This window comes from Achromobacter sp. ACRQX, from assembly GCF_022346505.1.
GTDB lineage: Bacteria > Pseudomonadota > Gammaproteobacteria > Burkholderiales > Burkholderiaceae_B > Achromobacter > Achromobacter animicus.
In genome coordinates this window covers 286147-342037 of the sequence record NZ_JAKRML010000001.1, presented here as the reverse complement: position 1 = coordinate 342037, position 55891 = coordinate 286147, and the positions used below count along the sequence as shown (strand labels likewise).

Annotated in this window: 56 protein-coding genes and 1 pseudogene (2 of these 57 running past the window's edge); 38 read left to right on the top strand and 19 right to left on the bottom strand. The window is 65.5% G+C overall.

Going from position 1 to position 55891, the window contains the following annotated elements; genetic code table 11:
- The 9 genes from MHZ91_RS01505 to MHZ91_RS01465 all read left to right on the top strand — a co-directional run.
- Positions 1–421, top strand: the final stretch of a protein-coding gene (locus tag MHZ91_RS01505) for an AMP-binding protein (protein WP_239211825.1). It extends 1160 nt beyond the left edge of the window; only the last 421 of its 1581 coding nucleotides appear in the window; its start codon lies off the left edge, out of view; it ends in the stop codon at positions 419–421.
- 74 nt (positions 422–495) lie between these two features.
- On the top strand, positions 496–1488 hold the full coding sequence (locus MHZ91_RS01500; protein ID WP_239211814.1) for a tripartite tricarboxylate transporter substrate binding protein: 993 nt from the start codon (positions 496–498) through the stop codon (positions 1486–1488).
- A 73-nt stretch (positions 1489–1561) separates the two neighbouring features.
- The gene (locus MHZ91_RS01495) at positions 1562–2302 is read left to right on the top strand and encodes an enoyl-CoA hydratase/isomerase family protein (RefSeq protein ID WP_239211811.1); all 741 of its coding nucleotides are present in this window, start codon (positions 1562–1564) and stop codon (positions 2300–2302) included.
- A gap of 239 nt (positions 2303–2541) precedes the next feature.
- Complete coding sequence (gene pruA / locus MHZ91_RS01490; protein WP_239211808.1) at positions 2542–4167, top strand: L-glutamate gamma-semialdehyde dehydrogenase; 1626 nt, start codon at positions 2542–2544, stop codon at positions 4165–4167.
- Between the two features lie 74 nt (positions 4168–4241).
- Entirely contained in the window at positions 4242–5348 is a 1107-nt protein-coding gene (locus tag MHZ91_RS01485; RefSeq protein ID WP_239211805.1) for an ABC transporter substrate-binding protein, read from the top strand.
- Positions 5349–5425: 77 nt separating this feature from the next.
- A complete protein-coding gene (locus tag MHZ91_RS01480) occupies positions 5426–6319 on the top strand; it encodes a branched-chain amino acid ABC transporter permease (RefSeq protein ID WP_239211802.1) in 894 nt (297 codons plus the stop codon).
- Positions 6312–7199 carry a branched-chain amino acid ABC transporter permease gene (locus MHZ91_RS01475; RefSeq protein ID WP_239211792.1) on the top strand — a complete coding sequence of 296 codons (888 nt, stop codon included), beginning with the start codon at positions 6312–6314 and terminating at the stop codon, positions 7197–7199. Before MHZ91_RS01480 ends, MHZ91_RS01475 begins: the two co-directional genes overlap by 8 nt.
- Positions 7196–8017 carry an ABC transporter ATP-binding protein gene (locus tag MHZ91_RS01470; protein WP_239211789.1) on the top strand — a complete coding sequence of 274 codons (822 nt, stop codon included), beginning with the start codon at positions 7196–7198 and terminating at the stop codon, positions 8015–8017. Before MHZ91_RS01475 ends, MHZ91_RS01470 begins: the two co-directional genes overlap by 4 nt.
- 5 nt (positions 8018–8022) lie before the next feature.
- On the top strand, positions 8023–8751 hold the full coding sequence (locus tag MHZ91_RS01465; protein ID WP_370647771.1) for an ABC transporter ATP-binding protein: 729 nt from the start codon (positions 8023–8025) through the stop codon (positions 8749–8751).
- A 60-nt stretch (positions 8752–8811) separates the two neighbouring features.
- Here the strand turns inward: MHZ91_RS01465 and MHZ91_RS01460 are convergent, their stop codons facing one another.
- A complete protein-coding gene (locus MHZ91_RS01460) occupies positions 8812–9489 on the bottom strand; it encodes a GntR family transcriptional regulator (protein ID WP_239211773.1) in 678 nt (225 codons plus the stop codon).
- A 383-nt stretch (positions 9490–9872) separates the two neighbouring features.
- Between MHZ91_RS01460 and groES the strand changes: the two genes are divergently transcribed.
- The 3 genes and pseudogenes from groES to MHZ91_RS01445 form a co-directional block, all read left to right on the top strand.
- The gene (gene groES, locus MHZ91_RS01455; RefSeq protein ID WP_006221616.1) at positions 9873–10160 is read left to right on the top strand and encodes a co-chaperone GroES; all 288 of its coding nucleotides are present in this window, start codon (positions 9873–9875) and stop codon (positions 10158–10160) included.
- A gap of 39 nt (positions 10161–10199) precedes the next feature.
- Positions 10200–11840: a chaperonin GroEL gene (groL, locus tag MHZ91_RS01450; RefSeq protein ID WP_239211770.1), complete on the top strand. Its 1641-nt coding sequence runs from the start codon at positions 10200–10202 to the stop codon at positions 11838–11840.
- 242 nt (positions 11841–12082) lie between these two features.
- Positions 12083–12976: pseudogene (locus MHZ91_RS01445) on the top strand (YihY/virulence factor BrkB family protein); the annotation flags it as partial.
- A 279-nt stretch (positions 12977–13255) separates the two neighbouring features.
- On the opposite strand, the gene MHZ91_RS01440 reads toward MHZ91_RS01445, so the two are convergent.
- Complete coding sequence (locus tag MHZ91_RS01440; protein WP_239211767.1) at positions 13256–13741, bottom strand: MarR family winged helix-turn-helix transcriptional regulator; 486 nt, start codon at positions 13739–13741, stop codon at positions 13256–13258.
- 152 nt (positions 13742–13893) lie between these two features.
- Here MHZ91_RS01440 and MHZ91_RS01435 point away from each other — a divergent pair, with 152 nt between their 5' ends.
- From MHZ91_RS01435 to MHZ91_RS01390, 10 genes are all read left to right on the top strand, one after another.
- Positions 13894–15351, top strand: coding sequence for a 2-hydroxymuconic semialdehyde dehydrogenase (locus MHZ91_RS01435; protein ID WP_239211765.1), 1458 nt, complete (start codon positions 13894–13896; stop codon positions 15349–15351).
- A gap of 106 nt (positions 15352–15457) precedes the next feature.
- The gene (locus tag MHZ91_RS01430) at positions 15458–15889 is read left to right on the top strand and encodes a RidA family protein (RefSeq protein ID WP_239211763.1); all 432 of its coding nucleotides are present in this window, start codon (positions 15458–15460) and stop codon (positions 15887–15889) included.
- Between the two features lie 29 nt (positions 15890–15918).
- Positions 15919–16980 carry a LysR substrate-binding domain-containing protein gene (locus tag MHZ91_RS01425; protein ID WP_239211761.1) on the top strand — a complete coding sequence of 354 codons (1062 nt, stop codon included), beginning with the start codon at positions 15919–15921 and terminating at the stop codon, positions 16978–16980.
- Between the two features lie 584 nt (positions 16981–17564).
- A complete protein-coding gene (locus tag MHZ91_RS01420; RefSeq protein WP_175122585.1) occupies positions 17565–18128 on the top strand; it encodes a 3-hydroxyanthranilate 3,4-dioxygenase in 564 nt (187 codons plus the stop codon).
- 1 nt (position 18129) lies between these two features.
- Positions 18130–19137 (top strand): amidohydrolase family protein, encoded by a 1008-nt coding sequence (locus MHZ91_RS01415; protein WP_239211759.1) that lies wholly within the window; start codon positions 18130–18132, stop codon positions 19135–19137.
- A gap of 114 nt (positions 19138–19251) precedes the next feature.
- A complete protein-coding gene (locus MHZ91_RS01410) occupies positions 19252–20427 on the top strand; it encodes an ABC transporter substrate-binding protein (RefSeq protein ID WP_175122583.1) in 1176 nt (391 codons plus the stop codon).
- 40 nt (positions 20428–20467) lie between these two features.
- Complete coding sequence (locus MHZ91_RS01405) at positions 20468–21388, top strand: branched-chain amino acid ABC transporter permease (RefSeq protein WP_175122582.1); 921 nt, start codon at positions 20468–20470, stop codon at positions 21386–21388.
- A 13-nt stretch (positions 21389–21401) separates the two neighbouring features.
- Entirely contained in the window at positions 21402–22385 is a 984-nt protein-coding gene (locus tag MHZ91_RS01400) for a branched-chain amino acid ABC transporter permease (RefSeq protein ID WP_239211756.1), read from the top strand.
- Positions 22382–23149, top strand: a complete 768-nt coding sequence (locus MHZ91_RS01395; RefSeq protein WP_175122580.1) for an ABC transporter ATP-binding protein — start codon at positions 22382–22384, stop codon at positions 23147–23149. The genes MHZ91_RS01400 and MHZ91_RS01395 overlap by 4 nt, the downstream gene beginning before the upstream one ends.
- Positions 23146–23856, top strand: a complete 711-nt coding sequence (locus MHZ91_RS01390) for an ABC transporter ATP-binding protein (protein ID WP_175122579.1) — start codon at positions 23146–23148, stop codon at positions 23854–23856. Before MHZ91_RS01395 ends, MHZ91_RS01390 begins: the two co-directional genes overlap by 4 nt.
- Positions 23857–23879: 23 nt before the next feature.
- Here the strand turns inward: MHZ91_RS01390 and MHZ91_RS01385 are convergent, their stop codons facing one another.
- The 9 genes from MHZ91_RS01385 to MHZ91_RS01345 form a co-directional block, all read right to left on the bottom strand.
- Positions 23880–24935, bottom strand: coding sequence for an Ldh family oxidoreductase (locus tag MHZ91_RS01385; protein WP_175122578.1), 1056 nt, complete (start codon positions 24933–24935; stop codon positions 23880–23882).
- Positions 24936–24944: 9 nt separating this feature from the next.
- Complete coding sequence (locus MHZ91_RS01380) at positions 24945–26465, bottom strand: mannitol dehydrogenase family protein (RefSeq protein WP_175137542.1); 1521 nt, start codon at positions 26463–26465, stop codon at positions 24945–24947.
- A gap of 59 nt (positions 26466–26524) precedes the next feature.
- The gene (locus MHZ91_RS01375; RefSeq protein ID WP_175137541.1) at positions 26525–28060 is read right to left on the bottom strand and encodes a UxaA family hydrolase; all 1536 of its coding nucleotides are present in this window, start codon (positions 28058–28060) and stop codon (positions 26525–26527) included.
- 32 nt (positions 28061–28092) lie between these two features.
- Positions 28093–28959, bottom strand: coding sequence for a fumarylacetoacetate hydrolase family protein (locus tag MHZ91_RS01370; protein ID WP_175122575.1), 867 nt, complete (start codon positions 28957–28959; stop codon positions 28093–28095).
- A 31-nt stretch (positions 28960–28990) separates the two neighbouring features.
- A complete protein-coding gene (locus MHZ91_RS01365; protein ID WP_175122574.1) occupies positions 28991–29737 on the bottom strand; it encodes an SDR family oxidoreductase in 747 nt (248 codons plus the stop codon).
- A 12-nt stretch (positions 29738–29749) separates the two neighbouring features.
- Positions 29750–31159, bottom strand: a complete 1410-nt coding sequence (locus tag MHZ91_RS01360) for a TRAP transporter large permease (protein WP_175122573.1) — start codon at positions 31157–31159, stop codon at positions 29750–29752.
- A 64-nt stretch (positions 31160–31223) separates the two neighbouring features.
- Entirely contained in the window at positions 31224–31850 is a 627-nt protein-coding gene (locus MHZ91_RS01355; RefSeq protein ID WP_175184633.1) for a TRAP transporter small permease, read from the bottom strand.
- A 117-nt stretch (positions 31851–31967) separates the two neighbouring features.
- Complete coding sequence (locus tag MHZ91_RS01350) at positions 31968–32942, bottom strand: sialic acid TRAP transporter substrate-binding protein SiaP (RefSeq protein WP_175122571.1); 975 nt, start codon at positions 32940–32942, stop codon at positions 31968–31970.
- 139 nt (positions 32943–33081) lie between these two features.
- Positions 33082–33795, bottom strand: a complete 714-nt coding sequence (locus MHZ91_RS01345; RefSeq protein WP_175122570.1) for a FadR/GntR family transcriptional regulator — start codon at positions 33793–33795, stop codon at positions 33082–33084.
- A gap of 173 nt (positions 33796–33968) precedes the next feature.
- Here MHZ91_RS01345 and MHZ91_RS01340 point away from each other — a divergent pair, with 173 nt between their 5' ends.
- Genes MHZ91_RS01340 through pyrF form a run of 3 tightly spaced genes read left to right on the top strand, consistent with a single transcriptional unit; the run spans position 33969 to position 36560 of the window.
- Positions 33969–34367, top strand: coding sequence for a diacylglycerol kinase (locus tag MHZ91_RS01340; RefSeq protein WP_056325453.1), 399 nt, complete (start codon positions 33969–33971; stop codon positions 34365–34367).
- 49 nt (positions 34368–34416) lie between these two features.
- The gene (locus MHZ91_RS01335) at positions 34417–35736 is read left to right on the top strand and encodes an NAD(P)/FAD-dependent oxidoreductase (RefSeq protein WP_175137539.1); all 1320 of its coding nucleotides are present in this window, start codon (positions 34417–34419) and stop codon (positions 35734–35736) included.
- 5 nt (positions 35737–35741) lie between these two features.
- Complete coding sequence (pyrF, locus tag MHZ91_RS01330) at positions 35742–36560, top strand: orotidine-5'-phosphate decarboxylase (RefSeq protein WP_175122568.1); 819 nt, start codon at positions 35742–35744, stop codon at positions 36558–36560.
- A 135-nt stretch (positions 36561–36695) separates the two neighbouring features.
- On the opposite strand, the gene MHZ91_RS01325 is transcribed toward pyrF, so the two are convergent.
- From MHZ91_RS01325 to ribBA, 6 genes are all read right to left on the bottom strand, one after another.
- Positions 36696–37262, bottom strand: coding sequence for a CinA family protein (locus MHZ91_RS01325; RefSeq protein ID WP_218342909.1), 567 nt, complete (start codon positions 37260–37262; stop codon positions 36696–36698).
- Entirely contained in the window at positions 37259–37765 is a 507-nt protein-coding gene (locus MHZ91_RS01320) for a phosphatidylglycerophosphatase A (RefSeq protein WP_239211970.1), read from the bottom strand. Before MHZ91_RS01320 ends, MHZ91_RS01325 begins: the two co-directional genes overlap by 4 nt.
- A 63-nt stretch (positions 37766–37828) precedes the next feature.
- On the bottom strand, positions 37829–38794 hold the full coding sequence (gene thiL / locus MHZ91_RS01315) for a thiamine-phosphate kinase (protein WP_239211753.1): 966 nt from the start codon (positions 38792–38794) through the stop codon (positions 37829–37831).
- A 151-nt stretch (positions 38795–38945) separates the two neighbouring features.
- The gene (nusB, locus tag MHZ91_RS01310) at positions 38946–39455 is read right to left on the bottom strand and encodes a transcription antitermination factor NusB (protein ID WP_175122565.1); all 510 of its coding nucleotides are present in this window, start codon (positions 39453–39455) and stop codon (positions 38946–38948) included.
- Positions 39424–39954 (bottom strand): 6,7-dimethyl-8-ribityllumazine synthase, encoded by a 531-nt coding sequence (gene ribH, locus MHZ91_RS01305; RefSeq protein WP_175122564.1) that lies wholly within the window; start codon positions 39952–39954, stop codon positions 39424–39426. The genes nusB and ribH overlap by 32 nt, the downstream gene beginning before the upstream one ends.
- Before the next feature lie 10 nt (positions 39955–39964).
- Positions 39965–41140 (bottom strand): bifunctional 3,4-dihydroxy-2-butanone-4-phosphate synthase/GTP cyclohydrolase II, encoded by a 1176-nt coding sequence (gene ribBA, locus MHZ91_RS01300; RefSeq protein WP_175137536.1) that lies wholly within the window; start codon positions 41138–41140, stop codon positions 39965–39967.
- Positions 41141–41288: 148 nt separating this feature from the next.
- Between ribBA and MHZ91_RS01295 the strand changes: the two genes are divergently transcribed.
- From MHZ91_RS01295 to MHZ91_RS01255, 9 genes are all read left to right on the top strand, one after another.
- Positions 41289–42107 (top strand): HAD-IIB family hydrolase, encoded by an 819-nt coding sequence (locus tag MHZ91_RS01295; RefSeq protein ID WP_239211721.1) that lies wholly within the window; start codon positions 41289–41291, stop codon positions 42105–42107.
- A gap of 20 nt (positions 42108–42127) precedes the next feature.
- On the top strand, positions 42128–42943 hold the full coding sequence (locus MHZ91_RS01290) for an IclR family transcriptional regulator (RefSeq protein WP_105240545.1): 816 nt from the start codon (positions 42128–42130) through the stop codon (positions 42941–42943).
- Positions 42944–43090: 147 nt separating this feature from the next.
- Complete coding sequence (phnD, locus tag MHZ91_RS01285; RefSeq protein WP_056558855.1) at positions 43091–44089, top strand: phosphate/phosphite/phosphonate ABC transporter substrate-binding protein; 999 nt, start codon at positions 43091–43093, stop codon at positions 44087–44089.
- A gap of 6 nt (positions 44090–44095) precedes the next feature.
- On the top strand, positions 44096–44866 hold the full coding sequence (gene phnC, locus MHZ91_RS01280) for a phosphonate ABC transporter ATP-binding protein (protein WP_175122561.1): 771 nt from the start codon (positions 44096–44098) through the stop codon (positions 44864–44866).
- Positions 44863–45750 carry a phosphonate ABC transporter, permease protein PhnE gene (gene phnE / locus MHZ91_RS01275; protein WP_239211719.1) on the top strand — a complete coding sequence of 296 codons (888 nt, stop codon included), beginning with the start codon at positions 44863–44865 and terminating at the stop codon, positions 45748–45750. The genes phnC and phnE (MHZ91_RS01275) overlap by 4 nt, the downstream gene beginning before the upstream one ends.
- Positions 45747–46571 carry a phosphonate ABC transporter, permease protein PhnE gene (gene phnE, locus MHZ91_RS01270; RefSeq protein WP_175122559.1) on the top strand — a complete coding sequence of 275 codons (825 nt, stop codon included), beginning with the start codon at positions 45747–45749 and terminating at the stop codon, positions 46569–46571. Before phnE (MHZ91_RS01275) ends, phnE (MHZ91_RS01270) begins: the two co-directional genes overlap by 4 nt.
- A gap of 283 nt (positions 46572–46854) precedes the next feature.
- Positions 46855–48513: a CYTH and CHAD domain-containing protein gene (locus MHZ91_RS01265; protein ID WP_239211717.1), complete on the top strand. Its 1659-nt coding sequence runs from the start codon at positions 46855–46857 to the stop codon at positions 48511–48513.
- A gap of 275 nt (positions 48514–48788) precedes the next feature.
- Positions 48789–48986, top strand: coding sequence for a hypothetical protein (locus tag MHZ91_RS01260; RefSeq protein WP_239211715.1), 198 nt, complete (start codon positions 48789–48791; stop codon positions 48984–48986).
- A 46-nt stretch (positions 48987–49032) separates the two neighbouring features.
- Entirely contained in the window at positions 49033–51228 is a 2196-nt protein-coding gene (locus MHZ91_RS01255; protein WP_239211712.1) for a phosphocholine-specific phospholipase C, read from the top strand.
- A gap of 210 nt (positions 51229–51438) precedes the next feature.
- On the opposite strand, the gene ftsY is transcribed toward MHZ91_RS01255, so the two are convergent.
- Positions 51439–52491, bottom strand: coding sequence for a signal recognition particle-docking protein FtsY (gene ftsY, locus MHZ91_RS01250; RefSeq protein WP_239211711.1), 1053 nt, complete (start codon positions 52489–52491; stop codon positions 51439–51441).
- 451 nt (positions 52492–52942) lie between these two features.
- Here ftsY and rsmD point away from each other — a divergent pair, with 451 nt between their 5' ends.
- The 4 genes from rsmD to MHZ91_RS01230 all read left to right on the top strand — a co-directional run bounded on the left by rsmD (position 52943) and on the right by MHZ91_RS01230 (position 55654).
- A complete protein-coding gene (gene rsmD / locus MHZ91_RS01245) occupies positions 52943–53548 on the top strand; it encodes a 16S rRNA (guanine(966)-N(2))-methyltransferase RsmD (protein WP_175122810.1) in 606 nt (201 codons plus the stop codon).
- An 18-nt stretch (positions 53549–53566) separates the two neighbouring features.
- A complete protein-coding gene (gene coaD / locus MHZ91_RS01240; protein ID WP_056325406.1) occupies positions 53567–54070 on the top strand; it encodes a pantetheine-phosphate adenylyltransferase in 504 nt (167 codons plus the stop codon).
- A 112-nt stretch (positions 54071–54182) separates the two neighbouring features.
- On the top strand, positions 54183–54434 hold the full coding sequence (locus MHZ91_RS01235; RefSeq protein WP_006391351.1) for a YfhL family 4Fe-4S dicluster ferredoxin: 252 nt from the start codon (positions 54183–54185) through the stop codon (positions 54432–54434).
- Complete coding sequence (locus MHZ91_RS01230) at positions 54431–55654, top strand: benzoate/H(+) symporter BenE family transporter (protein ID WP_239211708.1); 1224 nt, start codon at positions 54431–54433, stop codon at positions 55652–55654. The genes MHZ91_RS01235 and MHZ91_RS01230 overlap by 4 nt, the downstream gene beginning before the upstream one ends.
- A 19-nt stretch (positions 55655–55673) precedes the next feature.
- On the opposite strand, the gene MHZ91_RS01225 is transcribed toward MHZ91_RS01230, so the two are convergent.
- On the bottom strand, positions 55674–55891 hold the 3' portion of the coding sequence (locus MHZ91_RS01225; RefSeq protein ID WP_239211705.1) for an MOSC N-terminal beta barrel domain-containing protein. 169 nt of this gene lie beyond the right edge of the window; the window shows 218 of its 387 coding nt (coding positions 170–387); its start codon lies beyond the right edge, outside the window; the stop codon is at positions 55674–55676.

Here is a 55891-nt window from a genome sequence, read left to right as displayed (position 1 = left end):
CGGCGAGTGGTTCTGCACCGGCGACCTCGCGCGCCAGGATGAACACGGTTTTCTCTATTACGCCGGCCGCAAGAAGGACATGCTGCGGCGACGCGGCATCAACATCTCGGCCTGGGAAGTCGAGCGCGTGATTGCCGAACACCCCGATATCGAAGAGACCGCGCTGGTGGGCGTGCCCAGCGACCTGGGCGAGGACGAGCTCAAGCTGTTCGTGCGGCTGCGCGAGGGCCGTTCGCTCGCGCCCCTTGACCTCATCCGCTGGACCGAGCCCCGGCTGCCCTACTACCAGATCCCGCGTTTCGTGGCCTTCATCGACGAGTTTCCCAAGACGCCGACGCAGCGGATCCAGAAGAAGGAACTGTCGCGTCAGACCGCCGGCGTGTGGGACCTGCAGGCGTCGGGCCACCGGGTCGGCAAATAACGATCATCAACCGCAGTTCAACGGACGCATCAGAATCCGCGGGCGCAACTGCGCACCGCATCAAGGGGAAGTCTATGAACATCGTTTTCAAATGGAAGTCGCGGTGCGCCGCGTGGATCGTCGCCGGCGCGTTGGGCTTGGCGGCATGGCCGGCGCAGGCTCAGTATCCGGAGCGCCCCATCACCCTCGTCGTGCCTTTCGCTGCCGGCGGAGCAGTCGACGTGGTCGGCCGCATCTTCGGCACAGCCCTGGGCGAACAACTCGGCCAGACCGTCGTGGTCGAGAACAAGGCCGGCGCCAGCGGCAACATCGGCGCGCAGCAGGTGCGGCGCGCCAAGGCCGACGGGTACACATTGCTGATGGCGCCCACCACTTCCTATGTGCTGAACAGCCGGCTCATGGGCAAGGAGGTCGTGGGCTTCGATCTGCTCAAGGACTTCCGCTCGGTGGGCGTGGTGGGCGAGCTTCCGGTCGTGCTGGTGGCAAACCGGGAAATGGGAGTGAAAACCCTGCCTGAACTGGTCAGCAAGGTGCGGGCTGCGCCGGGCGACTTTGCCTACGGCTCCTCGGGCCCGGGCACGATGGAACATGCCGTCGCTGAAATGTTCCGCCTGCGCGAAAAATTGGAACTGCTGCACGTGCCCTATCGCGGCGCGGCGCCCGCCATGGTGGATCTGCTGGCCGGCCAGGTGCAGATGATGTTCGCCACGGCCCCCACGGCCCTGGCCAACCTGCCCGGCGGCCGTATCGTGCCCGTTGGCGTGGCCGCGCGCGAACGGCTGGCCTCCCTGCCCGACACGCCCACGCTCATCGAACAGGGACTGCCGAATTTCACCGCGTCTTCGGTCTACGCCATTCTCGTGGCGCGGGACACGCCTGAGCCTGTCGTGCAGGCACTCAACGGCGCGCTCAAGCAGCTCCATGACGGGTCGACACTGGCCGAGAAACTACGGCTGCAAGGGGTGGTGCCGGTCTACACCGACACCACGCAGGCCGATGCGGCGCTACGCGCCGAGGTCGAAAAATGGAATGGCGTGGTGGACGCCACGCACATCAAGCTGAATTGATTCGCCGCGAACGCGGCCGAGGAGACTGAAAGTGGCATCTGAAATCCGGGTGGAAAGCCGTGACGGGGGCCGCGTGGCCGTCGTCACCATTGATCGGCCGCACCGGCGCAATGCCTGCGACCTGGCGGCGTGGCGCGATATGCGCGACGCGTTCCGCGGCTTTGCCGAGGATCGCGCGCTACGGCTGGTGGTGTTGACCGGTGCGCAAGGCCACTTCTGCGCGGGTGACGACATCCTCGCGTTTCGCGAGGCGCTGTCGGACCCCGTTCGTGCAGACGCCTATCGCGCCGTAATCCAGGAATGCTTTGCGGCGGTGCAAGCCACGCCGGTGCCTGTGATCGCGGCCATGAGCGGCGTATGCGTGGGCGGCGGCGCGAGCCTGGCGTTGTGCTGCGACTTCCGCGTGAGCGACGACAGCGCCCGGGTCAGCGTGCCCGTGGCGCGACTCGGCCTGGTCTATCCCACCGTCCAGCTCCAGCGCCTGTCCCAACTCATCGGCGTCAGCCGGACTCGGCGATGGCTCTACACCGGCGAGTTTGTGAACGCCGCCGCGGCGCGTGAGGCCGGCTTCATCGACGCCATCGAAGAAGATGCCGTCGCGGGCGCGCTGGCGTTCGGGGCAGAAATGATGGACAACGCACCGCTTTCCATCGCGGGGAGCAAGCTCCAGCTCAACGCCATCTCGGCGGGCACGCTGACCGAGAACGCAGCGCGGATCCAGGCGATATCCGACCAGGCCAATCAGAGCGACGACTATCGCAATGCCGCTGCAGCGTTCGCCGAAAAAACAAAGCCGGTCTTCGTCGGACGATAAGCAGCTGACGGACCTCACCCAACCAGCGGGTTAACCCAACCGTATCGGTTGGGTGCCCGAATCTTTACGCCGGTTTCACCTCCGGGTGTACCTCCGGCTGGCGACGCTTCGCCAAATTTTCCCGTCAGTACTCCCCGCACGCTCACAACCGCGTTGATTGAGGGGTTTACCCCGATACTCGCCCCCGGCATAACCGCATATATTTGCATCCAATTTAAACCAGATTGGATACAATTTATATGGATCGTAGCCAAAGCGCAGTTCCCTCAAACGAGCCGGTGCTCAGCTACGCACCGGACTCGCCCGAGCGCGCAGCACTCCAGGCACAGCTGCAATTGCAAAATGCGGCGGACGTGGCCATCCCTCTTGTGATTGGCGGCCGCGCTGTACAGACAGACAAGACGGTCTCGATCGTCAGACCTCACGAGCACCGGCATGTTCTGGGGCGGTTAAGCCAGGCCGACGGCACGCACGTCCGTCAAGCCATAGAGGCGGCCCAGCTCGCAAGTCGGGAATGGGCGCACTGGTCGCTGGATGAGCGCGCCGCCGTATTTTTGAAGGCCGCTGATCTCCTTGCGGGTCCGTGGCGCCAGAGGCTCAATGCGTCAACCATGCTGGGTCAGAGCAAGACAGTGCAACAGGCCGAGATTGATTCGGCGTGCGAACTGATCGACTTCCTGCGCTGGAACGTGACGTTCGCTCATCAACTGGCCTCGCACCAGCCTGTTTCCGCGCCGGGGGTGCGCAACAGCACGGATTACCGGCCGCTGGAAGGCGTCGTGTACGCGGTCACCCCATTCAACTTCACGGCCATCGGCGGCAATCTGGCGACAGCGCCGGCGCTGATGGGTAATACGGTGGTCTGGAAGCCTGCGACAACTGCCAGTCTGTCGAACTACCTCTTCCTGCAATTGCTTGAGGAGGCGGGCTTGCCTCCTGGCGTCATCAACTTCGTGCCGGGCGAACCCGCTGTCGTCAGCGACGCCATGCTGAGCAGTGAGCATCTTGCCGGTGTGCACTTCACCGGATCGACGGCGGTATTCGACACCCTATGGCAGCAGATCGCTGCCCGCCTGCCCACGTATCGCGCCTATCCGCGTCTGGTCGGCGAGACGGGCGGCAAGGACTTCGTGCTGGCCCATGCATCCGCCGACGTGGACGCGCTGGCCGTCGCGCTGCTGCGCGGCGCGTTTGAATACCAGGGCCAAAAGTGCAGCGCCGCGTCGCGTGCCTACGTGCCACGGTCCTTGTGGCCCGCGTTGCGCACCCGCCTCGCTGACCTGATGGATACCGTCCGCATGGGCGATGTGCGCGACTTCGGCAATTTCATGTCCGCCGTTATCGATGCACGCGCCTACGCGCGAATCACGGGAGCCATCGAACGTGCCAGGGCCGATTCGGGCGTGCAGATCGTTGCCGGGGGAGAGGCCGACGACCGCGTGGGCTTCTTTATCCGGCCGACATTGATCGAAGTGCAGGACCCCGGCCACGCTTTGATGCACACCGAGTTATTTGGCCCCGTGCTTGCCGTTCATGTCTATGACGACGTGCGGTGGAACGACACCCTGGCCATCGTGGATAACACCAGCGCCTACGGACTGACAGGCGCCGTGTTCGCCCGAGACCGGGACGCAATCGCGCAGGCGCAGCGTTCCCTTCGGCAGGCCGCTGGCAATTTCTATATCAACGACAAGCCCACAGGAGCGGTGGTGGGGCAACAGCCGTTTGGCGGCGCACGGCGAAGTGGCACTAACGACAAGGCGGGCTCCGCCTGGAATCTGTTGCGCTGGACGTCGCCTCGCACGGTCAAGGAAACGCATGTCGCGCCTTTGAATTACGCCTATCCACACATGGCGGATGCCTGAGCGCTGCTGCGGTTGCGGGGCCCGGCCCGTGTCAAGGCCGGTATCAAACCATGAAGTCAAACAAGGGTGTAATTATGAAATTCTCGGTACGCATGGGGTTGGGAGCACTGTGCTTGAGCTGGGCCGCCGGCGCACTCGCGCAGGAGACCATTTCAATGGGCGCGGTGCTGTCCTTGACGGGAGCCAACGCAACGGTCGGTGAAGATGTGCGCCGCGCCGTGGCGCTGGCGGTGGATCAGGTCAACGCCGACGGCGGCGTGATGGGCAAAAAATTCAACGTGATCGTGGAAGACTCGGGCGGCAACCCGACGACGGCACTGAACGCGGCGCGCAAACTGGTAAGCGTCGACAAAGTACCCGTGGTGATCGGCGAGTACTCGTCGGGAATTTCGATTCCGTTGGGTCAGTTCCTTGTCAAAGAAGGCGTCACCCATATCAACATTGCGAGCACCAGTGTCAAGATCAAAGATCTCGGCGCGACCTCGTTCAATCTCATCGGTTTGGAAGACAAGGGCAATAGATTCTCCGCGAAGGACGTCTGGGATCAGGGATACCGCAAGGTAGCGATGATCGCGCCGAACAATGCGTACGGCCAGGGCGTGGCACACGGCTTTCGCGAAGAGTTCGAAAAGCTGGGCGGCCAGATCGCGACCGAGGTGTTGTATACCGCCGGCCAATCGACTTATCGCCGCGAATTGCAGCAAATGTCGCGCAGCAACCCCGACGCCTATATCTACACCGCCTACGGACAGGAGTCGGCGGTAATCAACCGCGAGGCATTCGAACTGGGACTGCGCAAGACGCCGTGGTACGGCATCTTGCTGAGCATGTGCCTTTCGGACACGCCGGCTCACATCGCGCAGGGGCAGATAGGCATGGAGGTCGGCTCGGTCCTCGGCCCGAAGGGGCGGGCCTACGCCGAAGCCTTCGCGGCCAAGTACAAGGAAGGGATGAAAACCTCGTACACCGGCTACGCGTATGACGCGGTACTGATGACCGCTGCCGCGATGAACCTTGCCAAATCTACCGCACCGGCGGATGTGCAAACAGCCCTCAAGACGCTGGGTCAGAAGGGGTATGAAGGCGTGACGGGATTCATCAAGTTTGATTCGGACCGCCAGCGCATTGATCCGCCCTACGCCAAGCTGAAGTCCGACCAAGGCAAGATCGTGGCGCGTTAAGCGGAAATGCTCCTCGCACCCGGCCCCGATCGCAAGACGTGGCCGGGCATTTTTCTCCGATTCGCCATAGGTGGCTCATGATTCAAATTTCGGTCGACACGCTGTTGCGTTTCTCCGACCTGGCATTAGTGGCGCTGGGGCTAAGCATGGTGTATGGGCTCGTCAAGTTTCCCAATATTGCGCACGTGCAGTACGCGATGGTTGGGGCTTACCTGACCTACGCTGCGCATGCCGCCGGCGCACCGCTTCCTTTCGCCCTGGCCATCGCAGCATTGGGCACGGGCGTTATGACACTGGCCTTTCATCTGTTCGTGTTTCGTCGCCTGCTGCGGGCAGGCCCTGCCATCACCATGATCGGATCGCTGGCGCTGTCCATGCTCGTGATCGCCGCGAGCCTCGGCCTGGCGGGTTCGTTCCCCATGATGTTCACGCTGCCGCCTACCGAGCCGCTCGTCCTTGGCGATGCGCGCATAACGTGGACACAGCTGATATCGGTCGGTGTGACACTGCTCATCCTGGCCGGGTTTGCCGCACTCCTCTTTTACACACGCGCCGGACGTGCCATGCGCGCGTTAGCCTGCAATCCAGCGCTGGCCGACGCCTCGGGCCTGAACGCCGCGCGCATCACCTTGCAGGTCAACTTCGCGAGCGGCATGTTGGCGGGCCTGGGCGGCGGCATGCTCGCGTTGTCCACCGGTGCGCACGTGAACCTGGGTACCGATCTGCTGTTGCCGGTGTTCGCCGCGGCAATCCTGGGCGGCCTCGGCAACCCGTTGGGCGCGGTGGCGGGCGCTTTCCTTATTGCGCTGAGCGAGACGCTGGTGACCAACCTCAACTTCGGATTCTTGGTTGGTCGCGCAGTGGCCTTCCTGCCGGTCGCGTATATCGGTGCGGCATCGTTCCTGATCCTGCTTCTGGCGCTGCTTTTCAAGCCCTATGGGCTCTTCGACCGGGAGGTTCGCCGTGTTTGATTTCCTGATTGCCTCGATCACATTCGCGGGCATCTACGCCCTGATGGCTCTCGGACTGAACGTGCAAGCCGGACTGGCGGGCCTGCTCAATTTCGGACACATCGCGTTTGCCGGTATCGGCGCGTATGCCACCGGTATCGCGATCGAGGCCGGAGCGGGTCCCCTGATAGGCGCCGCCTGCGGCGTCGTGGCCGCTGTCGCGCTGGGTTACTGCATCGCACGTCTGGGCCGTCAATTGGCCGCTGACTACTGGGGCATTGCCACGCTGGCGATCGCAGAGATCCTGCGCACAGTCGCCACCAACGAATTGTGGTTGACCAATGGCGCCCAGGGCATCAGCGGGATCGTGCCGTTACTGCCCTGGCTTTCCGGACGTGCCGGCGCTCTCGCCTTTGCCGGGCTGGTCATGGCGTTGGTCGCCTTGGGCGCCTGGATCTGCACACGCATCGCCTCGGGCCGTTACGGTCGTGCGCTGCGCGTCATGCGCGAAGAACCGAAATTGGCCGCTTGCATGGGCTACAACCTGATGGCCTTGAAGACCCGCGCCGTCATGAGCGGTGCAGCCATCACGGCTCTTGCCGGCTCGCTCTACGCCCACTACATGAGCTTTGTCGGCCCGGACTATCTGTCGGCAGCAGAAACCTTTCTGCTGTGGACGATGTTGATGATAGGTGGCATCGGCAACGTCGCCGGCGTCTTGCTGGGCGTGTTTCTTGTACAGGGCGCTTACGCGATGGTGCCCTTTGCCAAGGATGCGTTCGGCTTTGGCTCGGATGTCGCGGGCGCTCTGCGCCTAGGCATGATCGGGTTCATTCTGCTGGCTTGCCTGTTATGGCGCAGCGAGGGTCTGCTGCCCGAAAAAGTGAGGAAGATGCCATGACACAAAATCTTTTGCGAGTGGAGAAGCTGGCAAAAGCCTTTGGGGGCAACCAGGTTCTACTGTCCGTGGACTTTGAAGTCCGGGCAGGCGAGATCGTTGGACTGCTTGGCCCCAACGGATCGGGCAAGAGCACTCTGCTGAACACGATCACGGGATTCGAACGTGCAGACGCTGGCAGCATTTGGTATGGCGAGCGTACCCTTGAAAAGCTACCCGCTCACCGCATCATGGGCGAAGGGATCGCACGCACGTTCCAGTTGCCCTCCATGCCGGCAAAGATGTCCGTAATGGAAGTGGCCATGGCGGCCGCAACCAAGCACCACGGTGTCTGGGAGAATCTTCTGGGTCTGCGCGCCGCGCGGTCTGCAGAGGCCGATGCTCGGGAACGCGCGACAGCGTTGCTGCGCGACCTGTTGCTGGAACCGGTGCGCGATCTTCCCGCCGCGGCGCTGTCGGGCGGCCAGAAAAAGCTTTTGGGAATTGTGTGCGCGCTTATGGCGCAGCCCCGTTTGATGATGCTCGACGAGCCGACTGCTGGCGTTCACCCCAACTTGCGCGGTGACCTGGTCGGCGCGCTAAAGCGCTTGATTGCCGGCGGCATGACGATCGTGATCGTCGAACACGATATGCATTTCATCCGCGAAGTGTGCGATCGCTGCATCGTGCTGGATCGCGGGCATATCGTGGCCGACTGCCGCCCAGACGAACTTTCTTCGAATGAACGCGTGCTGGAGGCGTATCTGGGCAACGTGGCGCGGGAACGCGTGGGAACAGCAACTGGCGGCGCAACCGGCGCGGCCAGGATGGACGTGGCATGACAAACATGAAACCAACGATTGAAGTCAGGAATGTCGTGGCTGGATATACCCGCGACGTCGATATCCTCAAAGGGCTGAGCTTGCACGCGCAGCCCGCGGAAATCGTCACGCTGCTGGGCCCAAATGGATGTGGCAAATCCACGCTGCTCAAGACCATCGCCGGCTACCTGCGGCCGCGAGCGGGAGAAGTGATACTGGGCAGTCGTGACGTGTCGGGTGTGCCCGTACATGAGAAGGTCAAGCGACTCGGTGTGGGCTTCGTGCCCCAGACGGAGAACGTTTTCACTGCGCTCTCCGTTCGCGAGAATCTGTCGGTGGGAGGGCATGCCCTGTCGGCTGAGGCATGCCAATCCCGTATGGATACGCTGTGCGCGCTGTATCCGGTGCTACGGCGCAAACTTGACGCATCCGCAGCGTCGCTTTCCGGCGGTGAGCGCCAGATCCTGGCCCTTGCGCGAGCGTTGATGCCGACTCCGTCCTTGTTATTACTGGATGAGCCGTCCGCCGGCTTGTCTCCCAAGACGCTTGACGAGGTGTTCAGCGCGATTGAGCGAATCCGCGCAAGCGAACAGGTGACGATCTTGATGGTTGAGCAGAACGCGATGGAGGCGCTGCGCATCTCGGATCGGGCGTACGTCCTGTCGATGGGAACCGTTGCCCTTACCGGCGACGCCAAGCCGTTGATGAACGATCCCGAGGTGCGGGAGTTGTACCTGGGCGGACGCGCGGCCTGACTGATCTATGCCTACCGGCGCGAAACGGCGAAGCGGTCGGGGTGAACCCGCCGCGCGCGATCAGCGCGCGTTCTCGGCCATGCGTTGCATGGCGACCAGGTTCTTACGGGTCTCGAGGATGTGGGCTTCCAGCAGGCTTGCAGCAAGTTGGGCATTGTGCTGCCGACAGGCCTCGACAATCGCGTAGTGGTCTTGCTGCGGCTTTCGCTTGCCGGTGGCTTTGGACATCATCTCGTGGGTGTATCGGTCAGTGTTCAGACCATACTCCTCGATCAGGCGGCGCAGTCGCTGATTATTCGCGGGCAGGCACAAGGCCATATGAAAGCGCCGGTTCAGATCGGCCCATTCCTCCACCGAATCGGCAGCGTCATACGCCGCCAGGATCGACTCCATCTCCTCGAAATCGGCCTGCGCCATGTTGGGCACGGCGATCCGCACGGCATAGCATTCGAGAGCGATGCGAATGTCCAGTAGCTCGCAGATTTGCGCGATGTCCATTTTCATCACGACCGCTCCCCGGTTCAGGTGGTATGCCACCAAACCTTCTGTCTCCAGCTGGCGCAAAGCTTCGCGCACGGGGATGCGGCTCGCCTGGAAGCGCGCGGCGAGCAAATCCTGCTTGAGCGGCGTGCCCGCGGGCAAAGTACCTGTCAGTATTTCGTAGCGGATTTGGTCGCGAATGCGGTGTGGCAGCGATTGCTTCTTATCCGCGAGATTCTTTTTGGCGGGGGAATTCATTGCGGAAGGACATTTGATGCGCTAGAACCGCAAAGCCAGGCGGTCCGGCGATCTGGACTGGGCGGGTGCGCATGCCGGTAGCTGGGCGGCTAATAGTATCCGAAAGAGTTGCCTTTATCCACGGCGAGCCTTGCGTATATGGGATTCCCGGCGCAAAAGCCTGGCGATTACAAAGGTTGTGGCCCTTGGGGCACAAGAGTTCCAAACTCAATGGGATTCGACAGCCGGCAAAAAAATAGTGGCGCACCCCAAATATGTAACAGCGCCACGCCCCCCCTTGAACCTCAGAACATCATCCCTATAATTAGCACTCGACTCCGGTGAGTGCTAACACCTCCCGGGCAAACCGACCACCCCTCTCATTTAGTTAACAGGAGTTCCTCATGGCCTTGCGTCCCCTGGGCGATCGCGTGATCGTCAAACGCCTCGAAAACGAGCGCAAGACTGCCTCGGGCATCGTCATCCCCGACAGTGCCGCTGAAAAGCCCGACCAGGGTGAAGTCGTGGCCGTCGGCCCCGGCAAGAAGACCGAAGACGGCAAGATCCTGCCGGTCGACCTGAAGGCTGGTGACAAGGTTCTGTTCGGCAAGTACGCCGGCCAGTCCGTGAAGGTTGATGGCGAAGAACTGCTCGTCATCCGCGAGGACGAAATCCTCGCCGTGGTTCAGTAAATCTCCCGCCTCAAACGAATTTTCGAAGGAAGCTAAGAAATGGCTGCCAAGCAAGTATTGTTCGGTGATGACGCTCGCGTGCGCATCGTCCGTGGCGTGAACGTTCTCGCCAACGCTGTCAAGACCACCCTGGGCCCCAAGGGTCGCAACGTCGTGCTGGAGCGCTCGTTCGGCGCCCCGACCGTGACCAAGGACGGCGTGTCCGTCGCCAAGGAAATCGAACTGAAGGATAAGTTCGAAAACATCGGCGCCCAACTCGTCAAGGACGTCGCGTCCAAGACCTCCGACAACGCCGGTGACGGCACCACGACCGCCACCGTGCTGGCCCAGGCCATCGTTCAGGAAGGCCTGAAGTACGTCGCCGCCGGTTTCAACCCGATCGACCTGAAGCGCGGCATCGACAAGGCTGTCGCCGCCGCCGTCGCCGAACTGCAAAAGCAATCCAAGCCGGTCACGACCAGCAAGGAAATCGCCCAAGTCGGTTCCATCTCGGCCAACAGCGACACCTCCATCGGCCAGATCATCGCTGACGCGATGGACAAGGTCGGCAAGGAAGGCGTCATCACCGTCGAAGACGGCAAGTCGCTGGAAAACGAGCTGGACGTCGTCGAAGGCATGCAATTCGACCGCGGCTACCTGTCGCCCTACTTCATCAACAACCCGGACAAGCAAGTCGCCGTCCTGGAAGACCCGTATGTCCTGATCTTCGACAAGAAGATCAGCAACATCCGCGACCTGCTGCCCGTGCTGGAACAAGTCGCCAAGTCGAGCCGTCCCCTGCTGATCATCGCGGAAGACGTCGAAGGCGAAGCGCTGGCCACCCTGGTTGTGAACAACATCCGTGGCATCCTGAAGACCACCGCCGTCAAGGCGCCTGGCTTCGGCGACCGCCGCAAGGCCATGCTGGAAGACATCGCCATCCTGACGGGCGGCACGGTGATCTCCGAAGAAACCGGCATGTCGCTGGAAAAGGCCACGCTGGCTGAACTGGGCCAAGCCAAGCGCATCGAAGTGGGCAAGGAAAACACCACGGTCATCGACGGCGCTGGCGACAGCAAGTCCATCGAAGCCCGCGTCAAGCAAGTGCGCGTGCAGATCGAAGAAGCCACGTCCGACTACGACCGTGAAAAGCTGCAAGAACGCGTGGCCAAGCTGGCCGGCGGTGTTGCCGTGATTCGCGTTGGCGCTGCCACCGAAGTCGAAATGAAGGAAAAGAAGGCTCGCGTCGAAGACGCCCTGCACGCCACCCGCGCTGCAGTGGAAGAAGGCGTTGTGGCTGGTGGCGGCGTTGCGCTGCTGCGCGCCAAGCAAGCCATCGCTGACCTGAAGGGCGACACGCCTGACCAGAACGCCGGCATCAAGCTGATCCTGCGCGCTGTGGAAGAGCCCCTGCGCACCATCGTCACGAACGCCGGCGAAGAAGCCAGCGTCGTGGTCAGCAACGTGCTGGGCGGCAAGGGCAACTACGGCTACAACGCCGCGACCGGCGAGTACACCGACCTGGTCGAGCAAGGCGTGCTGGATCCCACCAAGGTGACCCGCACCGCCCTGCAAAACGCTGCCTCCGTCGCCAGCCTGCTGCTGACGGCCGAAGCCGCCGTTGTTGAACTGGCTGAAGACAAGCCCGCTGCTCCGGCCATGCCCGGCGGCATGGGCGGCATGGGCGGCATGGACTTCTAAGTCCCGCTGTTCCTGCAAGGCCTCCCCGGCTTCGGCCGGGGAATGCAGTATCCGAAAAACCCCCGGTCCTTCGCCCCGGGGGTTTTTCTTTTTTGCGCACCGAAATGGCGCCCGATACTTTGCGTGTTGTTTCAGTAGCGGCAAATATCCCGGCGTTTGAAAACGTTTGCCAACAATCTGACCGTATCTGGGGCTTGTACGCGTCCCTACAATGAAGGCTCGCCCTACCGAGACATTGCGCCATGCGACTGCCCAGAACCGTTCTGCAAGTACTGCGACCCTCACAGATCGGCGGTTTGCTGATGGACTCAGCCAAGCAATGGTCCAGCCATCGCGCGTCCAGCAAGGGCGCCGCGCTGGCGCTGTACATGGTGTTTTCGCTGGCCCCGATGCTGCTGCTGGTGATTGCGGTGGCGGGCGCTTTCTTTGGCGAAGAAGCCGTGCGTTCCGAACTGTTTGCGCAGTTGCGCGACCTGATCGGCGAGCGCGGCGCCGAGGTGATCCAGACGGTACTTGCCAGTGCGCACGAATCCGGCAGCGGCTGGATTGCGGCCATGGTGTCGATCGGCGTGCTGATCTTCAGCGCCACCACCGCCTTTGCGGAATTGCAGGCCAGCCTGGATGAGTTGTGGGAAGTGCAGGCCAACCAGAAGAGCGGCATTAAAGGGCTGGTGCGAAGCCGCCTGCTGTCGTTCGGTCTGGTTCTGGTGCTGGCGCTGTTCCTGCTGGTGTCGTTGACCGTGAACGCCGCGCTTGCTGCTGCGCGCGGCATCTATGGCTCGCTCTGGGCAAATTCGACCTTCTCGATCGTGGCGGAGTGGGCGTCAAACCTGTTTTCGTTTTCGGTCGTGGCGGCGCTGTTTGCCGTGATTTTCAAGCTGCTGCCCAGCGCCAGGATTTCGTGGCCGGACGTCATCCCGGGCGCCGTCGTGACGGCCGCCCTGTTCCTGCTGGGCAAGTGGGGTATCGGGCTGTACTTGAGCCGAGGCGCTGCGGTATCCGCATACGGCGCGGCGGGTTCGCTGATCGCGCTGCTGCTGTGGATCTGGTATTCCGCGCAGATCTTCTTCTTTGGCGCCGTGTTCACGCGCCAGTTTGCGTTGCGATTTGGGAAGGTGGAACGGCCGCGACAGGCAGCCGCGCAGATGCCGCCGCGCACGTCGTCGCCGACGCCTGCACAGGCAAGCGCACACCCGGTCCCTCCAGCGTCTTCGCACATGCCTCCGCAGACGCATACTCAAACGCCCGCGTCGACATATCCACAGGCGTCTTCGCAAATGCCTCCGCAGGCGCATCCTCAAGCGCCTGCGCCGACCTATCCACAAGCGCCCTCGCAAGCGTCTTCTCACACGCCCCCGCCTGCGCCAGTTCCCAAAAGCGAGAGCTGACTCGCCGCGATACCTGCGGCGTCCGCATCAAGGCGCGGGCGCGGTTTCCAAACCTGCCATCAGACGCAAACACTGCAGGAACACCGGCCGCAATTCCTCTGGGATTGGCGCCAGCACCTGCGCCTCCACCTCCGCGTCTCGGGGCAGGACACGCGCGAGCAGCGCCGCCCCTTCCGGCGTGATCTCCAGCGCATAAGCGCGTCCATCATCCGCCGATCGCGTCCGGCGCACGTACCCCTTCTTCGTCATCCGCGCGATCATTTCCGCAAAGGAATTCCGATCCAGCGCGATCAGCTCGGCGATGCGATTCTGCGTCGCGCCGGGATTCTGATAGACCGTGACCAGCAACGCCTTCTGGCGCGGGGTCAGGTCCTCTTCCGGAAACGCCTGCGTGAAAAGCGCCTCGGCCCGGAAATGCGCACGGCGCAGCAAGTGCGACGCCACATGCGTCAGGTCGAATTCCTTCAGGGTCCGGGCGGAAGCCGGTAGGGCGGATCGGGAAGCGGCGGTCATCTGGCATCCATGGAATGTGCCTGGCGATTGTAGGCGCAGCCGTCCTCGAAAATGCGCATTGACTTGGATTCGACCACTGCATAATATCCGCCAATATAGTACGTATACGTATTTTTCTGAACCGCCCTATCTGACTTCTTGGGAACACGCCGATGCCGACTCGCCAACTTCGCAACTACCTGGACGGCCGCTTCGAAAACGGCGCGTCCACCTTCGACAAACACAGTCCGGTAGACGGGCAACTGATCGCGCAGGTGCATGAAGCCAGCCGCGACCAGGTCGACCGCGCCGTCATCGCGGCGCGGCGCGCCTTGCCCGCCTGGGCGGCGCTCCCCGTGGCGGCGCGCACCGACTACCTGCTGGCGCTGGCAGACGGCATAGAGCGCCGGTTCGACGACTTCCTGCAAGCCGAGATCGGCGACACCGGCAAGCCCATCGGCTGGGCCGGCAAGATCGACATCCCGCGCGGCGCGGCCAATTTCCGCACCTTTGCGGAACTGGCCCGCACACTGGACATGGAAAGCTACATGACCGACACGCTCGACGGCCGCCAGGCGTTGAACTACGCCTACCGCAAGCCGCTCGGCGTGGTCGGCGTGATTTCGCCCTGGAACCTGCCCCTCTTGTTGCTGACCTGGAAAGTCGCGCCCGCGCTGGCGTTCGGCAACACCGTCATCATGAAGCCGTCCGAAGTCACGCCGTCCACCGCCACCCTGCTCGCCGAAGTCGCGCACGACGCCAGCCTGCCGCCCGGCGTCCTGAACCTAACGCATGGCTTTGGCCCGAACTCGGCCGGCGAGTTCATGACCACGCATCCCGACATCGACGGCATCACCTTCACCGGCGAATCCTCCACCGGCGCCGCCATCATGCGCGCCGTAGCGCCCGGCGTGAAACCCGTGTCGTTTGAGCTCGGTGGCAAGAACGCCGCACTGGTCTTCGCCGACGCCGACTTCGACGCGGCCGTCGACGGCGTCACGCGCTCGGTCTTTGCCAACTGCGGCCAGGTCTGCCTGTGCACCGAGCGTGTCTACGTCGAGCGCCCGATCTACGACCGCTTCGTCGCCGCGCTCGCGGACCGCGCGCGCGCCATGCGCATAGGCTGGCCGCTGGACCCAGACACCGAAATGGGACCGCTCGTCTCGCGCGAGCATCGCGAAAAAGTGCTGTCCTACTTCGCCCTCGCCCGTGAAGAAGGCGCAACTGTCGTCACCGGCGGCGGCGTGCCCGCCTTCGGCGACGCCCGCGATGAAGGCGCCTACGTACAACCCACCATCTGGACCGGCCTGTCCGAAGACGCCCGCTGCATCAAGGAAGAAGTCTTCGGCCCCGTCTGCCACATCGCCCCCTTCGACACCGAGGACGAAGCCATCCGCCTGGCCAACGACACCCGCTACGGCTTGGCCGCCGCCGTCTGGACCCAGAACCTCACGCGCGGCCACCGTGTCGCCCAGGCCATGCGGGTCGGCCTTGCGTGGGTCAATTGCTGGTTCCTCCGCGACTTGCGTACGCCATTCGGCGGCAGCGGCCTTTCCGGCATCGGCCGCGAGGGCGGACGCCACTCGCTGCACTTCTACACCGAACCCACCAACGTCTGCATCAAGCTCTGATAACGCGAGAACGCCCCTCAAACCTCTGCATCAAGCTCCGACAGCACTACCCCGCACCGGCAACGTCAGCATCAAACGCTGCCACCTCGACACAAAGGACCGCAAGATGAACCAGCCTATCCCCACCGCCACCGTCGTCCCCGGCAAGGCCACGCCCCGCGGCAAGTATCCCCACATCAAACGCGCCGGCGACTTCCTGTACGTCTCCGGCACCAGCTCGCGCCTGCCCGACAACCGCATCGCCGGCGCCGAGGTCGACGCCATGGGCACCACCACGCTAGACATCCGCGAGCAGACCCGCGCCGTCATCGAGAACATCCGCGACATCCTCGCCACCGCCGGCGCCACGCTTGCCGACGTCGTCGAGATCAGCACTTTCCTGGTCAACATGAACGACTTCGGTGGATACAATCAGACCTACGGCGAGTTCTTCGACGCCGACGGTCCGGCGCGCACCACGGTTGCGGTGCACCAGTTGCCGCACCCGCATTTGCTGATCGAAATAAAGGCCGTCGCCTACAAGCCCGCCGCCCGCTAGCCGATCCCCGGCGATCCGGACAACGCACCATGGGCGGCGGCATGTCGGACTCACCCAGGGAACAGGACCATCGTCCGCGGCCACGCGCCGGGGCGGCCGCACGGATGTCGAACTTCCGCATAACGCCCAACGCGCTGAGCCACAAGCTCAAGCTGCACCAGCTTCAGATCTTCGAACGCGTCCTGGCGCGCCGCTCCCTATCGCGCGCCGCCAGCGAACTGCACCTGACGCAACCCACCGTCACCAAGGCCATCCACGACCTCGAAGCGTTCTTCGGCTCGACCTTGTTCGAACGCTCCAACCGCGGCGTCACCCCCACCGAACTCGCCCTCGTGCTGGGCCGCCGCGTACACGCCATGATGGCCGAAGTGCGCTACATGGCCGACGACATCGACGCTGTTCTTGGCGGCGCCAGCGGCCACGTCGTCGTCGGCACTTTGATTGCCGCCTCCGCCAAGCTCCTACCCGAAGCCATCGCCCGCCTCATGACCGACCACCCCGGCATCCAGGTCACTGTCCGCGAAGGCCCCTCAGCGCAATTGCTGCCTGCGCTTGCAACCGGCGACGTAGATATCGTCGTCGGCCGCCTGCCCGGCGCGGATATGGCTTCGATCTCCGGGGTTGCTGTCGATCATCACAAGCTCTACCACGAAGACCTGTGCCTGGTCGTCGGTGCGCGTCATCCGATGGCTGGCGCCACGGATGTGGCCTTGGCGGATTTGATGGATCACATCTGGATCCTGCCCGCACCGACGTCGCCGCTGCGCGCGTCGATAGAGCGCACGTTCTTTGATGCGGGATTGCGTTTGCCTGCGCGGCATGTTGAGTCGCTGTCTCTCTTGACCAATATTGGCGTGCTGATGCATAGCGACGCGCTGGCGCTTATTCCTTATGACGCTGCGGCGCAGTTTCTTTCGATGGGCATCCTGGCCCGGCTGCCTACCAACGTGTTTGGCGCGTTTGGCGACGTCGGGTATTCGATCAGAGCCGATCGGCCGTTGACGCCGGCTTGTCAGCGGTTGGTGGATTATTTGAAGCAGATTACGGCCCAGCGGCTGACGACGACGGACGCACCCTTGGCGGGTGCTTGAAAACGACGCGGCATCATGCCTTGTGACGCCGGCGCTTCGTAGGCCGGTGTCAGACACCTGGGAAGCATCGGCTCTGTGCGGCAGGTCAATGCTGGGGTGTCAGACACCTACGTCAGCAGACGCCTACGAAAGCAGCCACCGAGATGAGCAGACACCTGAGTAATCGCAGCCACACGCGAAGCGTCATCACGACGACGCAAGACGCCGCGTAAGCCCCACCAGGCCGCCCGCGCGGCCGCTGTGGGGCGGGCACCGCAAGCCGCTTCAAACCCGCGCCGACGCGGACAAAAACCTCAAGAACCCAACCCGCCCCACCGACCGCCAAGCTGATTTCATCGCAGCCGGGTGCGGCGTCTCAAGAACAATCCGCAGGCACCAAGACCGTCCCATTCCTCTCAAGATCAATCCGCTCGCCAGTGAACCGCTTCGCGCTTCGAAGCCGGCCGTCTGCGCTACACGACCAAGGCCACCAGGGAAACCCCGCGATAGATAACCCGCATATCCACCCCCACAATTTCTATTGTGCAGCCCCCCGCTCCCCCGCCTAGACTCTCCCTCATCAAGCGACACCCACGGAGTTCCTCATGCCTGCCTACGGCCCGCCGTTGAATTTCCAGCGCTGGATCCAAGACCACGCGCATCTGCTCAAGCCCCCCGTCGGCAACCAGCAGATCTGGCAAGACAGCGACTTCATCGTCACCGTAGTCGGCGGCCCCAACCATCGAACCGACTACCACGACGACCCGCTGGAAGAATTCTTCTACCAGATACGCGGCAACGCCTGGCTATCCCTGTGGATCGACGGCAAGCCCGAACGCGTCGACTTGAAGGAAGGCGACATCTTCCTCTTGCCCCCGCACGTCCGCCACTCCCCCCAACGCCCCGAAACCGACAGCGCCTGTCTCGTCATCGAACGCCAGCGCCCAGAAGGCCTGCTCGACGGATTCGAGTGGTACTGCCCGCATTGCCGCCACCTCGTCCATCGCGTCGAAGTCCAGCTCAAGAGCATCGTCACCGACCTGCCCCCGCTCTTCCAGGCCTTCTACCAAAGCCAGGAAAAACGCACCTGCCCCGGCTGCGGCGAAATCCATCCCGGCAAAGGCCAAGCCCCGTCCGCGCAGCCCACCCCCGCTCAGGCATCCACCTAAGATGATCCAGAAAATCGACATGCATGCGCACTTCTTCCCGCCGATAACCCGGCAGGAAGCCGCTGCGCTTGACCCCGTCAACGCGCCCTGGCTGCGTCCCGACGGCAACGGCACGACCGGCCAGATCATGGCTGGCGACCGCCCATTCCGCCCCGTCGACGCCACCCTCTGGGATCCCGCGCTGCGCATTGAGCAGATGGACCGTCACGACGTCGATGTCCAGATCCTGTGCGCCACGCCCATCATGTTCGGCTACACCTACCCCGCGCAGGCTGCCGCCGATTGGGCCGCACGCATGAACGACCTGGCGCTCGAACACTGCGCCCACGCCCCCGCGCGCCTCAAATCCCTGGCCCAGGTTCCCCTGCAAGACCTCGACCTCGCCTGCCGCGAAGCGACTCGGTCACGCGCCGCCGGCCATCTAGGCGTCCAGATCGGCAACCACGTCGGCCCGCGCGACCTCGACGACGACACGCTTGTCCAGTTCCTCGTCCACTGCGCCAACGACGACATCCCCGTCCTCGTGCATCCGTGGGACATGATGACCGACGGCCGCATGAAGAAATGGATGCTGCCGTGGCTTGTCGCCATGCCCGCCGAAACCCAGCTCGGCATCCTGTCCCTGATCTTGTCCGGCGCTTTCGAACGCATTCCCCGCAGCCTCAAGCTGTGCTTCGCCCACGGCGGCGGCAGCTTTGCGTACCTGCTCGGAAGGGTCGACAACGCCTGGCGCCATCGCGACATCGTCCGCGAAGACTGCCCGCGTCCGCCATCGTCGTACACCGACCGCTTCTACACCGACAGCGCCGTCTTCGACCCGCGATCGCTACGCCTGCTCATCGACGTCATGGGCGAAGACCGCGTCCTGCTCGGCTCCGACTACCCCTATCCGCTGGGCGAACAGGAAGTCGGCAAGCTCGTCACCCACGCAGACCTGGTGCCCGGCGTGCAGCAGAAGATTCTGTTCCGCAACACGATGACCTTCTTTGGCTTGCAGGCGCAGCAATGAAATAGGGCTGCAATGATGCAGTAGCGCAGCAGTGAAACCACGCGCCAGCGAATCCACGCACCCGCGCGCCATCACATCCACGACCGTGACACACGGCATAGCAAGGGGAATCACATGAAACGCATCCATACGCTGGCCGCCGCCGCGGTGCTCGGGCTGTCGCTACACGCGGCCGCGCAGGCCGACGTCAAGATCGGCCTGCTGACCACGCTGACCGGTCCCGGCTCCGTGCTCGGCCAAGACCAGCTCGACGGCTTCATGCTCGCCGTCGACCAAGGCGGCGGCAAGCTCGGCGGCGTGGCCGTGCAGGTCATCAAGGAAGACGATCAGTTCAAGCCCGAGGTCGGCGTCCAGGCCGCCCGCAAGCTTGTGCAAAGCGACAAGGTGCCCATCATCACCGGCGTCGTCTACTCCAACGTCATGCTCGCCGTCGTGCGGCCTGTGACCAGCGCCGGCGTATTCCTCGTCGGCTCCAACGCCGGCCCCACCAATCTTGCCGGCAAGGACTGTTCGCCGTTCTTCTTCTCCACGTCCTGGAACAACACCCAGCGCCACGAAGGCAGCGGCGAAATGGCCAACCAGATGGGGTTCAAGAAGGTCTATCTGCTGGCCCCCAACTACCAGGCCGGCAAGGACGCCATGGCCGGCTTCAAGCGCTTCTACAAAGGCGACGTCGTCAACGAAGTGTTCACGCAGGTCAACCAGCCCGACTACTCCGTCGAACTGGCCGCGCTGGCCGACGCCAAGCCCGACGCCGCATACGTCTTCTTTCCTGGCGGCATGGGCGTGAACTTCATCAAGCAGTATCGCCAGGCCGGCCTCTTCGGCAAGATCCCGCTGTTGTCGGTCGACACCATCGACGGCGCCACGTTGCCCGCGCTGCAGAAGGACGCGCTGGGCGCCGTCACCAACGTGCCGTACTCCCCCGACCTGGACAACGCCGCCAACAAGGCCTTTGCCGCAGCCTTCCGTCAGAAATATGGACGCGAGCCGTCCAGCTACGCCGCGCAATCCTATGACGCCGCCCAGTTGATCGGCTCGGCGCTCAAGAAGACCGGCGGCAAGACCGACGACAAGGACGCGTTGCGCAAGGCGCTGGAAGCCGCCGACTTCCAATCCGTGCGCGGCGAATTCCGCTATCAGCCCAACCACTTCCCCGTGGCCGGGTTCTTCCGTGCTGACGTGGCCGAGAACGCCGACGGCAAGGTCGCGTTCGTCAACAAGGGCCCCATCTTCCCCGACCTGTCCAAGGTCTCTGATCAGTACGCCGCCCAGTGCGTCATGAAGTGAAGCGGGCGGCCCCGAGGGCCGTCAGCAAGGGGGTGTAGCCATGTCCACGACGCTGCTGCTGGTGCAGGCCTTGAACGGCCTGCAACTCGGCATCCTGCTGTTCCTGCTGGCCGCCGGCTTGACGCTGGTGTTCGGCATCATGAATTTCATCAACCTGGCGCACGGGTCGCTGTACATGATGGGCGCGTTCATCGCGGCCACCGTGTTCCGGCATACCGGCTCGTTCCTGCTGGCCGCCGCCGCGGTCGTCGCGGGCATGGCGCTGCTTGGGCTGCTGCTGGACCGGATCGCGCTGGCGCGGCTGTATCCGCGCGATCACCTGGACCAGGTGCTGGCCACGTTCGGCTTCATCCTGTTCTTCAATGAACTGACCCGCATCCTGTGGGGACCCGCGCCGATCAGCATGGGGCTGCCGTCCTGGCTGTCCGGCACCATCGACATCCTGGGCGTCACGTATCCCCTGTACCGGTTTCTCATCATCGTGGTCGGACTGCTGGTTGCAGCGGGGTGCTACCTGCTGATCCATCGCACGCGGCTCGGCATGCTGATCCGCGCCGGGTCCACCGACCGCATGATGGTCGGCGCGCTAGGGGTGAACATTGCGCGCCTGAACACGCTGCTGTTTGTGCTGGGCGCGGTGCTGGCGGGCCTGGCCGGGCTGATGGCCGGTCCCATTCTGTCGGCGCAGACGGGCATGGGCGAACCCATTCTGATCCTGACGCTGGTCGTCATCGTGATCGGCGGCATCGGCTCCGTGCGCGGCGCGTTCCTGGCCGCGCTGATGGTCGGGCTGATCGACACGCTGGGCCGCGCGCTGCTGCCGACCCTGCTGCGCGCCGCCCTGCCCCCCGCTGCAGCAAATGCCGCAGGCCCGGCCATCGCGTCGATGCTGATCTACATCGTCATGGCGCTGGTGCTGGCGATGCGGCCGCAAGGCCTGTTTCCCGTCAGGCACGGATAAGGACGGCGACGCCATGTTCACGTTATCTCCCCGCACGCTGGCCGCCGCCGCGCTGCTGCTGTTGTTCGCCCTGGTGCCCGTGTACGCGCAGTGGCAGGGCGAACCGTTTCTGCTGGCGCTGTTTGGCCGCGTGCTGGTCTACGGCATTGCGGCGCTGGCGCTCAATCTGCTGCTGGGCTACGGCGGCATGGTGAGCTTCGGCCATGCGCTGTATCTGGGTCTGGGCGCCTATTCCGTCGGCGTACTGTCGCACTACGGCATCGAAAGCGGCTGGTGGCATCTTGCTGGCGCCATCGGCGCGTGTGCGGTTGTCGGGATCGTCAGCGGGTATGTGGTCATGCGCACCAACGGCATCGCGTTCATCATGATTACGCTCGCCTTCGCCCAGATGTTCTATTTTCTGGCGACAGGGCTGGAAGGCTTTGGCGGCGACGACGGCATGTCGCTCTTTGCCGGCAGCGACTTTGGCCTCTTCCGGCTGGACACGCCGCTCGCGCTGTATTGCACGGTCTTCGGCGTGCTGTTGCTGGTGCTGTGGCTGATGCACCGGTTGATCCACGCGCCCTTCGGCATGGCCCTGCGCGGCTGCCAGGCCAACGAGCGCCGCATGCGCGCGCTGGGCTTTCCCACGCTGCGGTACCGGCTTGCCGCCTATGTGATCTCCGCCGTCATCTGCGGCGTCGCGGGCGTGTTGTTGGCGAACCTGACCATGTACGTTTCGCCGTCTTACCTGGCGTGGACGACCTCCGGCGAACTGATCGTGATGGTGGCGCTAGGCGGCATCGGCACGCTGTTCGGCCCGGTGGCGGGCGCGCTGGCGTTCCTGCTGCTGGAGGAAGGATTGAAGCTCATCACCGAGCACTGGATGCTGGTCATGGGCCTCTTGATCGTCGGCGTGGTGCTTGCCTCGCGGCGCGGTGTCTATGGCAGCCTGTCGGCCGCGCCGTGGCGTCTGCCCAGCAAGGCGGCTCGCCATCCCACCGGAGAGCCGCAATGAGCGCCTTGCGCATCGAGAACCTGGAAAAGCGCTACGGCGGGCTGACGGTCACCGACAAGCTGTCGCTGGACGTGGCCAGCGGCGAACTGCACGCCGTGATCGGCCCCAACGGCGCCGGCAAGACCACGCTGATCGGGCAGCTGAGCGGCGAGCTTCGGCCCGACGCCGGACGCGTGCTGCTCGACGGCAGGGATGTCACGCGCATGCCGGTGGAAAAACGCGTGCGACACGGCCTGGCGCGCTCGTATCAGATCACCTCGGTCTTCAAACCGTTCACCGCGCTGGAGAATGTGGCGATGGCGGTGCAGGCGCGGCGCGGCCATAGCTTCCGGTTCTGGCGGCCCGTGCTGTCAACACCAGCATTGACCGAACCCGCCCGCGAGGCGCTGGCCCTGGCCGGCCTGTCGGCGCGCGAAGGCACGCCGGCCAGCGAACTGGCGCACGGCGAATTGCGACAGCTTGAACTGGCCATGGTGCTGGCGTGCCAGCCGTCGCTACTGCTGCTGGACGAGCCCATGGCGGGCATGAGCCAGCACGAATCCGAGGCCATGACGCGACTGCTGCTGTCGCTGCGCGGCCGCTACACGATCCTCCTGGTGGAACACGACATGCAGGCCGTCTTCGCCCTGTCCGACCGCATCACCGTGCTGGTGTACGGCCGCGCGCTCGCGTGCGGCACCGCCGACCAGATCCGCGACGATCCGCAGGTTCGCGAATGCTATCTGGGCAGCGAACGCGGCCGCCCCCGGGAGGCGCGCGCATGACTGCCCTGCTCTCGCTGCGCGGCGTCACCGCGCATTACGGCGCCAGCCAGGCGCTCTTCGGCATTGACCTGGACATCGCGCCGGGAGAATTTGTGACCCTGCTGGGACGCAACGGGATGGGCAAGTCCACCACCGTCAAGGCGGTGATGGGCCTGAATTCCGCCTCGCGCGGCGCCATCACTTTCGATGGCGTGGACATCGGGCGGCTGCCTTCCTACAAGGTGGCGCAGCGCGGCATCGGGCTGGTGCCCGAAGGCCGCCATGTCTTTCCCAATCTGTCGGTGCGAGAGAACCTGGTGGCCACCGCGCACAACCGGCAAGGCGCGGCGCAGCCCTGGACGCTGGAACGGGTGTACGCGCTGTTCCCGCGCCTGTCTGAACGCGCCAAACACCTGGGCAGCCACCTGTCGGGCGGCGAACAGCAGATGCTGGCCATCGGCCGCGCATTGCTGACCAATCCCCGGCTGCTGATTCTGGATGAAGCGACCGAAGGGCTCGCGCCCGTGGTGCGCGAAGAAATCTGGGCCGCGCTGGACACGCTGAAGCAGACCGGTCTGGCCGTGCTGTGCATCGACAAGAACCTGGAGCCGCTGCTGGCCACCGCCGACCGCCACGCCATCGTGGAAAAGGGGCGCGTTGCGTGGACGGGTACGTCGCAGGAATTCCTGGACGACGAAGCGCGGCTGCTGCAGTACCTGGGGGTGTAGGAACAGGACCGCGCGTTACGCCACTACGCCTGGCGCGTCGCCGGCAGCGCGACGCCCAGCCGGCTGCTCCAGGCCTGCATCTCGTCCCACAGCGCGGGCGGCACGGGCAGACCTAGCTGTTGCCGTTCCCGCTCGTGGTCGGCCTCCGGATCACCGGGCATGCGGGGCGCGCCCGGCGCCTGCGACAGCTCGACGGCCATCCCCGCCACCACCGCAGCCAGCGCCGCGCCCCCGGCAAAGCGCGCCGGATCAATGACGATGAAGAACGCGCCCAGTTCGCGCGGCTGGTCCAGCGCCTCGTACATCGACGAGATGTGCGGGCCGAACGGATTGCCGTTGAGCGGTCCGCACAGCAGCTCGACCATCATCGCAAGGCCATAGCCCTTGTAGCCGTATTCCTCGCCGCCCAGGGGTCGCAGGGCGCGTGCGGCCTGCGCGTCGGTGCAGTCCGCGCCGTTCTCGTCCAGCGCCACACCCGCCGGCAACGCGACACCGTCGCGCCGGGCATTCATGACGCGGTTCCACGGAATGGCGGTCGTGGCCATGTCCAGGCATAGCGGCGCGCCGTCCGCACGCGGAAAGGCCAGCGAGATGGGATTGGTGCCGAAGAAGGCTGCACGCCCGCCATAGGGCGCGGCGATCGAATCCGAGTGAGTGAAAGCAATGCCGATCAAGCCCTGCCGGGCCGCCGCACGGCTGTACAGCCCGATCGCCCCGCAGTGCGAGGAATCGCTGACGCCGACCGCCGCCACGCCGGTCTCACGGGCCATCTCGATGGCCAACGCATTGGCCCGATGCGCCACCACGATGCCCTGCCCCCGGCCGCCATGCACCTGCGCCGTGCCCGGCCCGGTGCGTTCGATGCGCACGTCGGGCCGCGCCAGGATCGAGCCGTGCGCCACGCGATTCAGGTAATGCGGCAGCCGCGCGATGCCGTGCGAATCGATGCCCCACAGACTGGTCTGCGCCAGACTGTGCGCCAGGCACCGCGCGTCGTCGGCGGAAAAGTCCTGCGCCAGCAGGCACGCCTCGGCCCAGCGTTCCCAATCATCGGCGGTCACGCGGCTGCCGGCGTCCATGCGGGTCTCCTAGGTGGCTGCCTTCACGGCGTGGAGGACGCCGTGTTCGCGCAGCGCTTCAAGATGCTTGGTCAGGCATTCAACGAACACGGCCGAATCGCCCAGGTCGCCGAACACGGGTTTGAAGCGCGCCAGCACCGTCGCGCGCCGCTGCGCCGCCTGCGACGGCTTGGCGGCATGCGCGGCCACCTCGGCGCGCGACAGCAGGCGGTCCAGTCGTGCCGCGATCGGATCCTGAATGGCGTAAACGCCGCCCTGCTCGTCTTCGCCGCGCAGGTAGTTCAGCCACGCGGCCACCGCCAGGCACAGGCGATCAATGCCGTGGCCGGCGCGCAGGCGGTCGCGGATCGTGTCCAGCAGGCGTTGGGGCAGCTTTTGCGATCCGTCCATGACGATCTGCGCCAGCGGATGCGGCAGCGCCGGATTGGAAATCCGGTTCAGGAAGCGCAGACGGTACTCGACCAGCCCCGCATCGGGAATGCCGCGCAGGGTGGGCGCGATCTCCTCGCGCATCATGGCCTCGATGAACGCGCGCAGCGCCGGGGTGTTGGCGGCGTCGGCCATGGTGTGCAGGCCCAACGTCGCGCCCAGGTAGGCCAGCGCCGAATGCGGCCCGCTGACCATGCGCAGCTTCAGCCGTTCATAGGGTGCCGCGTTGCTCACGAAGGTCGCGCCGCCCTGCGCGTCCCAGGCCGGGCGGCCCGCGGCGAACTTGTCTTCGATGACCCAGTTCAGGTAGGGCTCACCCAGCACGGGCCAGGCGTCCTCGACGCCCAGGCGGCCGGCGATCCGCTGGCGGTCCTGGTCTTCGGTGGCCGGCACGATGCGGTCGACCATGGAATTCGGGAACGTGCAATTGCGGTCGATCCAGTCGGCCAGCGTCACGTCCACCCGCAGCGCAAACGCCAGCACCAGGCTGCGCAGCGTATCGCCGTTGCCGCGCAAGTTGTCGCATGACATCAGCGTGATCGGCGGCAGGCCGCGCTCGCGGCGCAAGGCCAGACCGTGCACCAGAATGCCGATGGTGCTGCGGGGCCGGATGGGGTCTTCCAGGTCGTGCAGGATGTCGGGATCGTCCCAGCGCAGGTGGCCGGTGGCGGGTTCGTGGCTGTAGCCCTTTTCCGTCACGGTCAGGCTGACGATGCGAGTCTGCGGGTACGCGATGCGTTCGAGGACCGCGTTGGGGTCTTCGTCGGCCACCATCACGCGCAGCACGGAACCGACGATGCGCAGGTGTTCGCGGTCCTGCCCGTCCGGGCCGGCGTCGCGCACGGCAAGGGTATACAGGCCGTCCTGCGGCGTCAGCGCATCGCGCGTGGCGGGATGGCGCAGGGACACGCCCAGGATGCCCCAGCTCAGGTCGCCGCTGGCCTGCATGGCCTGGTCCGTGACCACCGCCTGATGCGCCCGGTGAAAAGCGCCCAATCCCAGATGGACGATGCCCGGCGTCAGCCGGCTGCGGTCGTAGCTGGGCTTTTCCACGTCGGCGGGCAGACGCGGCAATGACTCGGAATTCAGACGTTCAAGCATGGGTGCGCAATGTCTAAAAGGGGCGACGCCAGGGTATAGCACGCCCCGAGCCGTCTTCGCTACATCACCGCGCCAAGTTGCCATGGAACGAATTCGTTTTGCCCGTAGCCATGCGTCTCGCTGCGGGTGCGACGGCCCGACGCCGTCTGCAGCATGAGCTGAAAAATTCGCTCGCCCATCTGCGCCACGCTCTGCGCGCCGTCGACCACTTCGCCGCAATTGATGTCGATGTCGTCGGCCTGGCGCTGCCACAGCGCCGTGTTGGTGGACAACTTGAGCGAGGGTGCGGGCGCGCAGCCATAGGCGGACCCGCGGCCGGTCGTAAAGCAGATCAGGTTGGCGCCACCGGCCACCTGGCCGGTGGCCGAGACCGGGTCGTAGCCCGGGGTGTCCATGAAGACCAGCCCGCGGGTGTGCACGGGCTCGGCGTATTCATAGACATCAGTGAGGTTGGTTGTGCCGCTCTTGGCGATGGCGCCAAGCGATTTTTCCAGGATGGTGGTCAGGCCGCCCGCCTTGTTGCCGGCCGAGGGGTTGTTGTCCATCTCGGCGTCATTGCGGGCGCAGTAGTCTTCCCACCAGCGCACGCGCGCCAGCAGCTTGTCCGCCACGGCGGGCGTCTGCGCCCGGCGCGTCAACAGGTGTTCGCCACCGTAGATCTCAGGCGTCTCGGACAGGATCGCCGTGCCGCCATGGCGCACCAGCAGGTCCACCGCCGCGCCCAGCGCCGGGTTGGCGCTGATGCCGGAATAGCCGTCCGACCCGCCGCATTGCAGCCCCACGGTCAGGTGGCTGGCGGGCACGGCCTGGCGCTCGACGCGATTGGCCTGCTCCAGCATGCGTTCAACCAGTTCGATCCCGCGCGCCACCGTCTTGCGCGTGCCGCCCGTGTCCTGGATGTTGAACGTGTGGAGCATGCCGCTTTCGCGCAGATGCTCCTGCTCCATCAGCCCGCCGATCTGGTTGGTCTCGCAGCCCAGCCCCACGACCATCAGCCCGCCAAAGTTGGCATGCCGCGCGTAGCCGCCCAGCGTGCGCCGCAGCACGCGCAGCGGTTCGCCGTCGCTGCCGGTGGCACAGCCCGCGCCGTGCGTCAGCGCCACGACGCCGTCCACGTTCGGACAGGCGGCCAACGCCTCGGGCCGGATGTCGCGGCGGAAGTGGTCGGCGATGGCGCGGGCCACCGTGGCCGAACAGTTCACGCTGGTCAGGATGCCGATGTAGTTGCGGGTGGCGATGCGGCCGTCGGCGCGCACGATGCCGTCAAACATGGCCGGCGCGTCCACAAAGTCCGTCGGATGCGCATCCTGCCCGACCGCGTAATCACGCTCGAAGTCCGAGAACTCCAGGTTCTGCGTGTGGACGTGCTGACCGGGCGCGATGTCCTGCCGCGCCACGCCGATGATCTGGTTGTAGCGGCGCACCGGCTCGCCGGCCGCGATGGCGCGCACCGCCACCTTGTGGCCGGGCGGCACCAGCCCCACGACCGTCACGCCCTCGCCTTCCAGCCGCGTGCCGCTGACTAGCTGGCGCCGGGCGATCACCACGTTGTCCGCCGGGTGGATGCGTATGACTGCGGTATCGGTCTGCGACATGAGGACTCCGGAAGGCAAGAGGGCGAAGCGGATCAGCCGTCGATCAGCGCGGGATCCCAGGCGTGGACGCGCTGGCGCTGTTCACCCAGGCCGGCGATGCCCAGTTTCATCTCGTCGCCCGCCTTCAGGTAGACGGGCGCGGGCTTCTGGCCCATGCCCACGCCGGGCGGCGTGCCGGTGCTGATGAGGTCTCCGGGATACAGCGTCATGAAGCGGCTGACGTACGACACCAGCTGCGCGACGCCGAACACCATGGTGCGGGTACTGCCGTTCTGGTAGCGCTTGCCGTTGACCTCCAGCCACATCTCCAGGTCCTGCGGATTCGGGATTTCATCGGCCGTCGCCAGCCAGGGGCCGATGGGGCCGAACGTGTCGCAGCCCTTGCCCTTGTCCCAGGTGCCGCCGCGTTCGATCTGGTATTCGCGCTCGGACACGTCGTTGACCACGCAGTAGCCGGCCACGTGCTTCATGGCGTCGGCCTCGCTGACATAGCGGGCCTTCTCGCCGATCACCACACCCAGCTCGACCTCCCAGTCCGACTTGACCGAATCCTGCGGCAGCACGACCGCATCGTTGCAGCCCACCACGGCCGATGTCGTCTTCATGAAGATGACGGGTTCGGCCGGCACCGGCAGTCCGGACTCGGCGGCGTGGTCCGCGTAGTTCAGGCCGATGCAGATGAACTTGCCCATGCCGCTCCACGGCGGTGCCACGCGGCCCGGTTGCGACACCAGGGGCAGCGATGCCGGATCCAGCGCGCGCAGTTCCGCCAGCTTGGCGGGCACGAGCGTCTGGGCGGTGATGTCGGCAATGACGGACGACAGGTCGCGGACCTGGCCCTGGGCGTCGATCAGCGCGGGCTTTTCTGCGCCCTTGGCGCCATATCGCATCAGTTTCATAGCGGTTTCCTTGTTGCTGGAAAAAGAGAAGTCAGTTGGACCAGCCGCCGTCAATCACTTGCGCGGTGCCGGTAGTGAAGGCGGATTCGTCGCTGGCAAGATACACCGCCAGCGCGGCGATCTCTTCGGCGCGTCCGATGCGGCCCATCGGCTGGCGCGCGGTGAAGGCGGCCTCGACCGCCGCGACAGGCTGGCCGCTGGCCAGCGCCTGCGCGTCGATGCGCTGGCGCAAGGACGGCGACTCGACGGTGCCCGGGCAGATCGCGTTGCAGCGGATGCCCTGGCCCACGTAGTCGGCGGCGACCGCCTTGGTCAGGCCGATGACGGCTGCCTTGGTGGCGCCGTAGGCGCAGCGGTTGGGCGCGCCCTTGATGCTGCCGGCCACCGACGCCATGTTGACGATGGACCCCGAGCCACGCGCCAACATCGCCGGCAGGCAGGCGCGGATCAGCAGATACATCGAGCGCACGTTCAGGTTGAACGAAAAATCCCAGGCGTCTTCGTCGCAGTCCAGAATGGTGCCGGCGTGCACGAAGCCAGCGCCGTTGAACAGCACATCGACCGCCCCCGCGTCCTGCGCCAGCGCGCGCACCGCGCGGGCGTCGGTCACGTCCAGCACCTGCGTGCGGCAGCCGGAAAGGGTTTCCAGCGCGGCCCCGTTCAGGTCCACGGCCAGCACGTCGGCGCCCTCATTCGCGTAGGCCATTGCCACGGCGCGCCCAATACCCTGCCCGGCGGCGGTGACGATGGCGGTCTTGCCTTGCAGTCTTCCTGACATGTTCGCGGTTCCTTATTTGCCGGCCATGCCCATCGCGGTGGGCAGCCACAGGGTGATCTGGGGGACGTAGGTGATGGCGATCAGGGCCACGAACAGCGGCACCAGCCACGGCAGGATGGCCATCGTGGTGCGCTCGACCGACAGCTTGGCCACCCGCGCCAGCACGAACAGCACCATGCCCATGGGCGGATGCAGCAGGCCGATCATCAGGTTCAGCGTCATGATCAGCCCGAAGTGGATCGGATCGATGCCCAGTTTCAGCACGATGGGCAGCAGGATCGGCACGAGGATGGTGATGGCCGCAATGGTGTCGATGAAGCACCCGACGATCAGGATCAGAATGTTCGCCATCAGCAGGAACACCCACTTGTTCTGCGTCACGCTCAGGATCGCGTCCGTCAACGCCTGCGCGGCCTGCGTCGTGGTCAGCAGCCACGCAAACACCGACGCGGCCGTCACGATGAACAGGACGGACGCGGTGGTCTCGATGGTGTCGAACGAGGCCTTGGCCAGCGTCTTGAACGTCATGGAGCGATAGCGCACCAGCCCCAGGAACAGCGCCCAGATCACGGCGGCCACCGCGGCTTCCGTGGGCGTGAACCAGCCCAGCGTCATGCCGCCGATCAGGATCACCGGCGCCATCAGTGCCATGACCGCCGAGAAGTTGAACTTCCAGTCCAGCAGCAGCAGGGCTGCGAACGAGATGCCGGTGGCGATGTTGGGCGACACACCCGCCAGCGTCATCAGCCAGATCGACAGCGGAAACGCCAGCACGATCAGCACTTCCAGCCCCGCGCCGCCCAGCCGCTTCCAGTTGAACGCCACGTCGCCGCCCCAGTTGTTGCGGCGCGCGTAGTAGGCGACGGTGAGCATCATCAGGATGGTCAGCACCAGGCCGGGGATCAGGCCTGCCAGGAACAGCGACCCGATCGACACGTTGGCCATCATGCCGTAGATGACGAACGGCAGCGACGGCGGAATGATGGGACCCAGCGTGGCCGACGCGGCCGTCACCCCGACCGCGAACTCGGTCTGGTAGCCGTGGTCCTTCATGGCCTTGATCTCGATGGTGCCCAGGCCCGCAGCGTCGGCGATGGCGGTGCCCGACATGCCCGCAAACACCACCGAGCCGATGATGTTCACCTGCCCCAGCCCGCCACGCATCCAGCCGACCAGCGCCACCGCGAAGTTGTAGATGCGGCCCGTGATGCCGGCGATGTTCATCAGGTTGCCGGCCAGGATGAAGAACGGCACGGCCAGCAGCGGAAACGACTCGACGCCCGCGATCATGCGTTGGGCAATGACGACGTCCGGCACGCTGCCGGAGATCAGGATGAACAGCAGGGACGCGCCTGCCATGGACACCGCCACCGGCAGTCCCATGATCATCAACAGCAGAAAGCTTCCTATCAGGGTGCCCATGTGTCGCTCCTGGCAAGGCACTGCGGATTGGGGGAGGTTCTGTCCAGCGATTCAGTGCAGCAATTCAATCCAGCGACTCATAGGCCGCGGGATTCTCCAGGATCGAATAGCCCTGCCGCCAGTTCTGCCAAGACACCTGCAACGATCGCAGGAACATCATGGCGAACCCGGCCAGCGCCACCCAGTACACGAAGGCCTTGTTCCAGAACAGCGTGGTCATGGGCTCGTCGCCCACCAGCACGATGTAGCGGTACGTCAGCCACACGGCGTAGCCGAAAAAGGCCGTGCGCAGGATGTCGATCAGCGTGGACAGCACGCGGCCGGCGGGCTTGGGCAGGTAACGGTAAAGAAAGTCCACCTGGATGTGGCGGCACGCGCGCACGCACATCGCCGATCCCAGAAACACCACGCCGATCAGGCAGTACACCGCCAGCTCCTCGGTCCAGGCGTACGAATCGTTCAGCACGTAGCGCGAGAAGAACTGCAGGAAGACCAAAAGCGCCATCGCCCAGAACATCGCCAGACAGATCCAGTCTTCCGGCTGGTAGCCGGCCAGGCTGACGTCGTGATGATCGGCTTCCTCGAAACTCTGGACGATCTCGTCCACCGAGGAGACGTGATGCGGGCCGGGCGGCTGTTCCGGAGGATGGCTGACGGCCGCCATCGGCGCGGCCTTCGCGTTGGAGTGCATGGAATTCCCCTCGTGCGGGATCGGTCAAGCTATCGCGTCAGGCGATTGCCGGAAGCGATGCATTCAGGCGCAGCATTCAGGCGCAGCGGGCCGCGGCAACGGCCCGCCCGCCTTGGTTCACTTCACCGCCTGGATTTTTTCCCAGTCCGACTTCTCGTAGCCGTACTGCTTGAACGGCACCTTCTCCAGCACGGTATTGCGGAAGTCGTCGATATTGACCTCGGCCACCGTCAGGCCACGCTGCTTGAACACGTCGACCATCTTTTTCTCGGACGCCGCCACCTCGGCCGACGCCTTTTCCGCGGCCTGCTGCGCGACTTCCGCAAAGATCTTCTTGTCCTCGTCCGACAGGCTCTTCCAGAGCTTGCCGGAGATCACCGTGTTCAGGTGATCGACGATGTGGCCCGTGAGGATGATGTTCTTCTGCACCTCGTAGAACTTCTTGGCCTCGATCGTGGTCAGGGGATTTTCCTGCGCCTCGACCGTGCCGTTCTGCAGGGCCAGGTAAACCTCGGCAAACGCAATGGGCGCGGTGTTGGCGCCACAGGCACGCGGCATGGCCAGGTACGCGGCCACGTCCGGCACGCGGATCTTCAGGCCCTTCATCTCGCTGCACTTGGTGAACGGCTTGTTGGACGTCGTCTGGCGCGTGCCGTAATACGTGGTCGCGACGATGTGGTTGCCGCTCTTTTCGTCGTAGCCGCGCGTGAGCTCCTTGTAGATGTCGCTCTTGGTGTAGGCGATCAGGTGCTCGGGGCTGCGGAACGTGTAGGGGTAGTAGGTGACGCCGATACGCGGAAAACTCTTGGCCGCGAAGCTGGACCCGGAAATGATCATATCCACCGTCCCGAGCGTCAGGCCCTGGTTGATGTCGTTTTCCTTGCCCAGTTGCGAGGCCGGATAGACATCGATGTGATAGCGGCCGTTGGTGCGCTTCTCGATTTCCTGGGCGGCCCACACCGACGAGGTATGGAACGGTTCGGAAGTCTCGTACACGTGCGCCCACTTCAGTTTCGTCTGCGCCAGTGCAGAGCCGCTGACGGCTAGCGCGACGGCGGCAAACAGCACTTTGATAGCGTTGCTCGGCTTCATGTTGTCTCCTCTCTTTGAGGTGGCGGGCTCGGCGGCCACGCGTCATGTTTTACATATGGAGTTCACCTACTGGAGCTGCACCTTCGTACTGCGACTGCGATCTGCCATCGGCGCCCATAAAGGGCGCCGGCAGCCATTGCTATTCAGCGCGCAACGCTTCGGCCGCGCCGGGCCAGCTGGCCATCAGGCGGTCGTACGAGCAGGAAAGATGGTCACGCATGGCGGCCCGCGCGCCCTGTTCGTCACCGGCCGCGATGGCGTCGATGACGCGGCGGTGTTCGGTGATGGCGACGGCCCAGCTGTCGGAATTCTCGAAGTAATCGCCCAGCTTCACGGAAAGCGGGTTGTGGCGTTCGTCGAAGAGTTCGCCCACGACACGCACCAGCACGGCGTTGTTGGCCATTTCGGCCACGCGCAGGTGAAACAGCCGGTCGCCGCGGATGGGCACGCTGCCGGCCCGTGCCTCGTCTTCCATGGCGTCGACGGCTTCGCGCAGGCCCTCCACCAGCGCGGGCACCGGATTCAGTGCGGCCTGCGCGGCCAGCTCGCTTTCGATGGTGCGGCGGGCGCGGATGGTTTCAAGGGGGCTTTCGGCGGTGAGGCTGGCGCGCGGTGCGACGCCCGGGCTTTGCACGTACACGCCCGAACCCATGCGCACCTCCACCCAGCCTTCGACCTCCAGCGCAATCAGCGCCTCACGCACCGACGGCCGCGACACGCCCAGCTTCAGCGCCAGGTCGCGCTCGGGCGGCAGCCGCGCACCAGCCGGAAACTCGCCGGCCTCGATCAGCAGGCGAAGCTGATCGGCGATCTGGCGATACAGGCGGCGAGGTTCGATAGTCTGAATCGGCATGAGGAAGACAGCTCGATGACAGGACGAAACGGTAAAGTGGCCTTACCAATTGACCAGAATCCTGCGCCTGCTGCCGTTGGGTCACAATTAGGGTTTGCCCATAGGCACGCGGTGTGCCACGCGGGCAACCCTTATCTGTTAAAAAGCCGCCACCACGGCTTTCTTCCGATTCCATGACCCACGATCCGCAACACTCGCCCTTCAAGAGCACCGGCGGCGCGCGCCGCATCCTCAATGCGCTGCGCTATTCCTGGCAGGGCCTGAAGGCGGCCGTCAAATACGAGGCGGCCTTCCGGCAGGAACTGGCCCTGGCCGTGCTGATGATTCCGGCGGCGTTCTTTCTGGGCCGCACCACGGTCGAAGTGTTCTTCCTGGTGGGCGTGGTGGTCATGGTGCTGGCGGCGGAACTGCTCAATTCCGCCATCGAAGCGCTTGCCGATGCGCTGTCCGTCGAACGCCATCCCCTTCTGGGGCGGGCCAAGGACCTGGGCAGCGCGGCGGTGATGCTGCTGCTTATATTCGCCGGAACGGTCTGGGTGGGGGTGGCCATCAGCCGTTTCGTCATGCATTGACACGGGTTCGCACCGCGACGGGGATGCGACTCTATTTATACTGGGAGCCATGATGCCTCAATCGACGTCAGCACCCTCCAAGCGCATCGTCATCGTCGGCGGTGGCGCAGGCGGCCTCGAACTGGCCGCCAAACTGGGCCGTACACACGGCCGCGAACACATCACTCTGGTCGACAGCCGCCCCTTCCATATCTGGAAGCCTTCGCTGCATGAAGCGGCGGCGGGCACGCTGGACATCCACCAGGAAGGCCTTTCGTACCTGATGCTGGCTCACCTGGACGGCTTCTCGTTCACCCAGGGCCGCCTTGAAAGCATCGACCGCGAACGCCGGTTGATCACGGTGGACGCCGTCAACGACGCGCAAGGCCAGGAAGTCCTGCCGCGCCGCGAACTGGCGTACGACACGCTGGTGCTGGCGCTGGGCAGCACGTCCAACTTCTTCAACACGCCCGGCGCGGCTGAACATGCGGTCACGCTGGACACCACCGAAAACGCCGAGCAATTCCGCCTGACCATGCTCAAGGCCATGGCGCTGGTGGACCAGGCCAAGGTGCGCAATCCGTCCGCGCGCCTGGACCTGGTGATCGTCGGCGGCGGCGCCACCGGCGTGGAACTGGCGGTGGAACTGACCGAAGCCAGCCACGTCGTCAGCGCCTATGGCCTGCCGAACTTCCGCGCGGATCGCGATCTGGCGATCACGCTGGTCGAAGGCGCGCCGCGCATCCTGTCCGCGCTGCCCGAAAAGATTTCGGTCGCGGCGACCAAACGCCTGACCGAACTGGGCATCCGCGTCGAGACCTCCTGCCGTGTGTCCGAGGTAACGGACAACACCGTGCGCACGGCCGACGGCCGCGAATTTCCGGCGCAATTGTGCATGTGGGCCGCGGGCATCAAGGGTCCGGCGCTCTTGGCCGACCTGGGACTGCCGCTGAACAAGCTGGGGCAGATCGAAGTCAACGAGCGGCTCGAAACGCCCGACCCGCACATCGTGGCGCTGGGCGATTGCTGCGCGGCGCCCTGGCGCGACGGCCGCACCGTGCCGGCCCGCGCGCAGGCCGCGCACCAGCAGGCTGACTACCTGGCCAAGAAACTGACGGCCCGGCTGCGCAACAACCCCGAGCCCACCGAGCCTTACGTCTACCAGGACCACGGGTCGCTGGTGTCGCTGGGCCAGGACGCCGGCGTGGGCAGCCTGATGGGCAAGCTGGCCGGACGGGGACTGTTCGTAAGCGGTACACTGGCGCGCCTGATGTACATGAGCCTGCACCTGATGCACCACCGCGCGGTGCTGGGCGCCTCGCGTACCGTCTCCCTCGCCCTGGCCCGCCTGCTGATGCGGCGTACGCGCCCGCGGGTCAAACTGCACTGAATCCCATGAATTTCCTGCAAAAACTTGAACACGCCTGGACCACCAGCAACTCGCTCCTGCAAGTCGGGCTGGATCCCGACCCGCAGCGCTTCCCGCGCGAATTGCAGGACAAGCCGGACGCCATCTTCCAGTTCTGCCGCGACATCGTCGACGCTACCGCGCCGTATGCCTGCAGCTTCAAGCCGCAGATCGCGTACTTTGCCGCGCACCGCGCCGAAGATCAGCTCGAAGCGCTGTGCCAGCACATCCGCGACAAGCACCCCGACCTGCCCATCGTGCTGGACGCCAAGCGCGGCGACATCGGCTCCACCGCCGAAAACTACGCCCGCGAAGCCTACGAGCGCTACCAGGCGCATGCGCTCACAGTCAGCCCGTACATGGGCCTGGATTCGGTGGAACCCTACCTGGCGTGGCGCGATCGCGGTGTGATCGTCCTGTGCCGCACGTCCAATCCCGGCGGCTCGGACCTGCAATTCCTGAAGATGGACAATGGCGAGCCGCTGTACCTGCACGTCGCGGGCCTGGTGGCCGACAAATGGAATGCCAACGGACAATGCGGCCTGGTGGTGGGCGCGACGTTCCCGAATGAACTGGCCGCCGTGCGTCAGCGCATCGGCGACGCCCTGCCCCTGCTGGTCCCGGGCATCGGCGCACAGGGCGGCGACATCACCGCCACCGTGAACGCCGGCGCCAACGCGGCGCGCAACGGCATGATGATCAACTCGTCGCGCGCCATCATCTACGCCAGCGGCGGCGACGATTGGCGCGAGGCCTCCGCTGAAGCCGCCAAGGGCCTGCGCGACGCGATCAACGCGGTCCGCTGATTCGTCAGAAGCGGCAAAAGCCGCTGCACGGTGCGTAAAAGCACGGTGCAGCGGCTTTTTTCATTTCAGCGCCGGAAATTTCTGCGCTGGCTTTTTAGCGCCAGGATTCTGCGCCGGTAAAACCGGCGCGGGATTTCAGCGCCGGTTGATCGGCACGCCGGCAAATTCCAGCACCGCCCGCAGCGCGAACTCCACCGCCGCCTGGCGCACCTGCCCCCGGTCGCCCTGGAACACATGCGTCACCGCGCGGCTGCTGATGCCGTCGCCCACCCGCATGGCAAAGCCGAAGCACACCATGCCCACCGGTTTGCCCGGCGTGGCGCCGCCCGGACCGGCGATGCCGGTGGTCGACATGGCGATGTGCGCATTGGGCACGGCCAGCAGCACGCCGTTGGCCATTTCCAGCGCGATGGGTTCGCTGACCGCGCCAAAGTGATGCAGCGTTTCAGGCGACACCTCCAGTTCGGTAACCTTGGCGTCGTTGCTGTAAGTGACGAAGCCGCGCTCGAACCATTCGCTGGAACCGGCCACCGCGGTAATAGCGCCGGCCAACAGGCCACCGGTGCAGGATTCGGCGGTGCCCAGCATCCACCCCTGCTGCCGCAGCACGTCGCCCAATCGTTCGGACAGGCCGAGTATCGTCGCTTCCGACAACTGCGCGGCCGACAGATTGGTCCGCGCGCCTTCAAGCTGATCGTTCATCCCAAGACTCCTGTGCGGGCCACCAGCGCCATCACCAGCAAGGCGTAGCCGGCAGCCACGATATCGTCCCACATGACTCCGAAGCCACCCTTGATATGGGCGTCGAAGAACTTGATGGGTGGCGGCTTGACGATGTCGAACGTGCGGAACAGCACGAACGCCAGCGCCTGCGACAACCAACCGGCCGGCGTCAGCCACAGCACCAGCCAGAACGCCACCATCTCATCCCAGACCATTCCGACATGATCCGGCTGCTGGAGTTCTCGGCCGACGCGATGGCAGGCCCAGCATCCGTACAGAAATGCCAGGGCCAGGAACACGCCGATGGCCAGGTCCGACGCCGCAGGCGCCGCCGCCACCCAGATGCCCCAAGCAAACAGCGTGCCCCAAGTCCCGGAGGCAGGTCGGATCAGTCCGCTGCCAAAGCCGAACGCGATCAGCCGGCCGGGATCACGGCAGACCCAGGACACGGCCGGGTACTCGGCCCGGCTGCGATCGCGCATGGAGGTGGAGTGCTTATCAGTGGAAGACATGGGAGTTGGGTCAGAACGACAAGAGGCCGCGAATCAGTCCGCGGGAAAGTGATCGAAGCCGGCGGGCAGGTCCGCCAGCGGCTGCCCTTGCGCATCAAGGACGGCCACGCCGGGCTGCGGCAGGATCTCGCCCACGCGGGTCACGCGGGCGCCGGCAGACGCGGCGGCCGCCAGCACGGCTTCGCGCCGGGCTGGCGGCGCGGTGAAACACAGATGATAGACATCGCCGCCGCCCAGCAGGGCTCGGCGCAGCGGCGCGGCATCCAGACCGGTCAGCGCGGGCGCCATCGGCAGGTCCGCAAACCGCAGGCAGGCACCCGCGCGGCTGGCGGCCAGAATGTGGCCCAAATCCTGCACCAGCCCGTCGGACAGGTCGATGGCTGCATTCGCGATGCCGCGCAGCGCAAGGCCCAGCGCCACTTGCGGCTCGGGCCACTCCAGCGCGGCGCGCGTGGCGGCCAGGAGAGTGGCATCGGCCGGGTACTGCCCATCCAGAAGCCGGTAGGCCACGTCGGCCGCACCCAGTTCGCCAGACACCCAGATATCGTCGCCCGCCTGCGCCCCATCGCGGCGCAGCGCCTGCCCGGCCGGCACCGCGCCAAACACCGTCACACTGATAGCAAGATCGTGCGCGCTGCGCGTGGTGTCGCCACCAATAAGCGGACAGCCGTGGGCTGCCGCAAGCGCATGGAAGCCTTCAGCAAAGGCGGCCAACCAAGGTTCATGGAGGTGGGGCAACGCCAGCCCCAGCACGCAGCCAATCGGCCGCGCGCCCATGGCGGCGAGATCAGACAGATTCACCGCCAGAGCCTTGTGGCCCAGCGCTTTGGGATCAACATCGGGAAAGAAATGCCGGCCTTCCAGCAGCAGATCCGTGCTGGTGGCCACCTGTTCACCGGGCGGAACAGGAAACAGCGCGCAGTCGTCGCCAACACCTAACAGGTCGGCCGGCGCGGCACGCGTGAAGTAGCGCGCAATCAGATCAAATTCAGACGCCACCGCGCCTCCTAAGCGGCGTTCAAGAATCGCCGTCGACTTCTAACGGGTGCCCCGCAGCGGGGCCGCGCGGATCCGGGCTCCGCCGGTCCGCAGCGGCGCCCCCTGGGGGGAAGCGCGAAGCGCTGCGGGGGGGGGGGGGACTCCGCCCCCCCTATCGGCGTTGTTGCGCCGCGGCCTGGACTTCGTGCGCGCGAACGTCGGCGGCCAGCTTGTCGAGCACGCCGTTGACGAACTTGAAGCCGTCGGTGCCGCCAAACGACTTGGCAAGTTCCACGGCCTCGTTGATGGCGACCTTGTACGGGACTTCGACGTGATGAATCAGTTCGAAGCTGCCGATCAGCAGGATGCCATGCTCAACGGGCGACAACTCGGCCAGCGGGCGGTCGACGTAGGGCGTGAAGCGTTCGCGCAGGGTGGGCGCCTCGCGCAGCACGCCGTGCAGCAAGGTCTTGAACCACTGCGCGTCGGCCTCGGAGAAGTCCTCGGTGTCGCGCAGATGGGCGTCGATCTCGCCGGCGTCCTGCGTGCCTTCGCCGCCGCGCAGCAGCCACGCGTACACGCCCTGCAGCGCGAATTCGCGCGCACGGCGGCGCGCGCTGCGCGCGTTGGCGCGGGCCTGCGCCGCGCTATCAGCGCTGGTCGTCGTCTTCTTCGTCGTCAAAATCTTCGTCCTCGTCGTCTTCGTCTTCGTCTTCTTCCTCGGGTTCCAGCGCTGCCACCAGATTGGCCATTTCGACGGCCACCTGGGCGCAGTCGCGGCCCTTGCCGGCGGCGCGGGCCTGCGCCTGCTCGTCGGTGTCGACGGTCAGCACGCCGTTCGCGACGGGGACGCCGGTTTCGAGGGAGATACGGGTGATTGCCGTGGCCATTTCATTGCTGACCACTTCAAAGTGATAGGTTTCGCCGCGGATGACCGCGCCCAGCGCGATCAGGGCGTCGAACTCGAACGTTTCGGCCATGTGGGACAGGGCCACGCCCAGTTCCAGGGCGCCGGGCACGGTGGCGACCATGACGTCGCGCTCGTCCACGCCCAGTTCGGCCAGTTCCTTCAGGCACGCTTCGAGTTCGGCCTGGCCGATTTCTTCATTGAAGCGGGCGCGTACGATGCCGATGTGCAGCCCTTCGCCGTTCAGGTCGGGGGTAAGGATGTAAGGGTTCATGTGTCGGCCTTCAGTGTGTTGCGGGAGTGTTCTGCGGGTCGCAATCGTAACCCGTAATGGTGAGCGAGAAGCCCGCCATGCTGGGCATCTTGCGCGGCCGGGCGAGGAGCCTCATTTGCCCCACGTTCAGGTCGCGCAGAATCTGGGCGCCGATCCCGTAGGTGCGCAGACCGAAGCGGTCGGCGTTCGCAGGATTGGCCTGCGCCTTCGGGTCGTTCCAACCTGCAATCTGGCCAAACAGATGTTCCGTGGAAGACTGGCAGTTCATCAGCACCAGCACGCCGGCCGGGGCGGCGGCGATGGCCTCGAGCGCCTGGGCCACGCCCCAGCTATGCGGGCTGGCGCCGGTATCCAGCACATCCAGCACGGACGCGGGCTCGTGCACGCGCACCAGCGTCTCGGCGTCGGGAGTCACATTACCATGCACCAACGCCAAATGGGCGGAGCCGGTGGCGGCGTCTTCGTAGGCCACGGCCTCGAACGTGCCCCAGGCCGTCTGCATGGTGCGCTTGCCCACGCGCTTGACGATGGACTCGTGCTCGCTGCGGTATTGGATCAGGTCGGCGATGGTGCCGATCTTCAGGTCGTGCTGGCGGGCGAATTCCACCAGGTCCGGCAGGCGGGCCATCGTGCCATCGGGTTTGAGGATTTCGCAGATGACGGCGGCGGGCGTCAGGCCCGCCATGGCGGTCAGGTCGCAGCCGGCCTCGGTGTGGCCGGCGCGCACCAGCACGCCGCCGGGCACCGCGCGCACCGGGAAGATGTGGCCGGGCTGGACCAGATCGGCCGGCTTGGCGTCGCGCGCCACGGCCACCTGGATGGTGCGGGCGCGGTCGGCGGCCGAAATGCCGGTCTCGACGCCTTCGGCGGCTTCGATGGACTGCGTGAAATTGGTGCCGTAACGGGTGCCGTTGCGAGCGGCCATCATCGGCAGCTCAAGCTGGCGGCAGCGTTCTTCGGTCAGCGTCAGGCACACCAGGCCGCGGCCGTGGGTAACCATGAAGTTGATGGCTTCGGGCGTGACGAATTCGGCGGCCATGACGAGGTCGCCCTCGTTTTCGCGGTCTTCTTCATCAACCAGAATGACGATGCGGCCGGCGCGCAGCTCGGCGATGATCTCGGCAACCGAAGCGATGCCGAAGGATTCCGGCTCGGAGCCGGACAAGGAGGACAACTGGACGGACATGGCGTGACACGTAAACCAGGCGGGAAAGCCCGGATTTTACCGCCCTCGCGGGCCGAACCCCTATTGGCGTCTTGCCGCCCCGTCCGGACAGGGGCATCCGGTTAAACTTTCGCCCGGAGATCCCCCAGAAAAACGAAGGAAAAACCTCATGCAAGCCCTTGCGGCCATGCCTTTGAACGTCGCGGCAGCCGTCCGCGTCGTCTTGACCGACATCGACGACACGCTGACCACCGAAGGCCGCCTGCCGGCCGACGCGTACGCCGCACTTGAACGCCTGGAACAGGCCGGCATCCAGGTCGTGCCGATCACCGGCCGCCCGGCCGGCTGGTGCGACCACATCGCCCGCATGTGGCCGGTGCGCGCCGTGGTCGGCGAGAACGGCGCGTTCTATTACGCCTACGACCGCCAGGCCCGCCGCATGACCACGCACTACTGGACCGACGCCGCCTCGCGCCAGGAAAGCCGCAAGCGGCTGGACGCCATCCGCGACCGCGTTCTGGCCGAGGTGCCGGGCAGCGCCGTCGCCAGCGACCAGGACTACCGCGTGGCGGACCTGGCCATCGATTTCTGCGAAGACGTACCCGCCCTGCCCGACGCCGCCATCAGCCGCATCGTCCAGATCTTTCAGGAAGCGGGCGCGCAGGCCAAGGTCAGCTCCATCCACGTCAACGGCTGGTTTGGCGACTACGACAAGCTCACCATGACGCGCACGATGTTCCAGCGCGAGTTCGGAATGGACGTGGCCGGCGCCCTGGACAGCGCGCTGTTCATTGGCGATTCGCCCAACGACGAGCCGATGTTTGCCTACTTCCCGATCTCGGTCGGTGTGGCCAACATCCAGGCCCAGTTGCACCGCCTGACGCATCGCCCCGCGTTTGTCGCCGCCTTTCATGGCGGCGGCGGCTTCGTCGAAATGGCCGACCGGCTGCTTGCCGCCCGTCAGTCCTCCCAAGTCCAGCCGGCCTAACGGCTTAAGGTCAGCACACCGTGGCAACTTCCAAGACCGCGGCGCCCGCCGCCAACGACGGCCGCCGCAGCATCCAGTCCATCGAGGTCGGCGTGCCGCTGCTGGCCGCGCTGGTCGACGCGGGCAAGCCCCTGACGCTGCGCGACCTGGCGGCCGGCGCGGGCATGACGTCCGCCAAGGCGCACCCGTACCTCGTGAGCTTCATCCGCGTCGGACTGGTGCAGCAGGACGCCGTCACCGGCCAGTACGAGCTGGGTCCCTTCGCCCTGCAGATGGGGCTGGTCAGCCTGCAGCGCCTGGATCCGGTGCGTGTCGCCATGCCGGAAATCGCCAAGCTGCAGTCCGACATCGGCCACACGCTGGGCATCGCGGTGCTGGGCTCGCACGGCCCCACCATGATCCATATGACCGAAGCCAGCTATCCGGTCCACGTGAACATGCGCAAGGGCACCGTGATGTCCATGCTGCACACCGCCACCGGCCTGGTGTTTGCGGCGTGGCTGCCGCCCAAGGTCAGCGAGCACTACATCGCGCGCGAAGAAGGCGACACCGCCGTCATCGCCAGCGTGCCGCCGCCCCGCAAGGCCTCCCGCGCCAACATCGAGGCGCAACTGGCCGACATCCGCGTGCACGGCATGGCCCGCGCGCTGGGCAATCCGCTGCCGGGCGTGGACGCGCTGTCGGTGCCGGTGTTCGACAACACGGGCAGCATCGTGCTGGCGCTGACCAGCCTGGGTCCCACCGGTCTGTTCGACGTGTCGTGGGACGGCGCGATCGCGCGTCCGCTCATCGCGTGCGCCCAGGAAATCTCCCGCAAGCTGGGCTTTCGCGGCTGAGCGCGTTTTCGCGCAATAACGAACACAAAGCGAACAAAACGAACAAAAGACGAAAAGAAAGGCAGGGACTTTCCCGAGTGTGCCGTCCCCCGTTGTGTGTTTGAATTCAGCAAAGATTCAATTCATACCTACACGAGGAGACACACGATGCAAGCCTTGCGTCTTATGCAGGCGGCCGCGCTGGCCGCATTCGCTTTTGGAGCTTCCGCCGCCCAGGCCGCCGACACCTGCTCGAACCGCGGCGATCTTGACCAGATGTATTGCGACTCGAACAAGGACCTGGTGGCCGACACCCCCACCGACGCGTCCAAGCTCAAGACGCCTTCCACGCTGGTGTTCACCTACACGCCGGTCGAAGATCCGGCCGTGTACGAAGACATCTTCAAGCCCTTCACCAAGCACCTGTCCGAATGCACGGGCAAGCGCGTCGTGTTCTATCAGGTGCAGAGCAACGCGGCTGAAATCGAAGCCATGCGCTCGGGCCGCCTGCACGTCGGCGGCTTCTCGACCGGGCCCACCGCCTTTGCCGTGAACATTGCCGGCGCCGTGCCGTTTGCCGTGAAGGGCTATGCCGACGGCTTCCAGGGCTACAACCTGATCGTCATCGTCAAGAAGGACAGCCCCTACCAGAAGCTGACCGACCTGAAGGGCAAGAAGCTCGCGCACACCGCGCCCTCGTCGAACTCCGGCCACATGGCGCCCGTCGCCCTGTTCCCGAAGGAAGGCCTGACGCCCGACAAAGACTACAAGGTCATCTTCTCCGGCAAGCACGACCAGTCGGTCATGGGCGTGAACTCCGGCGACTACGACGCCGCCGCCGTGGCATCGGATGTCTTCAAGCGCATGGTCGAACGCGGCCAGGTCAAGGAAGCCGATTTCCGCATCATCTACACCAGCGAAAAATTCCCGACCTCGTCGTTCGCCTACGCGCATGACCTGGAACCGAAGTTCCGCGACCAGATGCTCAAGTGCTTCTACGACTACCGCTTCCCGCCGGAAATGTCCAAGGCCTTCGACAACGCCGACCGCTTCTACCCGGTGACGTACGAGAAGGACTGGGCCATCGTCCGCCAGGTCGCTGAATCCGGTGGCGAAAGCTTCAACCGCGCGGCCTACGACCGCGAATCCGCAAAGAGCAAGAAGTAATCCAGCATGACGACGTCGCTACGCATTTCCGGCCTGGTCAAGGAATACCGGGCCGGCCGGCCGGTACTGAACGGCATTGACCTGCAGATCGCCGGTCAGGGGCTCACCGCCATCATCGGTCCTTCGGGCACCGGCAAAAGCACTCTCCTGCGCTGCATCAACCGGCTGATCGAACCCACCAAGGGCGAGATCATCCTGCAGTCCCAGGACGGCACCGTGGACCTGGCGCAAGTGCGCGGCGCGTCGCTGCGCCGCGCGCGCCGCCGCATCGGCATGGTGTTCCAGGAATACAACCTGGTCGAACGCCTGACCGTGATGGAAAACCTGCTGACCGGCCGGCTGGGGTACACCTCGGCCATGAAGGCCTGGATGCGCCGCTTCGAGCCCGAGGACATCGAGCACGCCTACAAGCTGCTCGACACCGTGGGCCTGGCCGGGTTTGCCGACCAGCGCGCCGATGCGCTGTCGGGCGGCCAGCGCCAGCGCGTGGGCATTGCCCGCGCGCTGATGCAGCGCCCGCAGGTGCTGCTGGCCGACGAGCCGACGTCGTCGCTGGATCCCAAGACCTCCGTCGAAATCATGGAACTGCTGTCCGCGCAGGGCAGCGCCTCGGGCATCCCCGTCATCGTCAACATCCACGACGTCGAACTGGCGCGCCGCTATGCCACGCGCATCGTGGGCATGTCAGGCGGCCACGTAGTCTACGACGGCGACGGCCAGGGCCTGGACGCGACCATGCTCAAGACCATCTACGGAGGCGAGTCTTGGCTGGAATGACGCAACCCCGGGCCGGCATCCGCCCCTTCGCCATGTCGGGGCGCGCCAAGGCAGGCGTGCTGCTGCTGGTGCTCTACACCGTCTATGCCGCCGCGCAGCTGGACTTCAGCTGGTCGCGCTTCGAAGCCGGCATGGGCCATGCGTCGACGTTCCTGGCGCGCATGTTCCCGCCCAATTTCGAAAAGCCCGCCACCTTGTGGAAGGGCATCGCCGAAAGTCTTGAAATCGCGGTCCTGGCGTCGATGCTGGGCATCTTCCTTGCCCTGCCCGTGGGCCTCCTGGGCGCGCGCAACCTGATGCCCGCCTGGATTTCGTGGCCCGCGCGTTCGATCGTCGCGCTGTGCCGCGCGCTGCACCCGGTCATCGTCGCCATCCTGTTCGTCAAGGCCGTGGGCTTTGGCGCGCTGGCCGGCATCCTGGCGCTGACCGTCGCGTCGATCGGCTTCATCGGCAAGCTTTTCACCGAAGCCATCGAGGAAATCTCGCTCAAGCAGGTCGAAGCGGTTCGCGCGACCGGCGCGTCGTTCTCAAACGTCATCGTGTTCGGCGTGCTGCCGCAGGTGTTCGCGCGTTTCATCGGCTTTGCCACCTATCAGTTCGACTCCAACCTGCGCAACTCCACCATGGTGGGGATCGTGGGCGCGGGCGGCGTGGGCGGCACGTTGTTCTCGGCCTTCCAGCGCTTCGATTACGACTTCGTCAGCGCCATCCTGCTGACCCTGATCGCGATCATCATGCTGGGTGAAATCCTGGCCGGCTTCGTGCGGGCGGTGTTCCTGGACAACCTGGGCTTTGACCGCATCCTGCAAAGCCGCTTCGCTGGCGCCCGCGGTCTGGGCAACAGCAAGCCGACGGCCGCGCGCAAGGCGGAGGTGGAAGAATGAACGCCCACGTCTCCCCCTTGAACCCCGCCGGCCAGCCGCGTGTCTGGCAGCGCTACAGCATGGGCCAGCGCCTGCTGCGCTTTGCGCTGTACCTGCTGCTCGTGGCGGCGGTTGTGCAAGCGATCCGCGGCGTGGAGGTCATCCCCGAGTTCCTGTATGACGCACCGGAACAGATGGCCGACCTCTTCCGCCGGATGTGGCCGATCGACTGGGCCTACTACCCGGATGGCGTACACGCGGCCCTGATCGAAACGCTGCACATCGCCACCTTGGGCACCATTCTTTCGGTGTTCATGGCGGTGCCGGTGGGTCTGCTGGCGGCCAACAACCTCACGCCCAGCAAGACCATCAACATGCTGGCCCGCCTGATCCTGGTGTCCAGCCGTTCGGTCAACTCGCTGGTGTGGGCGCTGCTGTTCATCGCCATCTTCGGACCGGGCGCCCTGGCCGGCACGCTGGCCATCGCCTTCCGCTCGATCGGCTTTGTCGGCAAGCTGGTTGGCGAAGCCATCGAGGAAGCCCAGCGCGGCCCCATCGAAGCCGTCACGGCCACCGGCGCAAGCAAGGCCTCGGTAATCTGGTACGCCTACTGGCCGCAGATCCGCCCCGCGTTCTGGTCCATCGTGCTGCTGCGCTGGGACATCAACGTGCGCGAATCCGCGGTGCTGGGACTGGTCGGCGCCGGCGGCATCGGCATGGCGCTGGATACCGCGCTGAACCTGTTCCAGTGGGACCGCGTCGCGCTGGTGCTGGCCGCGATCTTCGTAGTTGTCGTGCTGGCCGAAGTCATCATCACCCAGGCGCGCAAACGCATCCTGTAGCGCCGCCGCACCGCTTTACGCCTGTCGGTTCCCCTGACTCGCGCTCCCTTCGCCGCCCCACATGGGGCGGCGTTTTCTTTGAGCGAGCGCGTTCCGGTGACTACATCCGCACTTTCCTTTCTGTTCGCCAGCAACGCAAAAGCGCCTCGTCGCCCTTGATGGGCCGCCTTGTTTTTGCGCCGCGATCACGTCTATGCTCAATGTGAACAAAATATGAACGGTCATCAAAACGCACCCCCGCCTTGATTAACATCTTGGCTTTTGCCGTTGGACACCCGCTGCCATGTCGGAACAGGAATTGAAACTGCACGTGCCCACGGCTTCACGCCAGGCCGTGCTGCGTGAAGTCAAGCAACGCGAGGCCACGCGCATTCGCTTGCATGCCATGTATTTCGACACGCCGGAACGCGAGCTTGCGCGGGCGCGCATCGCCATCCGGCTGCGGCAGGAAGGCTCCGATTGGGTGCAGACGCTGAAGATGCCCGGCGCCGATGCGATCTCGCGCATCGAGATGAACCACCCGCGGCCCGGTCCCGTGCTCGACCTGTCCGTCTATGCCGGCACCGACGTCGAGGGCCCGCTGTCCGCCATCAAGGGCGAACTCGGCCTGCGCTACGAAACCGACGTGCAGCGCCTCTTGCGCAAGATCCGCACGCGCTTCGGCACGGTGGAGCTGGCCTACGACACCGGCATCCTGCGCGCCGGCGCGCTGGAATTGCCGATCTCTGAACTGGAATTCGAACTGGTGTCGGGCCGTCCCGCCGCCATCTTCGCGGCGGCGCGCGGCTGGCAACAGCGTCATGCGCTGATCCTGGACCCCCGCAGCAAATCCGAACGCGGCGACGCGCTGGCCCAGTTGGCGAATCGCCTGGCCGAGGTCGACGCTGCTGCCGGCGATGACCACGAAGCGCGCCGCGCGCAGGCCATCGCCCAGTTCTGGTCCCCGCGCGGCGCGTCGTCCGTGAAGCTGCGCGACGACATGACGCCGCCGCAGGCCATGGGCGCGATCGCGGCCGAATGCCTGGACCAGATCTGCCGCAATGCGGCGGTGCTGGCCGAGGTCGACACCGAAGGCGTCTACCGCGCCGGCAACTCCGAACACGTGCATCAACTGCGCGTCGGCGTGCGCCGGCTGCGGTCGGCCTGGAAGCTCTTCGACGGCTGGATCGCCCCGGTGCCCGACGCGCTGCTGCAGGGGGTGCGCACGCACTTCGCAGCGTTCGGCGCCAACCGCGATCAGGACGTGCTGAACGAGACCGTCGCCCCCGCGCTGCTGCGCGCCGGCATGCCCGTGATCCCCATGGAAGCCGCGCCGCCCGACGAAGACGCGCAGACCATCGCGGGCGGCCAGGCCTTCCAGGCATGGTTGCTCACGCTGCTGGAATGGTCGCTCGACGTGCCGCCCGTGCAACCCGACACGGACAGCCAGACGATTGCCAACGGCACGCCCAGCGACGCCGCGCCCGAGCCCGCCATCCGGCTGGAAGGCGGTGTGGCCGGTCCCATCGTCAAGCCCACCATCATCCCGATGCTGACGCCGGAACCCGAGCCGCAGCACCTGCACAAGCTGCTCGCCCGCCGCCTGCACCGCTGGCACGACAAGGTGGCCGACCAGGGCACGCATTTCGCAGCCCTGGACATCCCCGCCCGCCACGATCTGCGCAAGCGCGGCAAGCGCCTGCGCTATGGCCTGTCGTTCGCTGAATCGCTTCTGCCCGCCAGCAAGCTGCGCGGCTATCGCAAGCTGCTGTCCCGCGTGCAGGACGTGCTGGGTGAAATCAACGACCTGGCGATGGCAAAGGACTACTACCAGTCGTGTACGGAGACGCATCCGCAAGCCTGGTTCGCGCTGGGCTGGATCAGCGCACGCCTGGAAGAGTTGGTCGTCGAAGCGCAGCAGGCCTTCGACGACCTCGCGCGCAGCAAACCGTTCTGGAAGTAGCGCGCATCGCGCGCGTTTAACCCATGCGAAAGTCCCGCGTTGAATTCGATTTCACCTGGACACGCATCTAGCATGGCGTTTCAAAAAAGTGCCGCCTGACAGCTTCGCGTCAGGCCCCTGTCAATTCGTCGACATCCGGCGTGCCAATACTCATTGGCTGTCGTCCGGACACACTGCCGGGCGCATTCGTGGCCCGCAGCTTCCGCCCGACACTCGTCCTGTGTGACGGCGCCACGGCCAGCGCGGGCCGTCCGCCCATCCACGCACACGGACTCATGCAAACCACTTCCCCCTTGCTGGTCATTGCCAGACGCGGCCTCGCGGCCTGCTGTGCGCTTTCGCTGGTGTTCACGCTTGCCGCCTGCAGCGGCGACGACGACACGGACGAACCGGCGCCGCCGCCCCCTACCACGACGCCCACCACGCCCACGACGCCCGCCCCGGCTACCTGCGCGGCGCATTGTGCGCCATGATGCCGGCAGTGCTGCCGTTTCCTGCAAACTCCAGACAGAACAGCCAATGACGATCGACGCCTCCAAGAGAAAGTTCTTCACGACCACGCTCGGCGCCACCGCGGCGATGAGCGCGTTGTCGATGTTTCCGCCCAGCATCCGCCGCGCCCTCGCGATTGAAGCCGACAGCCCCACCGGCACCATCCAGGACGTCAAGCACGTCGTGATGCTGATGCTGGAAAACCGCTCATTCGACGGCTACTTCGGCACCTTCCCGGGCGTGCGCGGCTTCGGCGACCGCTTCCCCATTCCGCTCGCCAACGGCAAGTCGGTATTCCATCAAACGCGCAGCGACGGCACGCTGGAACTGCCTTATCACCTGGACGCGCGGCTGGGCAACGCGCAGCGCGCGGGCAGCACGCCGCACTCGTGGCCCAACTGTCAGGCCGCCTGGGACCACGGCCGCATGAACCGCTGGCCCAGCGCCAAGCAGCCGTTGTCGATGGGCTACTACGAGACCGCAGAAGTGCCGTTCCACCGCGCGCTGGCCGACGCCTTCACGCTGTGCGACAGCTACCACTGCGCCATGCACGCAGGCACGATTCCCAACCGCCTCTTTTTCTGGACGGGCACCAACGGTCCCAGCGGCGACAACGTGTCGGTCGTGATGAACGAGATGAACGACGGCGCCGACGTGGGGCCTTCGACCGAGGGCTGGACCTGGACGACGTACGCCGACCGCCTGCAGCAGGCCGGCGTGAGCTGGAAGGTCTACCAGAACATCCCCGACAACTTCGGCTGCAACGAGATGATGAGCTTTCGCCACTGGCGCGCCGAGATCGAAAAGATGCCGGCGGACCGTCAGGTCACGAACCAGGGCGGTCCCGCGTACAACCCGGCCATCGACGACCAGTTCAGCCCATTTGCCAAGGGCTTTGGCAACACCATGCCGGACGGCGGTCTGCTGCAAAGCCTGCGCGACGACGTGATGAACGGCACGCTGCCCGAGGTGTCGTGGATCATCCCGCCGGCGGCGTATAGCGAGCATCCCGGCCCCTCGAGCCCCGCAAAGGGTGCGTGGTACATCCAGGCCGCGCTGGACGCGCTGACGCAGTCGCCCGAGGTCTGGAGCAAGACCGTGTTCCTGGTCACGTACGACGAGAACGACGGCTTCTTCGACCACATGCCCACACCCAGCGCGCCGTCCCGCAACGACGACGGCACGCTGGCGGGCAAGTCCACGCTGACGGACGCCGAGATGGCCTTCGAGTACAACACCTACACGCCCGCCACGCCCAAGCAGTTGACCGCCGATGGCAAACCCTACGGTCCCGGCATGCGCGTGCCGATGTGGGTGATCTCGCCGTGGAGCCGTGGCGGCTGGGTCAATTCGCAGGTGTTCGACCACACCTCGGCGTTGCGCTTTCTTGAACAGCGCTTCGGCGTCATGGAACCCAACATCAGCGCGTTCCGCCGCGCCGTGTGCGGCGACCTCACGTCCACGCTGAACTTCGTGTCGCCCAACAGCGCGCCGCTGCCCACGCGGTCCGGCCGCAGCACCAAGACGGACGCCGACGGCCTGACGACCTGGCAGGAAGCGCAACCGGCCATCGCCATCCCGGCGCAACAGACGCTGGCTCCGCAGGCGCAAGGCACACGGCCCTCGCGTGCGTTGCCGTATGAACTGCACACCAGCGCCCGCGAGGACGTGCGTGAGAACCGGGTCCGGCTGCTGTTCGCCAACGCCAGCTCGGCCAAGACCGCCGCTGTCTTTCATGTGTACGACAAGCTGCATCTGGACCGCATCCCGCGCCGTTATGTGGTTGAAGCGGGCAAGTCGCTGGACGACGCGTGGGACGTGTCAGGCGACGCGGGCAAGTACGACCTGTGGGTGCTGGGCCCGAACGGTTTTCACCGCGCGTTCGCAGGCGATCTGATGCAGGCGGGCGGCGCACAGCCGGAGATCCAGGTGTGCTACGTGCCTTGTGATGATCCGCAGGTGCTGGTCAAGCTGCACAACAACGGCGCGACGGCTTGCACGTTCACCGTCAAGGCGATGGCGTACCGCGGCGACGGGCCTTGGACTGCGACGGTCGAACCTGGACAGACCGGCGAGCTTGCGTGGCCGGTCAGCGACAGCGGCCAGTGGTATGACTTCGCGGTTGCTTGCGAGGGGTATGCGGCGTTCCAGCGGCGCTTTGCCGGTCGGATGGAGACGGGCAAGGATCTGATCAGCGATCCGGCGATGGGTCAGGTCGGGTAAGGCGGACGCCCGCGCTGCGGGTGGCGCTGGTGGCGCTGCGCCTGGCGCCGTTGGTGGACGCCGCTGACGGCGCCGTTCGCAGCGCTATTCGTGGCTGCGCGTGCCCCGGAAACGACAACGGGACGGCGCTTTCGCGTCGTCCCGTCAGATGGGTCTTCCTGGGCCTTTATGGCCTCTTGCAAGACAGCGATGAGTTCCGAATGAACGGACTCAGTCGGCCAGCAACGCCGCCGCGAACTCGTCCGCCACGAAGGGCTGCAGGTCTTCCAGGCTTTCGCCGACGCCGATCCAGTACACCGGCACCGGACGCACGCCTTGGCTGCCGGCTGCGACGGCGGCCAGCGTGCCGCCCTTGGCGGTGCCGTCCAGCTTGGTCACCACCAGGCCGGTCAGGTTGATCGCGGCGTCAAACGCGCGGATCTGCGCCAGCGCATTCTGACCCGTGTTGCCGTCCACCACCAGCAGCACCTCGTGCGGCGCGCTGGCGTCCGCCTTGCCGATGACGCGGCGGATCTTCTTCAGTTCTTCCATCAGGTGCAGCTGCGTGGGCAGACGGCCGGCCGTATCCACCATCACCACGCCCATGCCGCGCGCGCGACCGGCATTCACCGAGTCGAACGCCACGGCGGCGGGATCGCCGCCATCCTGCGAAATCACGCTGACGTTGTTGCGGCTGCCCCATTCCACCAACTGCTCGCGTGCGGCGGCGCGGAACGTGTCGCCGGCGGCCAGCAGCACGCTGGCGCCCTGGCGCTGGAACGTATGCGCCAGCTTGCCGATGGACGTGGTCTTGCCCGCGCCGTTCACGCCGGCAATCATGACCACCAGCGGTTGCGTGCGCTTCAGATCAAAGGCGCGCTCCAGCGGACGCAGATGATCGGCCAGCAGTTGGCGCAACGCCGTCTTCACCTTGGCCGGGTCTTCAATGCGTTCCTTCTTGACGCGCGCGCGCAGCGCCGTCAGAAGCTTCTCGGTGGCCTCAAGGCCTGCATCGGCCATAATGAGGGCCGATTCGAGTTCCTCGAACAGGTTCTCGTCGACCTTCACGCCGACAAAAATGCCGCCGATGCTTTGGCCCGTGCGGGACAGTCCTTGCTTCAGGCGCGACAGCCAGGAGGCCTTTTTGGGCGCCTCGGCGGGTGCGGGTTCCTGGACAGCCGGGACAACCGGCGCAGGCGCCGCGACAGGCGCGAGCGTTGATACCGGCGCAGGTGCCGGGGCCGCAGGAGCAGGTGCCGGGACTACAGGCGCAGGTGCCGGCACGGGCGCGACGACCGGTGCAGGCGCCGGGACGGGCGGCTGCGGTGCGCGGAACGGCTCAGTGGCGGGCGTGGCGCCAGCGGCTGCTGCAGACGCCGCAACCGGTGCGGAAGCCGGCGCGGTACGGGTGAGGGACGGCGCGGCCGGAGTCGGAGTCGGCGCAGGCTGTGCAGACGTCGTCGCCGGCGCAGGCGTTACCGAGACGGCCGGCGCTGGCGTAGGCGCAGCCGGGACCGGCGGGGTTACTGGCGCCGGAACAGGCGCAGTGACCGGCGCTGCAACCGGCGCAACCGGTTCCTGACGAAGCTCGGGAGCAGCCGACGCAGGCGCCGGGCTGGACGGAGCCGAAGACGGCTCCGCGGGCGCGACTGGCGCGTCGACAACCTCCGGCGGCGACGCGGGCTGAGCCGGCGTGGCGGGCGGAGGGGATTTTTTCTTGAAGAAGCGGCTAAACATGGGTAACAAGTATATTCGTATCGTCGGGGGCCAATACAGGCGCACCCCCATCGCCGTGCCCGACGTGGAGACGCTGCGTCCCACGCCCGACCGGGTCCGCGAAACGCTTTTCAACTGGCTTACACACCTGTGGGGCGGCGAGTTCGCCGACAAGCAGGTGCTGGATCTTTTTGCCGGCAGCGGCGCCCTGGGCTTCGAGGCGGCCTCGCGCGGCGTGGCGCATGTGCAGATGGTCGAGCGGGACAGGACCGCCGCGTCCGCGCTGCGGACACTGCGCGACAAGCTCAAAGCCGACATGATACGCATCCATGTGGGCGATGCGATGCAGGTCGCCGAACGGATGGATGCGTCCCGGTTTGACCTCATCCTGCTGGATCCGCCCTTTGGACAGGGCTGGCTGCCGCGCCTGTGGCCGATCCTGCCGGGCATTCTGACCGATCATGGACTAGTCTATGTCGAGGCGGAATCCGCCATCGAAGCCCCCGAAGGATTCGAGATTCTGCGGCAGGACAAGGCCGGCGCCGTGCACTTCCATCTTCTGGAATTTGCTGCATTGCGCAAATCGATCAATAATCCGGCTTCGGAGGATGGTGTACACCACTAATAACGGTACGGAGCTCGCATGATCATCGCTGTTTATCCCGGCACTTTCGACCCGCTGACCAGGGGCCACGAGGACCTGGTTCGCCGTGCAGCCACGCTTTTCGACAAAGTCGTGGTGGGGATCGCCACTAGCCGCAACAAGAAGCCCTTCTTCAGCATCGACGAGCGCGTGGATATCGCGCGCGAAGTGCTGGGGCACTATCCCAACGTGGAAGTGCAAAGCTTTGGCGGCCTGCTCAAGGACTTCGTGCGTGAACAGAATGGCCGCGTCATTGTGCGCGGGCTGCGCGCCGTGTCCGACTTCGAATACGAATTCCAGATGGCCGGCATGAACCGCCATCTGCTGCCGGACGTCGAGACGCTCTTCATGACGCCGTCCGACCAGTACCAGTTCATCTCGGGCACCATCGTCCGCGAAATCGCCCAGCTTGGCGGCGACGTCAGCAAGTTCGTGTTCCCGTCGGTCGAGCGCTGGCTGCAGGAAAAGGCCAAGGAACGCCGCGAACAGTCCTGGCCGGGCTGAAGCCCCGTCTGCAACATCCCCGAAGGGGCGCGCAAGCGCCCTTTTCGCGCTTTCCGGGCCCCGGCCGCCCGGCGCTACAATGGCCGGGCCAATCGCCTTTCCGTTGCCCATCATGGCCCTGACCATCACCGAAGAATGCATCAATTGCGACGTTTGCGAGCCCCAGTGCCCGAACGACGCGATCTCCATGGGCGAGGACTACTACGTCATCGACCCCGACCGGTGCACGGAATGCGTCGGCCATCACGACGAGCCCCAATGCAAGGTGGTCTGTCCCGTGGAGTGCATCGAGCTGCACCCGCAATGGAATGAAGGCCAGGAGCAACTCATGGCCAAGTACCGACGCCTGACCGGTGCCGCATGAGCGACGCGGCGCCGCCCAGCATCAACCTTTCCCCCTCCCCGCACCACGCCCGACGCGACATTTCCGCGTCCGCGGTCGCTGCCGGGCTGGTCGCCGTCCTGGTCAGTTTTGGCGGCACTGCCGTGCTGATGGTGCAGGCGGGTCATGCCGCGGGCCTGGATGCCGCACGCATCGGCTCGTGGATCGGCTCGCTAAGCCTGGTGCTAGGCCTGGGCGGCGCGTTCTACAGCCTGCGCACGGGCCTGCCCGTGGTCATGGCGTGGTCCACGCCCGGCGCGGCGCTGCTCGTCACCGCGCTGGCAGGCGTCCCCTTCAATGAAGCCGTCGGCGCCTTCGTGCTGGCAGCCGGCCTGACGCTGGCCTGCGGGCTGTTCGGCTGGATCGATCCCATCCTGCGCCGCATTCCCGGCGAGGTCGCCGCCGCCATGCTGGCCGGCGTGCTGCTCAATTTCGGCATGGGCATCTTCAGCAACATCAACAAGCAGCCCGCGCTGGTGTTGGCCATGTGCGCCGCATACCTGCTGTGCCGCCGCTGGGCGCCGCGTTACGCGGTGCTGGTGGTGATGGCCGTGGCCGTGGCCATGGCGGCCGGAATGGGCCTCATGCGGGTCGACCAGCTGGATTGGCGCCTGACCGAATTCGTATGGACCACGCCCGCATTCAGCGCGCAGGCCGCGGTCAGCCTGGGCATTCCGCTCTTTGTCGTGGCCATGGCGTCGCAGAACCTGCCCGGTCTGGCCATCCTGCAGGCCGCAGGTTACCGTCCGCCCGCATCGCGCCTGGTCGCCGCCACCGGCCTGCTGGGCCTGGTGGCTGCCCCCTTCGGCGCGCACAGCGTCACCATGGGCGCGATCAGCGCGGCCATCTGTACCGGCCCCGAAGCGCATCCTGATCCGGGCAAGCGCTACATTGCCGCCGCCACCTACGGCGTCAGCTACGTCGCGCTCAGCATCGTCGCGGGCGCGGTTGCGGTCTTCTTCCAGGCGCTGCCCGCCGCGCTGCTGGCGGCGCTGGCCGGACTGGCGCTGCTGGGCACCATCATGGGCGGCATGGCCGCCGCCATGGCCAATCCGCAACGGCGCGAAGCCGCGCTCATCACGCTGCTTGCGACCGCGTCGGGATTCAGTTTCTGGGGGATTGGGTCGGCCTTCTGGGGCCTCGCGGCGGGCCTCGTGGCTCACACCGCTTTCGAATACAGGCGCGCCCGAGCGGGCGCTTGAAAACCGGGGCTGGCTGCGTTCAGGCCGGCCAGGCGGACACGGGCGTGTCCGGGTGCACCTTCATGATGCGGCAAGGCACCTGTACGAAGTTCGAGATCCAGGCCGCGGCCAGCTCGCCTTCGTCAATGACGTCAATGGTCTGCTCGCCCACCATCATGCTGTAGCGCACGCTGTCGTCGTCTTCGATCACGTCCAGCGGGATGTCCATGCGCAGCATGCCTGGCGCCTTCAACACCA

Bases quoted from the DNA above. Each gene is read 5' to 3' on its own strand.
- MHZ91_RS01500 (WP_239211814.1), top strand. From the start codon at position 496: ATGAACATCGTTTTCAAATGGAAGTCGCGGTGCGCCGCGTGGATCGTC.
- pruA (WP_239211808.1), top strand. From the start codon at position 2,542: ATGGATCGTAGCCAAAGCGCAGTTCCCTCAAACGAGCCGGTGCTCAGC.
- MHZ91_RS01485 (WP_239211805.1), top strand. From the start codon at position 4,242: ATGAAATTCTCGGTACGCATGGGGTTGGGAGCACTGTGCTTGAGCTGG.
- MHZ91_RS01480 (WP_239211802.1), top strand. From the start codon at position 5,426: ATGATTCAAATTTCGGTCGACACGCTGTTGCGTTTCTCCGACCTGGCA.
- MHZ91_RS01470 (WP_239211789.1), top strand. From the start codon at position 7,196: ATGACACAAAATCTTTTGCGAGTGGAGAAGCTGGCAAAAGCCTTTGGG.
- MHZ91_RS01465 (WP_370647771.1), top strand. From the start codon at position 8,023: ATGAAACCAACGATTGAAGTCAGGAATGTCGTGGCTGGATATACCCGC.
- MHZ91_RS01460 (WP_239211773.1), bottom strand. From the start codon at position 9,489: ATGAATTCCCCCGCCAAAAAGAATCTCGCGGATAAGAAGCAATCGCTG.
- groES (WP_006221616.1), top strand. From the start codon at position 9,873: ATGGCCTTGCGTCCCCTGGGCGATCGCGTGATCGTCAAACGCCTCGAA.
- groL (WP_239211770.1), top strand. From the start codon at position 10,200: ATGGCTGCCAAGCAAGTATTGTTCGGTGATGACGCTCGCGTGCGCATC.
- MHZ91_RS01440 (WP_239211767.1), bottom strand. From the start codon at position 13,741: ATGACCGCCGCTTCCCGATCCGCCCTACCGGCTTCCGCCCGGACCCTG.
- MHZ91_RS01435 (WP_239211765.1), top strand. From the start codon at position 13,894: ATGCCGACTCGCCAACTTCGCAACTACCTGGACGGCCGCTTCGAAAAC.
- MHZ91_RS01430 (WP_239211763.1), top strand. From the start codon at position 15,458: ATGAACCAGCCTATCCCCACCGCCACCGTCGTCCCCGGCAAGGCCACG.
- MHZ91_RS01425 (WP_239211761.1), top strand. From the start codon at position 15,919: ATGGGCGGCGGCATGTCGGACTCACCCAGGGAACAGGACCATCGTCCG.
- MHZ91_RS01420 (WP_175122585.1), top strand. From the start codon at position 17,565: ATGCCTGCCTACGGCCCGCCGTTGAATTTCCAGCGCTGGATCCAAGAC.
- MHZ91_RS01415 (WP_239211759.1), top strand. From the start codon at position 18,130: ATGATCCAGAAAATCGACATGCATGCGCACTTCTTCCCGCCGATAACC.
- MHZ91_RS01410 (WP_175122583.1), top strand. From the start codon at position 19,252: ATGAAACGCATCCATACGCTGGCCGCCGCCGCGGTGCTCGGGCTGTCG.
- MHZ91_RS01405 (WP_175122582.1), top strand. From the start codon at position 20,468: ATGTCCACGACGCTGCTGCTGGTGCAGGCCTTGAACGGCCTGCAACTC.
- MHZ91_RS01400 (WP_239211756.1), top strand. From the start codon at position 21,402: ATGTTCACGTTATCTCCCCGCACGCTGGCCGCCGCCGCGCTGCTGCTG.
- MHZ91_RS01395 (WP_175122580.1), top strand. From the start codon at position 22,382: ATGAGCGCCTTGCGCATCGAGAACCTGGAAAAGCGCTACGGCGGGCTG.
- MHZ91_RS01390 (WP_175122579.1), top strand. From the start codon at position 23,146: ATGACTGCCCTGCTCTCGCTGCGCGGCGTCACCGCGCATTACGGCGCC.
- MHZ91_RS01385 (WP_175122578.1), bottom strand. From the start codon at position 24,935: ATGGACGCCGGCAGCCGCGTGACCGCCGATGATTGGGAACGCTGGGCC.
- MHZ91_RS01380 (WP_175137542.1), bottom strand. From the start codon at position 26,465: ATGCTTGAACGTCTGAATTCCGAGTCATTGCCGCGTCTGCCCGCCGAC.
- MHZ91_RS01375 (WP_175137541.1), bottom strand. From the start codon at position 28,060: ATGTCGCAGACCGATACCGCAGTCATACGCATCCACCCGGCGGACAAC.
- MHZ91_RS01370 (WP_175122575.1), bottom strand. From the start codon at position 28,959: ATGAAACTGATGCGATATGGCGCCAAGGGCGCAGAAAAGCCCGCGCTG.
- MHZ91_RS01365 (WP_175122574.1), bottom strand. From the start codon at position 29,737: ATGTCAGGAAGACTGCAAGGCAAGACCGCCATCGTCACCGCCGCCGGG.
- MHZ91_RS01360 (WP_175122573.1), bottom strand. From the start codon at position 31,159: ATGGGCACCCTGATAGGAAGCTTTCTGCTGTTGATGATCATGGGACTG.
- MHZ91_RS01355 (WP_175184633.1), bottom strand. From the start codon at position 31,850: ATGCACTCCAACGCGAAGGCCGCGCCGATGGCGGCCGTCAGCCATCCT.
- MHZ91_RS01350 (WP_175122571.1), bottom strand. From the start codon at position 32,942: ATGAAGCCGAGCAACGCTATCAAAGTGCTGTTTGCCGCCGTCGCGCTA.
- MHZ91_RS01345 (WP_175122570.1), bottom strand. From the start codon at position 33,795: ATGCCGATTCAGACTATCGAACCTCGCCGCCTGTATCGCCAGATCGCC.
- MHZ91_RS01340 (WP_056325453.1), top strand. From the start codon at position 33,969: ATGACCCACGATCCGCAACACTCGCCCTTCAAGAGCACCGGCGGCGCG.
- MHZ91_RS01335 (WP_175137539.1), top strand. From the start codon at position 34,417: ATGATGCCTCAATCGACGTCAGCACCCTCCAAGCGCATCGTCATCGTC.
- pyrF (WP_175122568.1), top strand. From the start codon at position 35,742: ATGAATTTCCTGCAAAAACTTGAACACGCCTGGACCACCAGCAACTCG.
- MHZ91_RS01325 (WP_218342909.1), bottom strand. From the start codon at position 37,262: ATGAACGATCAGCTTGAAGGCGCGCGGACCAATCTGTCGGCCGCGCAG.
- MHZ91_RS01320 (WP_239211970.1), bottom strand. From the start codon at position 37,765: ATGCGCGATCGCAGCCGGGCCGAGTACCCGGCCGTGTCCTGGGTCTGC.
- ribH (WP_175122564.1), bottom strand. From the start codon at position 39,954: ATGAACCCTTACATCCTTACCCCCGACCTGAACGGCGAAGGGCTGCAC.
- ribBA (WP_175137536.1), bottom strand. From the start codon at position 41,140: ATGTCCGTCCAGTTGTCCTCCTTGTCCGGCTCCGAGCCGGAATCCTTC.
- MHZ91_RS01295 (WP_239211721.1), top strand. From the start codon at position 41,289: ATGCAAGCCCTTGCGGCCATGCCTTTGAACGTCGCGGCAGCCGTCCGC.
- phnD (WP_056558855.1), top strand. From the start codon at position 43,091: ATGCAAGCCTTGCGTCTTATGCAGGCGGCCGCGCTGGCCGCATTCGCT.
- phnC (WP_175122561.1), top strand. From the start codon at position 44,096: ATGACGACGTCGCTACGCATTTCCGGCCTGGTCAAGGAATACCGGGCC.
- phnE (WP_239211719.1), top strand. From the start codon at position 44,863: ATGACGCAACCCCGGGCCGGCATCCGCCCCTTCGCCATGTCGGGGCGC.
- phnE (WP_175122559.1), top strand. From the start codon at position 45,747: ATGAACGCCCACGTCTCCCCCTTGAACCCCGCCGGCCAGCCGCGTGTC.
- MHZ91_RS01265 (WP_239211717.1), top strand. From the start codon at position 46,855: ATGTCGGAACAGGAATTGAAACTGCACGTGCCCACGGCTTCACGCCAG.
- MHZ91_RS01260 (WP_239211715.1), top strand. From the start codon at position 48,789: ATGCAAACCACTTCCCCCTTGCTGGTCATTGCCAGACGCGGCCTCGCG.
- MHZ91_RS01255 (WP_239211712.1), top strand. From the start codon at position 49,033: ATGACGATCGACGCCTCCAAGAGAAAGTTCTTCACGACCACGCTCGGC.
- rsmD (WP_175122810.1), top strand. From the start codon at position 52,943: ATGGGTAACAAGTATATTCGTATCGTCGGGGGCCAATACAGGCGCACC.
- coaD (WP_056325406.1), top strand. From the start codon at position 53,567: ATGATCATCGCTGTTTATCCCGGCACTTTCGACCCGCTGACCAGGGGC.
- MHZ91_RS01235 (WP_006391351.1), top strand. From the start codon at position 54,183: ATGGCCCTGACCATCACCGAAGAATGCATCAATTGCGACGTTTGCGAG.
- MHZ91_RS01230 (WP_239211708.1), top strand. From the start codon at position 54,431: ATGAGCGACGCGGCGCCGCCCAGCATCAACCTTTCCCCCTCCCCGCAC.